Annotated in this window: 71 protein-coding genes (2 of these 71 cut by a window edge); 52 read left to right on the top strand and 19 right to left on the bottom strand. The window is 69.5% G+C overall.

All coding sequences use genetic code 11. From position 1 onward, the window contains the following. Together NQK81_RS13565 and NQK81_RS13560 are read left to right on the top strand one after the other, a co-directional pair. Positions 1 to 808 carry the 3' portion of a pyridoxal phosphate-dependent decarboxylase family protein gene (locus NQK81_RS13565; RefSeq protein ID WP_257488477.1) on the top strand. The gene continues 557 nt to the left of window position 1, outside the view, so the window shows 808 of its 1,365 coding nt (coding positions 558-1,365); its start codon lies off the left edge, out of view; its stop codon occupies positions 806 to 808. A gap of 32 nt (positions 809 to 840) precedes the next feature. Next, complete coding sequence (locus tag NQK81_RS13560; protein ID WP_257488476.1) at positions 841 to 2,229, top strand: amino acid permease; 1,389 nt, start codon at positions 841 to 843, stop codon at positions 2,227 to 2,229. On the opposite strand, the gene NQK81_RS13555 is transcribed toward NQK81_RS13560, so the two are convergent. Next, entirely contained in the window at positions 2,207 to 3,178 is a 972-nt protein-coding gene (locus NQK81_RS13555; protein ID WP_257488475.1) for an ROK family transcriptional regulator, read from the bottom strand. The genes NQK81_RS13560 and NQK81_RS13555 overlap by 23 nt on opposite strands. An 8-nt stretch (positions 3,179 to 3,186) precedes the next feature. Further along, positions 3,187 to 3,609, bottom strand: a complete 423-nt coding sequence (locus tag NQK81_RS13550) for a winged helix-turn-helix transcriptional regulator (protein WP_126729871.1) — start codon at positions 3,607 to 3,609, stop codon at positions 3,187 to 3,189. A gap of 55 nt (positions 3,610 to 3,664) precedes the next feature. Between NQK81_RS13550 and NQK81_RS13545 the strand changes: the two genes are divergently transcribed. Next, positions 3,665 to 5,155 (top strand): MFS transporter, encoded by a 1,491-nt coding sequence (locus NQK81_RS13545; RefSeq protein WP_371878866.1) that lies wholly within the window; start codon positions 3,665 to 3,667, stop codon positions 5,153 to 5,155. Here NQK81_RS13545 and NQK81_RS13540 read toward each other — a convergent pair. From NQK81_RS13540 to NQK81_RS13525, 4 genes are all read right to left on the bottom strand, one after another. Further along, the gene (locus NQK81_RS13540; protein WP_257488474.1) at positions 5,095 to 5,559 is read right to left on the bottom strand and encodes an SRPBCC family protein; all 465 of its coding nucleotides are present in this window, start codon (positions 5,557 to 5,559) and stop codon (positions 5,095 to 5,097) included. The genes NQK81_RS13545 and NQK81_RS13540 overlap by 61 nt on opposite strands. Positions 5,560 to 5,588: 29 nt before the next feature. Then, entirely contained in the window at positions 5,589 to 6,587 is a 999-nt protein-coding gene (locus NQK81_RS13535) for an aliphatic amidase (RefSeq protein ID WP_257488473.1), read from the bottom strand. After that, a complete protein-coding gene (locus NQK81_RS13530) occupies positions 6,574 to 7,197 on the bottom strand; it encodes an AmiS/UreI family transporter (protein WP_257488472.1) in 624 nt (207 codons plus the stop codon). The genes NQK81_RS13535 and NQK81_RS13530 overlap by 14 nt, the downstream gene beginning before the upstream one ends. An 83-nt stretch (positions 7,198 to 7,280) precedes the next feature. Next, positions 7,281 to 8,306, bottom strand: a complete 1,026-nt coding sequence (locus NQK81_RS13525; RefSeq protein ID WP_126730004.1) for a substrate-binding domain-containing protein — start codon at positions 8,304 to 8,306, stop codon at positions 7,281 to 7,283. A 138-nt stretch (positions 8,307 to 8,444) separates the two neighbouring features. Here NQK81_RS13525 and NQK81_RS13520 point away from each other — a divergent pair, with 138 nt between their 5' ends. Then, positions 8,445 to 8,855 (top strand): MarR family transcriptional regulator, encoded by a 411-nt coding sequence (locus NQK81_RS13520; RefSeq protein WP_126729865.1) that lies wholly within the window; start codon positions 8,445 to 8,447, stop codon positions 8,853 to 8,855. A gap of 3 nt (positions 8,856 to 8,858) precedes the next feature. Here NQK81_RS13520 and NQK81_RS13515 read toward each other — a convergent pair whose 3' ends face one another. Then, positions 8,859 to 9,470: an MFS transporter gene (locus NQK81_RS13515; protein WP_257488471.1), complete on the bottom strand. Its 612-nt coding sequence runs from the start codon at positions 9,468 to 9,470 to the stop codon at positions 8,859 to 8,861. A gap of 66 nt (positions 9,471 to 9,536) precedes the next feature. Between NQK81_RS13515 and NQK81_RS13510 the strand changes: the two genes are divergently transcribed. From NQK81_RS13510 to NQK81_RS13500, 3 genes are read left to right on the top strand one after another with little or no spacing between them, the layout of a single operon-like run. Next, on the top strand, positions 9,537 to 10,220 hold the full coding sequence (locus tag NQK81_RS13510; RefSeq protein ID WP_126729862.1) for a response regulator: 684 nt from the start codon (positions 9,537 to 9,539) through the stop codon (positions 10,218 to 10,220). Next, positions 10,217 to 11,620, top strand: a complete 1,404-nt coding sequence (locus NQK81_RS13505) for an ATP-binding protein (RefSeq protein WP_257488470.1) — start codon at positions 10,217 to 10,219, stop codon at positions 11,618 to 11,620. The genes NQK81_RS13510 and NQK81_RS13505 overlap by 4 nt, the downstream gene beginning before the upstream one ends. Beyond that, positions 11,617 to 12,102 (top strand): GerMN domain-containing protein, encoded by a 486-nt coding sequence (locus NQK81_RS13500; RefSeq protein ID WP_126729859.1) that lies wholly within the window; start codon positions 11,617 to 11,619, stop codon positions 12,100 to 12,102. The genes NQK81_RS13505 and NQK81_RS13500 overlap by 4 nt, the downstream gene beginning before the upstream one ends. On the opposite strand, the gene NQK81_RS13495 is transcribed toward NQK81_RS13500, so the two are convergent. The 7 genes from NQK81_RS13495 to NQK81_RS13465 all read right to left on the bottom strand — a co-directional run bounded on the left by NQK81_RS13495 (position 12,099) and on the right by NQK81_RS13465 (position 18,354). Beyond that, positions 12,099 to 13,292: an ABC transporter permease gene (locus NQK81_RS13495; protein ID WP_192745925.1), complete on the bottom strand. Its 1,194-nt coding sequence runs from the start codon at positions 13,290 to 13,292 to the stop codon at positions 12,099 to 12,101. The two genes, NQK81_RS13500 and NQK81_RS13495, sit on opposite strands and share 4 nt — an antisense overlap. Continuing rightward, on the bottom strand, positions 13,289 to 13,978 hold the full coding sequence (locus NQK81_RS13490; RefSeq protein WP_257488469.1) for an ABC transporter ATP-binding protein: 690 nt from the start codon (positions 13,976 to 13,978) through the stop codon (positions 13,289 to 13,291). Before NQK81_RS13490 ends, NQK81_RS13495 begins: the two co-directional genes overlap by 4 nt. Next, on the bottom strand, positions 13,975 to 15,027 hold the full coding sequence (locus tag NQK81_RS13485; RefSeq protein ID WP_257488468.1) for a peptidoglycan-binding protein: 1,053 nt from the start codon (positions 15,025 to 15,027) through the stop codon (positions 13,975 to 13,977). The genes NQK81_RS13490 and NQK81_RS13485 overlap by 4 nt, the downstream gene beginning before the upstream one ends. Next, a complete protein-coding gene (locus tag NQK81_RS13480) occupies positions 15,024 to 15,632 on the bottom strand; it encodes a hypothetical protein (protein WP_257488467.1) in 609 nt (202 codons plus the stop codon). The genes NQK81_RS13485 and NQK81_RS13480 overlap by 4 nt, the downstream gene beginning before the upstream one ends. 446 nt (positions 15,633 to 16,078) lie before the next feature. Continuing rightward, complete coding sequence (locus tag NQK81_RS13475) at positions 16,079 to 17,314, bottom strand: tyrosine-type recombinase/integrase (RefSeq protein ID WP_257488466.1); 1,236 nt, start codon at positions 17,312 to 17,314, stop codon at positions 16,079 to 16,081. Then, the gene (locus tag NQK81_RS13470; RefSeq protein ID WP_257488465.1) at positions 17,295 to 17,645 is read right to left on the bottom strand and encodes a hypothetical protein; all 351 of its coding nucleotides are present in this window, start codon (positions 17,643 to 17,645) and stop codon (positions 17,295 to 17,297) included. The genes NQK81_RS13475 and NQK81_RS13470 overlap by 20 nt, the downstream gene beginning before the upstream one ends. A gap of 208 nt (positions 17,646 to 17,853) precedes the next feature. After that, entirely contained in the window at positions 17,854 to 18,354 is a 501-nt protein-coding gene (locus NQK81_RS13465) for a hypothetical protein (protein ID WP_257488464.1), read from the bottom strand. 176 nt (positions 18,355 to 18,530) lie between these two features. On the opposite strand from NQK81_RS13465, the gene NQK81_RS13460 reads away from it, so the two are divergent. The 44 genes from NQK81_RS13460 (at position 18,531) to NQK81_RS13245 (ending at position 49,618) form a co-directional block, all read left to right on the top strand. Further along, complete coding sequence (locus tag NQK81_RS13460; protein ID WP_257488463.1) at positions 18,531 to 18,932, top strand: hypothetical protein; 402 nt, start codon at positions 18,531 to 18,533, stop codon at positions 18,930 to 18,932. Then, the gene (locus NQK81_RS13455; protein WP_257488462.1) at positions 18,929 to 19,186 is read left to right on the top strand and encodes a helix-turn-helix domain-containing protein; all 258 of its coding nucleotides are present in this window, start codon (positions 18,929 to 18,931) and stop codon (positions 19,184 to 19,186) included. Before NQK81_RS13460 ends, NQK81_RS13455 begins: the two co-directional genes overlap by 4 nt. Positions 19,187 to 19,271: 85 nt before the next feature. Then, complete coding sequence (locus tag NQK81_RS13450; protein WP_257488461.1) at positions 19,272 to 19,820, top strand: hypothetical protein; 549 nt, start codon at positions 19,272 to 19,274, stop codon at positions 19,818 to 19,820. Further along, positions 19,817 to 20,254 (top strand): hypothetical protein, encoded by a 438-nt coding sequence (locus tag NQK81_RS13445; protein WP_257488460.1) that lies wholly within the window; start codon positions 19,817 to 19,819, stop codon positions 20,252 to 20,254. Before NQK81_RS13450 ends, NQK81_RS13445 begins: the two co-directional genes overlap by 4 nt. Next, positions 20,254 to 20,541, top strand: coding sequence for a hypothetical protein (locus tag NQK81_RS13440; RefSeq protein WP_257488459.1), 288 nt, complete (start codon positions 20,254 to 20,256; stop codon positions 20,539 to 20,541). The genes NQK81_RS13445 and NQK81_RS13440 overlap by 1 nt, the downstream gene beginning before the upstream one ends. Then, on the top strand, positions 20,538 to 20,807 hold the full coding sequence (locus tag NQK81_RS13435) for a hypothetical protein (protein ID WP_257488458.1): 270 nt from the start codon (positions 20,538 to 20,540) through the stop codon (positions 20,805 to 20,807). The genes NQK81_RS13440 and NQK81_RS13435 overlap by 4 nt, the downstream gene beginning before the upstream one ends. Continuing rightward, entirely contained in the window at positions 20,807 to 20,950 is a 144-nt protein-coding gene (locus NQK81_RS13430; protein ID WP_257488457.1) for a hypothetical protein, read from the top strand. The genes NQK81_RS13435 and NQK81_RS13430 overlap by 1 nt, the downstream gene beginning before the upstream one ends. After that, a complete protein-coding gene (locus tag NQK81_RS13425) occupies positions 20,947 to 21,432 on the top strand; it encodes an SsgA family sporulation/cell division regulator (protein WP_257488456.1) in 486 nt (161 codons plus the stop codon). The genes NQK81_RS13430 and NQK81_RS13425 overlap by 4 nt, the downstream gene beginning before the upstream one ends. Next, positions 21,429 to 21,923, top strand: coding sequence for a hypothetical protein (locus tag NQK81_RS13420; RefSeq protein WP_257488455.1), 495 nt, complete (start codon positions 21,429 to 21,431; stop codon positions 21,921 to 21,923). The genes NQK81_RS13425 and NQK81_RS13420 overlap by 4 nt, the downstream gene beginning before the upstream one ends. Next, the gene (locus NQK81_RS13415; RefSeq protein ID WP_257488454.1) at positions 21,920 to 22,240 is read left to right on the top strand and encodes a hypothetical protein; all 321 of its coding nucleotides are present in this window, start codon (positions 21,920 to 21,922) and stop codon (positions 22,238 to 22,240) included. The genes NQK81_RS13420 and NQK81_RS13415 overlap by 4 nt, the downstream gene beginning before the upstream one ends. Next, positions 22,237 to 23,070 carry a hypothetical protein gene (locus NQK81_RS13410; RefSeq protein WP_257488453.1) on the top strand — a complete coding sequence of 278 codons (834 nt, stop codon included), beginning with the start codon at positions 22,237 to 22,239 and terminating at the stop codon, positions 23,068 to 23,070. Before NQK81_RS13415 ends, NQK81_RS13410 begins: the two co-directional genes overlap by 4 nt. Then, on the top strand, positions 23,070 to 23,465 hold the full coding sequence (locus NQK81_RS13405) for a hypothetical protein (protein ID WP_257488452.1): 396 nt from the start codon (positions 23,070 to 23,072) through the stop codon (positions 23,463 to 23,465). The genes NQK81_RS13410 and NQK81_RS13405 overlap by 1 nt, the downstream gene beginning before the upstream one ends. Then, positions 23,462 to 23,953 carry a hypothetical protein gene (locus NQK81_RS13400; protein WP_257488451.1) on the top strand — a complete coding sequence of 164 codons (492 nt, stop codon included), beginning with the start codon at positions 23,462 to 23,464 and terminating at the stop codon, positions 23,951 to 23,953. Before NQK81_RS13405 ends, NQK81_RS13400 begins: the two co-directional genes overlap by 4 nt. After that, positions 23,950 to 24,495, top strand: coding sequence for a hypothetical protein (locus tag NQK81_RS13395; RefSeq protein WP_257488450.1), 546 nt, complete (start codon positions 23,950 to 23,952; stop codon positions 24,493 to 24,495). The genes NQK81_RS13400 and NQK81_RS13395 overlap by 4 nt, the downstream gene beginning before the upstream one ends. Further along, on the top strand, positions 24,492 to 24,785 hold the full coding sequence (locus NQK81_RS13390; protein ID WP_257488449.1) for a hypothetical protein: 294 nt from the start codon (positions 24,492 to 24,494) through the stop codon (positions 24,783 to 24,785). Before NQK81_RS13395 ends, NQK81_RS13390 begins: the two co-directional genes overlap by 4 nt. Before the next feature lie 83 nt (positions 24,786 to 24,868). Further along, complete coding sequence (locus tag NQK81_RS13385) at positions 24,869 to 25,927, top strand: HNH endonuclease (protein ID WP_257488448.1); 1,059 nt, start codon at positions 24,869 to 24,871, stop codon at positions 25,925 to 25,927. After that, entirely contained in the window at positions 25,924 to 26,133 is a 210-nt protein-coding gene (locus NQK81_RS13380) for a zinc finger domain-containing protein (RefSeq protein WP_257488447.1), read from the top strand. The genes NQK81_RS13385 and NQK81_RS13380 overlap by 4 nt, the downstream gene beginning before the upstream one ends. Beyond that, the gene (locus NQK81_RS13375) at positions 26,130 to 27,068 is read left to right on the top strand and encodes a hypothetical protein (protein ID WP_257488446.1); all 939 of its coding nucleotides are present in this window, start codon (positions 26,130 to 26,132) and stop codon (positions 27,066 to 27,068) included. Before NQK81_RS13380 ends, NQK81_RS13375 begins: the two co-directional genes overlap by 4 nt. After that, positions 27,065 to 27,487, top strand: coding sequence for a DUF6221 family protein (locus NQK81_RS13370; protein ID WP_257488445.1), 423 nt, complete (start codon positions 27,065 to 27,067; stop codon positions 27,485 to 27,487). The genes NQK81_RS13375 and NQK81_RS13370 overlap by 4 nt, the downstream gene beginning before the upstream one ends. 126 nt (positions 27,488 to 27,613) lie before the next feature. Beyond that, positions 27,614 to 27,928, top strand: a complete 315-nt coding sequence (locus tag NQK81_RS13365; protein ID WP_257488444.1) for a hypothetical protein — start codon at positions 27,614 to 27,616, stop codon at positions 27,926 to 27,928. 174 nt (positions 27,929 to 28,102) lie between these two features. After that, positions 28,103 to 28,384, top strand: a complete 282-nt coding sequence (locus tag NQK81_RS13360) for an HNH endonuclease (protein ID WP_257488443.1) — start codon at positions 28,103 to 28,105, stop codon at positions 28,382 to 28,384. Beyond that, positions 28,381 to 28,848, top strand: a complete 468-nt coding sequence (locus NQK81_RS13355; RefSeq protein WP_257488442.1) for an AAA family ATPase — start codon at positions 28,381 to 28,383, stop codon at positions 28,846 to 28,848. Before NQK81_RS13360 ends, NQK81_RS13355 begins: the two co-directional genes overlap by 4 nt. 175 nt (positions 28,849 to 29,023) lie before the next feature. Further along, positions 29,024 to 29,701, top strand: a complete 678-nt coding sequence (locus NQK81_RS13350; RefSeq protein ID WP_257488441.1) for a hypothetical protein — start codon at positions 29,024 to 29,026, stop codon at positions 29,699 to 29,701. Beyond that, positions 29,646 to 31,265, top strand: coding sequence for a terminase large subunit domain-containing protein (locus NQK81_RS13345; RefSeq protein WP_257488440.1), 1,620 nt, complete (start codon positions 29,646 to 29,648; stop codon positions 31,263 to 31,265). The genes NQK81_RS13350 and NQK81_RS13345 overlap by 56 nt, the downstream gene beginning before the upstream one ends. After that, positions 31,262 to 31,861 (top strand): hypothetical protein, encoded by a 600-nt coding sequence (locus NQK81_RS13340; protein ID WP_257488439.1) that lies wholly within the window; start codon positions 31,262 to 31,264, stop codon positions 31,859 to 31,861. The genes NQK81_RS13345 and NQK81_RS13340 overlap by 4 nt, the downstream gene beginning before the upstream one ends. Then, entirely contained in the window at positions 31,855 to 32,118 is a 264-nt protein-coding gene (locus NQK81_RS13335) for a hypothetical protein (protein WP_257488438.1), read from the top strand. Before NQK81_RS13340 ends, NQK81_RS13335 begins: the two co-directional genes overlap by 7 nt. Then, positions 32,115 to 33,587 carry a hypothetical protein gene (locus NQK81_RS13330; protein ID WP_257488437.1) on the top strand — a complete coding sequence of 491 codons (1,473 nt, stop codon included), beginning with the start codon at positions 32,115 to 32,117 and terminating at the stop codon, positions 33,585 to 33,587. The genes NQK81_RS13335 and NQK81_RS13330 overlap by 4 nt, the downstream gene beginning before the upstream one ends. A gap of 22 nt (positions 33,588 to 33,609) precedes the next feature. After that, positions 33,610 to 34,059 (top strand): hypothetical protein, encoded by a 450-nt coding sequence (locus NQK81_RS13325; RefSeq protein ID WP_257488436.1) that lies wholly within the window; start codon positions 33,610 to 33,612, stop codon positions 34,057 to 34,059. Positions 34,060 to 34,166: 107 nt separating this feature from the next. Then, positions 34,167 to 36,812, top strand: coding sequence for a phage major capsid protein (locus NQK81_RS13320; RefSeq protein ID WP_257488435.1), 2,646 nt, complete (start codon positions 34,167 to 34,169; stop codon positions 36,810 to 36,812). Positions 36,813 to 36,925: 113 nt separating this feature from the next. After that, complete coding sequence (locus NQK81_RS13315) at positions 36,926 to 37,336, top strand: hypothetical protein (RefSeq protein ID WP_257488434.1); 411 nt, start codon at positions 36,926 to 36,928, stop codon at positions 37,334 to 37,336. Then, positions 37,333 to 37,611: a hypothetical protein gene (locus NQK81_RS13310; protein WP_257488433.1), complete on the top strand. Its 279-nt coding sequence runs from the start codon at positions 37,333 to 37,335 to the stop codon at positions 37,609 to 37,611. The genes NQK81_RS13315 and NQK81_RS13310 overlap by 4 nt, the downstream gene beginning before the upstream one ends. 4 nt (positions 37,612 to 37,615) lie before the next feature. After that, positions 37,616 to 38,575 (top strand): hypothetical protein, encoded by a 960-nt coding sequence (locus tag NQK81_RS13305; protein WP_257488432.1) that lies wholly within the window; start codon positions 37,616 to 37,618, stop codon positions 38,573 to 38,575. Beyond that, positions 38,575 to 39,021 carry a hypothetical protein gene (locus tag NQK81_RS13300; protein ID WP_257488431.1) on the top strand — a complete coding sequence of 149 codons (447 nt, stop codon included), beginning with the start codon at positions 38,575 to 38,577 and terminating at the stop codon, positions 39,019 to 39,021. Before NQK81_RS13305 ends, NQK81_RS13300 begins: the two co-directional genes overlap by 1 nt. A 13-nt stretch (positions 39,022 to 39,034) precedes the next feature. After that, a complete protein-coding gene (locus tag NQK81_RS13295) occupies positions 39,035 to 39,769 on the top strand; it encodes a hypothetical protein (RefSeq protein WP_257488430.1) in 735 nt (244 codons plus the stop codon). Between the two features lie 12 nt (positions 39,770 to 39,781). After that, entirely contained in the window at positions 39,782 to 40,192 is a 411-nt protein-coding gene (locus tag NQK81_RS13290; protein ID WP_257488429.1) for a phage tail tube protein, read from the top strand. A 16-nt stretch (positions 40,193 to 40,208) separates the two neighbouring features. Continuing rightward, on the top strand, positions 40,209 to 40,703 hold the full coding sequence (locus NQK81_RS13285) for a hypothetical protein (protein WP_257488428.1): 495 nt from the start codon (positions 40,209 to 40,211) through the stop codon (positions 40,701 to 40,703). A 7-nt stretch (positions 40,704 to 40,710) separates the two neighbouring features. Continuing rightward, on the top strand, positions 40,711 to 41,145 hold the full coding sequence (locus NQK81_RS13280) for a hypothetical protein (RefSeq protein WP_257488427.1): 435 nt from the start codon (positions 40,711 to 40,713) through the stop codon (positions 41,143 to 41,145). Between the two features lie 152 nt (positions 41,146 to 41,297). Then, positions 41,298 to 43,502, top strand: coding sequence for a phage tail protein (locus NQK81_RS13275; protein WP_257488426.1), 2,205 nt, complete (start codon positions 41,298 to 41,300; stop codon positions 43,500 to 43,502). Further along, on the top strand, positions 43,502 to 46,828 hold the full coding sequence (locus tag NQK81_RS13270) for a hypothetical protein (RefSeq protein ID WP_257488425.1): 3,327 nt from the start codon (positions 43,502 to 43,504) through the stop codon (positions 46,826 to 46,828). Before NQK81_RS13275 ends, NQK81_RS13270 begins: the two co-directional genes overlap by 1 nt. A 13-nt stretch (positions 46,829 to 46,841) precedes the next feature. After that, entirely contained in the window at positions 46,842 to 47,306 is a 465-nt protein-coding gene (locus tag NQK81_RS13265; protein WP_257488424.1) for a hypothetical protein, read from the top strand. A gap of 32 nt (positions 47,307 to 47,338) precedes the next feature. Further along, complete coding sequence (locus NQK81_RS13260; protein ID WP_257488423.1) at positions 47,339 to 47,674, top strand: hypothetical protein; 336 nt, start codon at positions 47,339 to 47,341, stop codon at positions 47,672 to 47,674. Next, positions 47,671 to 48,468 carry a hypothetical protein gene (locus NQK81_RS13255; protein WP_257488422.1) on the top strand — a complete coding sequence of 266 codons (798 nt, stop codon included), beginning with the start codon at positions 47,671 to 47,673 and terminating at the stop codon, positions 48,466 to 48,468. Before NQK81_RS13260 ends, NQK81_RS13255 begins: the two co-directional genes overlap by 4 nt. Then, a complete protein-coding gene (locus tag NQK81_RS13250) occupies positions 48,468 to 49,253 on the top strand; it encodes a M15 family metallopeptidase (RefSeq protein WP_257488421.1) in 786 nt (261 codons plus the stop codon). The genes NQK81_RS13255 and NQK81_RS13250 overlap by 1 nt, the downstream gene beginning before the upstream one ends. Further along, entirely contained in the window at positions 49,250 to 49,618 is a 369-nt protein-coding gene (locus NQK81_RS13245) for a hypothetical protein (protein ID WP_257488420.1), read from the top strand. The genes NQK81_RS13250 and NQK81_RS13245 overlap by 4 nt, the downstream gene beginning before the upstream one ends. A gap of 111 nt (positions 49,619 to 49,729) precedes the next feature. On the opposite strand, the gene NQK81_RS13240 is transcribed toward NQK81_RS13245, so the two are convergent. The 4 genes from NQK81_RS13240 to NQK81_RS13225 all read right to left on the bottom strand — a co-directional run bounded on the left by NQK81_RS13240 (position 49,730) and on the right by NQK81_RS13225 (position 51,619). Then, positions 49,730 to 50,251 (bottom strand): hypothetical protein, encoded by a 522-nt coding sequence (locus NQK81_RS13240; protein WP_257488419.1) that lies wholly within the window; start codon positions 50,249 to 50,251, stop codon positions 49,730 to 49,732. A gap of 105 nt (positions 50,252 to 50,356) precedes the next feature. After that, a complete protein-coding gene (locus tag NQK81_RS13235) occupies positions 50,357 to 50,611 on the bottom strand; it encodes a hypothetical protein (protein WP_257488418.1) in 255 nt (84 codons plus the stop codon). A 67-nt stretch (positions 50,612 to 50,678) separates the two neighbouring features. Then, complete coding sequence (locus NQK81_RS13230) at positions 50,679 to 51,083, bottom strand: hypothetical protein (RefSeq protein WP_257488417.1); 405 nt, start codon at positions 51,081 to 51,083, stop codon at positions 50,679 to 50,681. After that, positions 51,083 to 51,619, bottom strand: coding sequence for a hypothetical protein (locus NQK81_RS13225; protein WP_257488416.1), 537 nt, complete (start codon positions 51,617 to 51,619; stop codon positions 51,083 to 51,085). Before NQK81_RS13225 ends, NQK81_RS13230 begins: the two co-directional genes overlap by 1 nt. A 137-nt stretch (positions 51,620 to 51,756) precedes the next feature. Between NQK81_RS13225 and NQK81_RS13220 the strand changes: the two genes are divergently transcribed. Next, positions 51,757 to 52,035 carry a hypothetical protein gene (locus tag NQK81_RS13220; protein ID WP_257488415.1) on the top strand — a complete coding sequence of 93 codons (279 nt, stop codon included), beginning with the start codon at positions 51,757 to 51,759 and terminating at the stop codon, positions 52,033 to 52,035. A gap of 647 nt (positions 52,036 to 52,682) precedes the next feature. Here the strand turns inward: NQK81_RS13220 and NQK81_RS13215 are convergent. Beyond that, positions 52,683 to 52,964: the 3' portion of a hypothetical protein gene (locus NQK81_RS13215; protein ID WP_257488414.1), read on the bottom strand. The gene runs 66 nt beyond the window's last position; the window shows 282 of its 348 coding nt (coding positions 67-348); its start codon lies beyond the right edge, outside the window; the stop codon is at positions 52,683 to 52,685.

Below are 52,964 nucleotides of genomic sequence, written 5' to 3'. Positions count from 1 at the left end.
GAAGATCGGCACCGTGGTGCTCACCGCCGGGACGACCGCGCTCGGCACGGTGGAGCCGGTCCACGAGGCGCTGGCGCTGCGTGAACGCTACGGCGTCCGCGTGCACGTCGACGCCGCCTACGGTGGGTTCTTCCGGCTTCTGTCCGGTTTGGACGGTCCGGAAGGGCTGCCCGAAGCCCCGTGGCTCGCCATCGCCGAGGCCGATTCGATCGTCATCGATCCGCACAAGCACGGCCTCCAGCCCTACGGTTGCGGCGCGGTGCTGTTCTCCGACCCCGCGGCGGGCCGGTTCTACCTGCACGATTCGCCGTACACCTACTTCACCTCGGAAGACCTGCATCTCGGCGAGATCAGCCTCGAATGCTCCCGGGCGGGCGCGGCGGCCGCCGCGTTGTGGCTCACCTTCCGGGTGCTGCCGCCCACCCCCGACGGGCTGGGCCGGGTGCTCGCCGCCGGGCGCCGCGCGGCGCTGCGGTGGGCGAAGCTGCTGGAGGACTCCGAGCGGTTCGACCTGTACCAGCCACCGGAACTCGACATCGTCACCTACTTCCCCCGCACGGAACCGTTTTCGCTGTCGAACATCGACCAGGCGAGCGCGCGGATCCTGCGCAACGGCATGGCCGCGGCGAGGGAGCCGGTGTTCCTCAGCACGCTGCGGGTGAGCGAGCCGCAATTCGGTCTGCGTCACACCGGGGCCGACGCGGATGCGGACGGCGCGAGGATCCTGCGTAGCGTGCTGATGAAGCCCGAAAGCGAGGACCACGTCGACCGGCTCCACGAACGGCTGGAAGAGTTGTCCCGCGGTTGAGCTCCCGCGTACCGCAGACGAATGGATCCACCATGCCCGCACCAGGTCCCGCCGAACCCGTGACCGCGACCGAGACCCGGTCGCTCGGCACCGGCTTCCGGCGGCGGCACGTCACCATGCTGGCCATCAGCGGGGCGATCGGCGCCGGACTGTTCGTCGGCACCGGCGCGGGGATCAAGACCGCGGGGCCCGGCATCCTCCTGTCCTATGTGGTCGCCGGCCTGCTCATGGTGCTCGTGATGCGCATGCTGGGCGAGATGGCCGCCGCCGAGCCGAGCAGCGGTTCGTTCTCGGTGTACGCGGAGAAGGCGCTCGGGCGCTGGGCCGGGTTCACCGTCGGCTGGCTGTACTGGTCACTGCTGGTGGTCGTGGTCGCGGCCGAGGCCACCGCGGCGGCGGGGATCGCGAACGGGCTGCTGCCGCAGGTTCCACAGTGGACCTGGGTGCTGCTGTTCATGGCGGTGCTCACGGTGGTGAACCTGTTCGCGGTGCGCTCGTTCGGGGAGTTCGAGTTCTGGTTCGGCGCGATCAAGGTGACCGCCGTGGTCGCCTTCCTCGTCCTGGGCACACTGGCGGTGTTCGGGATCCTGCCGGGTACGACGCCGGTCGGCCTGGACAACCTCACCGGGCACGGCGGTTTCCTGCCCAACGGCCTGCAGGGCGTGCTGACCGGTCTGCTCGCGGTCGCGTTCTCCTTCGGCGGCATGGAACTGGTCACCATCGCCGCGGCGGAGTCCGACGACCCGGCGGATTCGATCCGCCGCACCACGCGCACGGTCATCGTGCGGTTGCTGCTGTTCTACGTCGGTTCCGTGGCGCTGATGGTGCTGTTGCTGCCGTGGGAGACCGCGTCGGCCAACACCAGCCCGTTCGTGACCATCCTGGAGCGGATCGGGGTGCCGTCGGCGGCGCTCTTGATGAGTTTCGTCGTGCTGACCTCGCTGCTGTCGGCGTTGAACGCCAACCTCTACGGCGCCTCGCGGATGGTGTTCTCGCTGGCCGAACGCGGCGAAGCGCCGCGCGCGATGCTGAAGCTGTCCGGCGCGGGCGTCCCGCGGACGGCGGTGCTCGCGTCGGTGGCCTTCGGTTTCGTGGCCGTACTGCTGAACTTCCTCGCCCCCGAACACGTCCTGCCCTTCCTGCTGAACGCCATCGGGGCGAACATCCTGCTCGTCTGGATCTTCGTCGCGATCTCGCAGATGCGGCTGCGGAAGGCGGCGGAACGGGACGGCACGGCCGCGGACCTGCCGGTGCGGATGTGGGGTTTCCCTTGGCTCAGCTGGGTCGCGCTGCTCGCGATGGCGGGCGTCCTCGTTCTCATGTGGACGGACGCCGACGCGCGGACGCAGCTGTTCACCAGCGGCGCGGTGGCCGTGCTGATCGTGGTGATCAGCCTGCTCAGGCGACGTCCTCGACGCTGAACAGGTCGCGCTCCACGCGGTTCAGCGCCAGCCGGACCGCGCCGAGCGCCACCGAGTCCTCGCCGAGCGCCGAGATCTCGACGCGCACCGGGAACAGGCACAGCCGAGCGAGCTCGGCACGCAGTTTCGCGGTCAGCTCACCGGTGCCGCCGATAACCACCAGCTGCGGGTCGACGGCGAGGACGGTGGCGGCGACGAGCTCGGCGAACCCGCCTGCCGGCCGCAGGGCGCCGATCTCGCCGGCGGCGCCGTGGTGGCCCGCGTGCAGCTTCCCGCCGAGAAGCAGGCCCAGCGAGACCGTGTGCCCGGTCCGCACGTAGACGACGTCGTCGACGCCGCGCGCGGCACCGCGCCAGTGTTCGGCCAGCGTGGCGAGTTCGGTGTCGTTCCCGGCCAGCACGGGGCAGCCGCCGCCGAACTCCGCGGGCAGGTCGACGCCGGTCCAGCCGGGTAGGCGGTAGTTGTGGACGACCTTGCCGCCGGACACCACGCCGGTGGTGCCGATGCCGAGCACCCGCACGCCGGCGTGACCGTCGACGGCCGTGGCGAGCACCCGGTGCGCGGTGCCGAGCCGGGTGGCCGCGTCCGTCTCGGGAGTGAGCCCGGCCTTCGCCCGTCCGACGACGTCGCCCCGCAGGTCGGCGACCAGGCACAACGCCTGACGCGGGCCGATCTCGAGCCCGGCGACGTGCCCGGACTCGTGGCGGAAGCGGTACCGCTTGGCGGGCCGTCCCACCGGCCGCGGCGCGCCGGGCGGAAGCGGGACCTCCTCGACCAGCCCCTGTTCACCGAGGTCGGCGGCGATCTCCTCGACCGTCGGACGGGAGACCTCGCTCGCCTTGACCAGCTCCGCGAGGGTGAGTTCCTCGGCCTCGTACAGCGCCCGCAGGACGGCGATGGCGTTGAGCCGCCGCAGCAGTGACGGATCCCCTCCGGACAGTCTGGCCATGCGGCTCCCTAGACGGTGGCGCGTTTGTCGTACTGGGCGCGCGCGAGGGCGATCTCGCCCTGGTGATCCTCGGTCCAGGTGACCAGCGACTGGATCGTCTTGTGCAGCGTCATCCCCAGCGGCGTCAGGGCGTACTCGACACGGGGCGGCACCACCGGATAGACGGTGCGGCTCACCAGCCCGTCCCGTTCGAGATGGCGCAGCGTGGTGGTGAGCATGCGCTGGCTGATGCCGTCGATCTTGTACTTCAGCTCGGTGAACCGCAGCGTGTTCCGGTCGAGCAGCGCGATCACCAGGAGTGACCATTTGTCCGCCACCCGGTCGAGGATCTGGCGGACCTCGCAGTCCTCGCGCGTGTCCCACTGGAAGGCCTCGTAGTCCTCCTCGGTGAGTTCACAACGACTAGGTGAGTTCAAAGTGCCTTCTTCCATGGTCGTCGATGGTGACGGAAGATCCCCTTGGTTACAAGAGGGAACCGACCGGCTGATGGGTAACCGTCGGTTCCCGTTCACTGAGGGAGATCCGATCTTGAGCAACTCGCAAACGCTTCCGCGCGCCGACCGGATGGGAGGGCGGGCCTGGGGCGTGCTCGTGGTGCTGTGCGGCGCCATCTTCCTGGAGGGCATCGACGTCGCGATGCTGAACGTGGCGCTGCCGTCCATCCGGGCCGAACTCGGGCTGTCGACGGCGACGCTGAGCGGCGTCGTGAGCGCCTACGTGCTCGGCTACGGCGGGTTCATGCTGCTGGGCGGGCGCGCCGCCGACATGTACGGCCGGCGTCGCATGTTCATCGCCTGGCTGGTGGTGTTCCTCGTCTTCTCCGGGCTGGGCGGGTTCGCCACCGAAGGCTGGATGCTGCTGCTCGCCCGGTTCGTCACCGGCGTCGCCGCGGCCTTCATGACCCCGGCCGGGCTGTCCATCATCACCACGAGCTTCGAGGAAGGCCCGAAACGGAACAAGGCGCTGCTGTTCTACGCCGGCACCGGGGCGGGCGGCTTCTCGCTCGGCCTGGTCATCGGCGGTCTGCTGACCAGGATCGACTGGCGCTGGGTGTTCTTCACTCCGGTGATCCTGTCCGCCGTCATCCTGCTCGCCGCGCTGTGGCTGATCAAGGAACCGGCGGGCGAGGAACGCGTGCCGCGTCGCCTGGACCTCCCCGGGGCGCTCACCGTGACCGTGGCGATGCTGCTGATCGCCTACGCGGTGGTCCGGCTGGAACACCCCGGACAGGGCTGGGGGTGGACCCTCGCGTCGTTCGCCGGGGGAGTGGCGGCGCTGACGGCCTTCGTGGCCGTCGAACGCCGCTCGCCCGCGCCGCTGGTGCGCCTCGGCATCCTGAAGTCGGGTCCGCTGGTGCGGGCGAACGTCAGTGCCCTGCTCTTCGCAGGATCGTTCTTCGGGTTCCAGTTCCTCGTCACGCTGTACCTGCAGGAACTTCGGGGCTGGTCGACGCTGGAGACGAGCCTGGCGCTGCTGGCCGTGGGGATCGACGCGATCCTCGCGCCGACGCTGACCCCGCGGCTGGTGGCGAGGTTCGGCAACACCCGGCTGATCTTCGGCGGACTCGTGCTCGCCGCCGTGGCGTACGCGCTCTTCCTGCCGCTGGGCCTGGACTGGACGTACGCGGCGATGTTCCCGTCGATGATCATCCTGGGGCTCGGGTTCGCGCTCGCCTACGGTCCGCTGACGATCGTCGCCACCGACGGGATCGCCGAGGACGAACAGGGGCTCGCGGGCGGGTTGCTGTACACGGCGTTCCAGTTCGGCGCGGCGCTCGGACTGTCGGCGGTGACCGCCGTCAACGTCGCCGCGCTGGGTGACGGTTCGCGAGAGGCCGCGCTCAGCGGTTTCCGGGCGGCGCTGGTCGTACCGCTGGTGATGGCCGTCCTCGCCGCGATCGTCATCGCGTCCGGCCGTCAGCGCGTTTCGGCGAAGGAAGCCAGATTGGCCAGCGAAGAGGCGATCCCGGCTTCGTGATCCGCCTGGCCGATGCCGGACGGCACGTCCGTCGCGGTGACGGTCACCTCGGTGCCGTCATCCGCGGCGGCCAGGCTCCAGGTCATCGTCATGGTGCCCGCGAACGCCGGGTCTCCGGACTCGAAGACGGCCCGCTGCACCACAAGTTCGGCGGGCACCAGCTCGGCGAACCCCACTTCGACGACGTCCGTCGCGTCCGACGACTTGCCGGGCGCGGCGGACGCGTCGAGGTAGGTGAGGATCATGCGGAAACCGCCGCCGGGCCGCGGATCCCAATGCTCGATCCGGCCGCGCATGCCTTCGGGCGGGAGCCAGGCTTCGAGCGATTCGCGGTCCAGGAGTGCCTGGTAGACGGTCTCGGGCGGGGCGGCGATCGTCCGGCTGCCGCTGTCGATCCTGTCCATGGCGCCGAGTCTAGGGCGCCCTGTCCTCGTCAGGGGTGCCGAGGAGTGATGGTGTCGCGGGTGATCGACTCGACCTTCTCCTGCGCCTTCTTGGCGTCGGTGACCCAGAGCTTGTAGAAGTCGAACGGGCAGTCCGCCACGCCCTTGTCGCCTTCGGCCGCGTCCTGCACGCCGGTGTAGCCGCGGTGCAGCAGTTTGAAGATGTGGTTCTGCGACTGGTCGTAGGTCCGCGCGTCGCGGATCGCCGAAACCGACAGTTGCGCGTACTGGATCCCGTATTCCTCTTCGCCGGTCTCGCCGAGCGTGCGGCCGTCGAAGCCGATGATCGCGGAATGGCCGAAGTACGAGTACACGCCGTCGAAACCGGCGGCGTTCGCCACGGCCACGTAACAGTTGTTGGCCCACGCCATCGCCTTGGCCATGAGGACCTGCTGTTCCTTGGCGGGGTACATGTAGCCCTGGCAGCGCACGATCAGCTCGGCGCCCTTCATCGCGCAGTCACGCCAGATCTCCGGATAGTTCCCGTCGTCGCAGATGATCAGCGAGATCTTCATGCCCTTCGGACCATCGCTGACATAGGTGTCCTCGCCGGGGTACCAGCCCTCGATCGGGCACCAGGGCAGGATCTTGCGGTATTTCTGGACGATCTCGCCGCGGTCGTTGATGAGCACGAGCGTGTTGTACGGCGGCTTGGCCGGGTGGTCCTCGTGCCGCTCGCCGGTGATCGAGAAGACGCCCCACGTCTGCGCTTCCCGGCACGCGGCGGCGAAGATCTCGGTCTCCTCGCCGGGAATCGTCGCCGCGGTCTCGTACATCTCCTTCGGGTCGTACATGATGCCCTGCGTCGAGTACTCGGGGAACACCACGAGGTCCATGCCGGGAAGCCCGGACTTCATGCCCACCACCATTTCGGCGATCTTGCGGGCGTTGTCGAGGACTTCGGCCTTCGTGTGCAGGCGCGGCATCTTGTAGTTGACCACCGCGACGCCGACCGTGTCCGGGCTGGCGGAAATGTCACCGTGTCGCATGAAGACTCCTTTTCTCCGAACGGTTTTTCAGGACGTCGAGGGATCCGGCGGCCGCGACCAGCGCCACCGCGATCGCGGCCGCCAGCAGCGCGGTGCCGCCGTCGCTGCGGTAGGCGCCGGTGAGGCCGAGGAAGGCGGGCACCGTGCACGTCGGCTGGCTGAGCAGCAGGACGGTCCAGCCGGTGAATCGCGTCAGATGTTCTTTGCCAAGGCCGAGTACGAGGAAGAACAACGTCCACAGCAACGCCCAGGACAGCCAGATGACGCCGAAAACAGGGTCGTCGCCGTGCCAGAAGGCGATCCCGGCGTACACCACGGCGGCGCCCGCCACGAAGAGCGAGAACCAGCCGATGCCTTCGGGCTCCAGGCCGGCGAGGTTCGCGATGCCGACGTACAGATACGTGAAACCGAACAGGTACAGGCCGGATGCGGCGAGGATCGCGTCCGGATTCCCGTTCGCCTGGACGATCAGCACGGTCGGGGTGACGCACTGCAGCGCGCCGACGAACAGGTTCAGCACCGCCGCCGAACGCGGAGGTATCCGGCCGAGCAACATCAGGCCGTTGATCATCAAGGCGGCGCCGACGTAGAGCAGGCCCACGTTGCCCATGCTCACCTCCGCATAACGTGCGTCACATGGAATAATTTCAAATGAAAGTATGTGGTGGGCCGGAGTGAGTCAAGGGGTGGCTTTCAGAGCCGGGTGAGCACTTCGAAGTCGTAGCCGTCGGCGACCGCGAGATGGACATGCTGATCGGCCTGCTGCCCGCGGAACTCGATCGTGCCGCGCGGCCCGTGATACGCGACGCCGTCGATCGCCGCGTTGAGCGCGGGAAGCTCCGGCGTCCCCGCCCTGCCGACGAGTTCGGCCAGCGTGTGCAGCCCCTCGTAACAGGATTCGGCCGCGTTGTTCAGGGCCGGGGCGCCGGGTCCGTGACGGTCGACGTAACGGCCGAGGAGGTCCATGGCGTCGGCGGTGACCATCGACCGGAAATAGGCGGCGGAGACGTAGAGGTTTCCGGTGGCGTTCGCGCCACTGGCGAGAAGCATGTTCTCCTCCATCAGCGGGCTGAACCGGAGCAGCCGGTCGCTCAGCCCGTGTGCGGCGAACGCCCGGTTGAAGCGCACCGCGTCCTGCCCGACCAGCAACATGAGTACACCGTCGCTTGTGGACTGTTCGACCGCGCGGACCACTGTGGACATGTCGCCCGCGCCCAGCCCGACGAACGCCTCTCCGGTGATGCCCAGGCCGAGATCCTTGGCGTACTGGCGGATCGCTCGGGTCGACCGGTGCGGCCAGACGTAGTCGTCGCCGACGACGAACCAGCGCCGGGCCCCGAGATGATCGCGCAGCCAGCGCAGCGCCGGCTCGATCTGGCAGCGCGGCGTCTCGCCCGTGCAGAAGATGCCCGAGCGGCGTTCGCCGCCTTCGTAGAGCGACGTGTACACGTACGGCACCCTGTCGGCCACGACCGGCGCGAGCGCGTGCCGGATCGACGAGATGTGCCAGCCACTCACCGCGTCGACCCGTCCGCTGTCGACCAGGCGCCGCACTTCGCCGGCTACTCGCGCGGGAGTGCCGCCGCCGTCGACCACCTCGGCCTCGACCTGCCTGCCGAGGATGCCGCCGGATTCGTTGAGTTCGTGGACGGCCAGCTCCGTGATCGCCTCGCACGAGGGGCCGAACAGCCCGGCCGGTCCCTGCAACGGGACCACCATGGCCACACGCCAGGTGTCGTCGCGGGGCCGGGTGGCGAGGCTTGGGGGCATGGCGCTCCGTGCGGTGGCCCGGTAAGGTCAAAGTGCTTTCACCTGGAAGTATTGCGAGGGTGTCCGGTTTTGGCAAGGGGACGGGATATGGGGACACGCGGCGTCACGGCCGCCGGAACGTCGCTCACCGGCTCGCTCACCCGCGCCGCACGAGCCGTCGCCGCCAGGGTGGAGCAGGTGCTCGCCAAGGAAGGTCTCACTCTGGACCAATGGCTGGTGCTGGACACGCTGAGCGGCAAGGGCGGTCTCGCCATGGCCGACCTCGCCGACCGGACGCTCGCCACCGCCCCGACGTTGACCAGGGTGGTCGACAAACTCGTGACCACCGCGCAGGCCTACCGAGAGGTCGACGCCGCCGACAGGCGCCGCGTCCTCGTCCACCTCAGCGCCCGTGGCCGCGCGACGCACCGGCGCGTGGCCGCGAAGGTGTCGGAGGTGGAAGCACTCCTCGACGTACCGGACGAAGTGCTCGCGGTGTTGCGGACGCTCGGCGACTGAAGATCAGGCTTGTTTCGGCCTGGCCAGCGTGACGATGCCAATCACCCCGGCGACGACGAGCGCGAGGAACACGAACAGCGCGGCCACCACGAACACCACGCGAAAACCGGTGGCGTCCGAGAGCAGCCCGCCGAGGACCGGCGCGATCACCAGGGCGAGGACGCCGAGCCCCGCCGTTACCCCGGCCGCTGTGCCGCGACCGGTCCTGAGACGCCGGATCAACGCGACGGTCACGCCGAGGGCGGCGCCCGCGCCGAGTCCGTTGAGCACCCGGCCGGCCAGGATCATCCCGCTGCTGGGCCCGAAGGCGACCAAGAGAACGCCCAACAGCATCAAGACGATCGCCGGCACGGTCACCGACGTCGGGAAGCGCGCGCCGAGCAGCAGGCCCGCCGGGAAGGCGAGCGCGGCCGCGACGACGTACGCGACGACGACGTTCAGCAGGAACGACTGGCTGGACATGCCCAAATCGATCTGCAGGTCCGGCCCACCGTCGAAGCGATAGACCACGGTGAGCAGGAACAGACCGATGAGCGCGGCGAACCCGGGACCGATGACTAGCCACCAGGGAGGGCCGGCGGCCGGCTGCGGATCGTTCTGCGTCGGCACATACATGCGCACAACCTATAGCGCGCGGCGAGGTGGATGGACCGGTTCACCGAAGGCGCGATAATCACGATCATGTCCCATGTCCTGCTGATCGAAGACGACGTATCCGTCCGCGATGCGATGGAACTCGTCCTGCGGCGCCACGGTCACGATGTCGATGCCGCCGGCAGCGGTGAGGACGGGCTCGACCTGGTGAGGCGTCCCGGTGCGGGCGGGATCGAGGTGGTCGTGCTGGACCTGATGCTGCCCGGGATGGACGGTTTCGAGGTGTGCCGACGGATCCGCGAAGCGCACACGATGCCGATCATCATGCTCACTTCACGCGGCGACGATTCCGACATCGTGAGCGGACTGGAGGCCGGCGCGGACGACTACGTGGTGAAGCCGGTGACGGCGCGGGTACTGGAGGCCAGGATCCGCGCGTCGGTCCGCCGGGTCGCCCCGGCCGTGCGGAACCGTGAAGACTTCGAAGGGCTCGTCCTCGATCGCGCGGGCCTGACCGTCACCAAGAACGGTGTCCCGCTGGCGATCCCGCCGACCGAACTCCGGCTGCTGCTGGAACTTTCCGCCGCACCCGGCCGGGTCTTCACTCGCGAACAACTGCTGGAACTGGTCTGGGAGCACGACTATTTCGCCGATGTGCGGCTGGTCGACGCCGCCGTCGGACGGTTGCGCGCCAAGATCGAAGACGTCGCTTCCCGGCCGCGCTATGTGCAGACCGTGCGAGGGTTCGGCTATCGCTTCGGGCCGCTGTGAGGTTCGGCGGGCTGCGCGGCCGTCTGCTGGTCGCTTTCGTGCTGGTGTCGCTGCTCAGCGCCGCCACCGCCACGATGCTGGCCTACGACCAGGCACGCGAAGCGATTCTCGAACGCGCGGGTTCCTCCGCTGTGCAGAACTTCCGCGATCGCGTGAACGCGAGTGTCGGGGAATTCGACATCCCGCCCGACCGGCGCGCGCTGAACCGGCTCGCCGAGGCCGTCGCGTCCGGCTCCCGCGACGCGCGGGTCGTCGCGCGATATCAGGACCTGGTCGCGCCCGCCGATCAGGAGGCGATTCCCGCTGGGCTGCGGGAACGGGTGCGGGCCGAGAACCGGCTGAGTTTCCAGCGGGTCGAGTGGAACGGCGGGCCGTGGCTCGTCGTGGGCACACCGGTCGCGTTCGCCGGTTCGGGGCGGCCGTCCGGCGTCGAGGTGTTCGAGGTGATCTCGCTGGGGCCGGAGCAGGATGACATCGCCGCGCTCCTGACCACCGTCCGCGACGGCGTCGTCCCGGTCGTGCTGCTCGCAGCGGTACTCGCCCTGCTCGCCGCCGGCACGGTCCTGCGGCCCATCCGGCGGCTCGCGAAGGCCACGCGACGGCTGGCGGACGGCGCGCTGGAGACCCGTGTCCCGGTCAAGGGCCGCGACGAACTCGCCGATCTGGCCAAGGACTTCAACGAAACGGCGGACGCGCTGGAATCGTCGGTCGCCGAGATCCGGGAACAGGAAGCCCGCGCGCGGCGGTTCGTCGCCGACGTCTCCCACGAACTTCGCACCCCGCTCGCCGCGATGACCATGGTGTCGTCCGTGCTCGACGAGGACGCCGACGGCCTGCCACCCGACACGGCCCACGCCGCGAGGACGGTGAGCACCGAGACCGCGGGGCTGGCCCGGCTCGTCGACGACCTCATCGAGATCTCGCGCTTCGACGCCCAGGCCGCGACTTTGACCCGGCAGGACCTCGACGTCGCCGAGGCTCTCCGCGCGACGTTGTCCACGCGGGGCTGGACGGACCAGGTCTCGGCCGAGTTCACGCCCGTGCGAGCCCGGCTCGATCGGCGGCGGCTGGACGTCATCGTCGCCAACCTCGTCGGGAACGCCCTGCGGCACGGCGCGCCCCCGGTGACGGTGGTGCTGCGCTCGACCCCGGACGACGTGCTCGTCGAGGTCTCCGATCACGGGCCAGGGCTCTCGGCCGAAGCCGCGCGGCACGTGTTCGAGCGCTTCTACAAGGCGGACAGTGCCCGTACGCGATCCGAAGGCAGTGGTCTGGGGCTGGCCATCGCCCAGGAGAACGCGTGCCTGCACGGCGGGCTCATCACCCACTTCGATCGCGAAGGCGGTGGCGCGGTGTTCCTTCTCCGGCTGCCCCGCGACGGAAAGGAGGCCGGCCGATGAAACGCCTGGTCGTGTCCCTTGTGGCCGTGGCCCTCGTCGCCGGCTGTGGCGTGCGGCCGACCGAAGTACTCGACGGCGGCGCACCGGCTTCCGGGATCCCCGAAGGGATGCGGATCTACTTCGCCTCGGATCGAGGGCTGCGCGGGGTTTCCCGTCCCGACAAGGAGATCACCGAGCTCGCCGCCGCGGTCAAACTCGTCATGGCGGGACCGAACGAAGCCGAACTCGTAGCCGGGCTCACCGATCTGACCGCCATCACCGGCGAATTCTCCGCGTCCGCCATCGAAGGTCACGTGACCCTGCGGCTGCCGCGGACGCCGGTGACCGGTGTCGCCGGGATGGCCGCCGGTCAGCTGGTCTGCACCCTTGCGCGGGCCGAGTCCCTGCTGCACGGGACCCGGCCCGACGCGGTACGGGTGACCGTCGTGGCACAGGGGGGCGCCGTCGGTCCGTACCAGTGCTCCCAGTTCCTGACCGGCTAGGCCGCGTTGAGCGCGATGGTGGGGTGAAGCCGGGAGGCCCGGACGGCCGGATAGAGCCCAGCGACCACACCGATCACGAGCGTCGCGGCCAGTCCCGCGCCCAGCGACCACGGTGGGACGACCGCCGTCCAGCCCTGTGCCTCGGCGAAACCGATGGTCGCGCCCGCGCCGAGCAGCGCGCCCGCCACGCCGCCGAGCGCGGACAGCAGCAGCGATTCGGTGAGGAACTGGAGAAGGATCGCGTTCTTCGTGGCGCCGAGAGCCCGCCGGAGCCCGATCTCGCGGCGCCGTTCCAGTACCGAGACGACCATCGTGTTCGCGACCCCGACCCCGCCGACGAGCAACGCGACCGCGCCCAGCCCCAGCATGAGCGTGGTCAGCCCCTTGTCCGTGGCGGCCTTGGCCACCAGTGCGTCGGACGGCCTCGACACCTTCACGGAGTGCTCGTCGCCAGGGTTGACCGTGCGGGCCAGCACGCCGCGGACGGCTTCCACCGAGGCATCGGAAGACCGCTCGAAGATCGTGGTCGGATGCCCGTCGAAGCCGAAGAACCGTTCCGCGACAGGGAAACCGACCAACGCGACCCGGTCGAGGGTCGGCACGAGCTCGACCGGTGCCAGTATCCCGATGACCACGAACCATTCGTCGTTCATGAGGATCTTGGCGCCGGGCTCGGCCACACCCAGCCGCCCGGCCGCGACCGATCCGAGCACGACGGCCGGCACGCGCTCGCCGGCCGGATCCAGCCAGCGGCCCCGCTCGACCCGCGCGCCCAGCGCGTCGAGCAGATCGATGCGCGTGGCCTGGGTCGTGACGCCCGGAGCCAGTTCCTCCGGGACGGCGTCACTGCGCCGAACCCGCGCGTCGACCTCGGCCGTCGCGGTGACCTTCTCGACCGGGCCGATCCGCTCGACCATCGCGACCGCGGCCTTGGGGAGCTTCACCGGTTCGCCGTCGGCGTCCTTTCCCGCCTCGACGGTCAGCAGGTTCGTGCCGAGCCGGTCCAGCTGCGCCATCAGGTCGGCCCGGCTGGACGTGGACAGCCCCACCACCGCGACCATCGTCGCGATGCCGATGGCGATCCCGAGCGCGGACAGCACCACTCTCGTCCGGCGCGTCCGCAACCCGCTCACTCCCACCCGGAGGATGTCGGGAGGAGAGAGCCGGGCGGGTTTCAGAGGCGTGCTCACGACGTGGCCACCGCCGCCCTGGTGTCGGAAACGATCGCGCCGTCCCGGAGCCCGACGCGCCTGGGTAGCCGTGCTGCGATCCCGGTGTCGTGGGTGATGACGCAGATCGTCGTACCGCTCGCGTTCAACTCGCGGATCAGGTTCAGCACCACCTCGCCGGACGCGGTGTCCAGCGCTCCGGTCGGCTCGTCGGCCAGGAGCAGGCCGGGCTCGCCGGCCAGGGCCCGCGCGATCGCCACACGCTGCTTCTCCCCGCCGGACAACTCCTCGGGCGTGTGGTCCAGCCGGTGACCGAGACCGACTCGGCCGAGGGCCGCTCGCGCCCTGTCGCGACGCTGCCTCCTCGGTACGCCCGCGTAGAGCAACCCGTCGGCGACGTTGGTCACGGCGTCTCGGCCTGGTGCCAGATGGAACTGCTGGAACACGAATCCGATGTGCCGGGCACGCAAGGCCGACAGCCCGGCGTCCGACAGGCCACCGACGTCGTAACCGGCCACCCGCACCGTGCCCGACGTGGCGCGGTCGAGCGTGCCGATCAGGTTGAGCAGGGTGGACTTGCCCGACCCCGACGGGCCGACGATGGCGACCAGTTCGCCCTCGTCGATCCGGAGGTCCACGCCGCGCAGCGCGGTCACGTCGCCGGGATAGGACTTGGTGGCCTCGATCAGCTCGATCACCGCCGTCATGGCTTGGCCGCTCCCACCTGCATGCCTTCGGCCAGTCCGGCGCCGGTGACCTCGATCCGGCCGTCGGCGCTCATGCCCGTCTCGACCCGTACGGTCGTGGTCGTGGACGCGCGGACGATCTGCAGGCCGTAGCCGCCTTCACGCAGCGCGACGATGGCCTCGACCGGGACGGTCAGCACCCCCTTCCTGCTCTCTTGGATGAATTTCACGCTTGAGGTCCCGGTGGGCTCCTCGGGTACCGCGGCGCCGTCGTCCAGGGTGATCTCGACCTGGATCCCGGTGGTGGCCTCGGTGCCGTTCCCGGACTCCGCCTTGACCGTCCCGGACACCTGACCGGCCGCCGTGCCACCCTCCGGCAACCTGACCTCGACCCGGGTGCCCGCCTTCGCCAGCGCCCGGTCGTCCTTGTCCAGCTGGACCCGCACGACCGGCCTGGTCGACGCGATCGTCAGGACGGGCTTGTCCGCGCCGATCTGGTCGGCCAAGGCGGCGTCGGCGGCGACCACCCGCACCGGCCCTGGCTGGAACACCAGGTCGCCTTTGCCGAGGCCACCGGTCGGTTCCAGGACGCCGAGCGCCTTCTGCCAGGACTTCACCGCGGCCTGCGTGGCTTCGTCGTACTTGTTGTCGACGGGCAGGCCGCGTGCCCGGCCAAGGTCGCGGAGGTTGCGCTTCAGCTGCTGGACGTCCGGCCCCAGCGTGCCGACGGTCAGGTCACGGAACATCGGCGTCGACCCGTAGAGCAGGACCACCGGCCGGGCGTCCCGCTTGTACAGGATCTGACCTCGCTCCACCGTCTTGCCCGGTTCGGCGGCCTGCGTCACCGTTCCCTCCACCGGGGATTTCACGGCGCGGCGGTTCGCGTAGTCGAAGTGGCCGTCGACGGTCTTGCTCCGCACCAGGTCGGCGCGCGTGATCTCGGCGACCGCCGGTGGCGCGCTCGCGGTGGCCGCCTTGCCGCCGGAGTCGTCGCTGACCACGACGAAGACGCCCATTCCGACCACGGTCACCACAGCCGTCACCGCGCCGGCCACCAGCCAGCGCTTCACTGCATACCTTGCGCTTGCTCGATGAGCTTGTCCCGGCACGCGGTCTCCGCCTGGTTGTACGCCGGAGAGTTCGTGTCGAGCTGAGGGTCGGCCGGATTCGGGTCGCCACCGGGCTGGGCGACCCCGTTCTGCATGCTCGGATTCGTGAACTTGCTGACGCCGTTGGCCCGCATGCACTGGGCGTGGGCCAGCAGCGACTCGTACACCTTCTGCTGGTCTTTCTGCGGCTCCAGCTGCATCGCCTTCTGCATCGGCTCCTTGCATGCCTGCATGGCCGCGCTGAGCCTCGTCTGGGAGTCCTTCCGTTCCTCCTCTTCTTGAACGACCTCGATCTTGGTCCAGTCGGCGTAACCGGAAAGCAAGGGATCCGGCCAGTCCTTCAAACCTTCCTTGCGCATGCACTGCGTGTAGGCGAGTTGCGCGTCGTAGAAGGCACTCTTCCCCTCAGTCTGCGGGGCGGCAGAGGAAGTGACCGGTGCGGCCACGCCCGGCGGGTTCGCCGACGCGATGTCCGCCTTCTGCTCCTCGCCACCACACGCCGCCAAAAGCACCAAGGGGAGGGCCAGCAACGCGGCCAGCCGCCTGGAACGGGTTTCGCTGCTCATGCGGACGAGCATGCGAGGGGCACATGGTCGTCCTTCTACGAAGACATGATGGGAACGTAACAACGCGACGCCACGCTGCTAGGACGTGATCTTCCCGACAAGGCACGTGTACCCGAGAACGCCGGGTGCTTCGGGGAAAGATGACGAACTGCCGGATCGAGAGGTGAACAAGCGGCGCCCCCGGCTCGAAGGCGTTCCGCCCGAGTCTTGGGAAGGCCTGTCGCGAAGCGCGTTCGCGCCTCGCGACAGGACCGTCTGCGACGTGCCCCCGGCAGGACTTGAACCTGCGACCTAGAGATTCTAAGAAGACTCATTAATTAAGTCCATTCAAGTTGATTTAGCTGCAAGAGTATCCCGATAGTGACCCGTCTAGTCCAGTCAAATCGAGTTGGTTTGTGATGCGTAAATGATCCCGCGTGTCGATCTTGAAGCGGCGAAGTTGATCGTCATCCGGTCTCGTCGTCCAGCAGGTTTTCGAGTGCGTCGGCGATCTTCTCGTTCGTGATCTTCGGTCGGCGATAGTGGCGCTGCACGACGTCCGGCGTATTGCCCAGCTGATCGGCGACGTGTTCGTTCGACAGCCCGGAGTCGCCGAGGTGTGTACCGACGGTGTGCCGGAGCATCATGGATTTCAGCCAGCCGTAGCCGATGGCGTCGCACGCGATCCGGATCCGCTTCGCGACGTTCCCCGGGTCTTGCCACTGGCCGTTCCACGTCGGGAAGAGCGGGCCTTCGCCCGCGGCCAGCTTGCGCCGGGAGAACATCGGCGCGGCCCATGACGGGTACTTCGGCCGGACCGGCCTGCCGCCGCGTTTCCGGCCGCGCTTGCGCACGATCCCCTGACCCTCCACGCGCACCAGGTGCCACCCGATGTAGCTCGTCCGCTCGGCCGCGTCGACGTCGGGCCCGGTGAGGGCCAGGATCTCGCCTGGCCGCCCACCGGTCGCGAGCATCGCCTCCACTGTGTCGGGCAGGTCGGCCCAGGCCTGCCCCCGCACGCCCTTGCCCTTGGCGTCCTTGGCGCTGTCGCAGTACTTCCGCAGCTTCGTCAGGAACTCCTGCCGTACCTCGGGTTCGAGCACCTTCACGTCCTGGGCGTCGAGCGCAGCTTCGACGCTCTGTTCGACGCGTTCGACCGACTTGCCCGGGTTCGTCTCCATCGCGCCCTCGATCACGCCGAGGGTGCAGATGTTCGTCAGGACCGTCCGGGTGCGCTTCGTCGCGGCGTAACCTCCTTTGCCCTTAGAACGTTTACTCTTCGCCGTCGTGTCCCGGATCCGTTTCAGTGCGTCGTTGCAGATGCCGACGTTCTCGGCCTCGCGACACGTCAGGTCCCCCAGCTCGCGCTCAAGGTGCGCGGCCGAATCCTGGTAGTCGTACAGCGACTTGTGCGCACGCTCGCCCCGGTTGACCTTGCGTTCGAAGTCGGCCAGCCAGCGCTTGATCAGGATGCTGAAGCGGGTATCCCCAGTGATCTTCTGGCCGGCCGCTTCGTTCGCCAGCTCGGTCATGGCCTTCTTTAGCCGCCGCTCGGCGGCAGCGGCGCTCGGCCCATGTCGCTTGACGGGTTTGAGCCTGCCGTTGCGGAGTCGGTACCGCGCGCTGGCGACGTAGTTGCCGTCGCGGATCCGGCGTACGTTGATCTTGCCGTAGGTTCCGATCTCAGTCCTCGGTCTGGCCATCGGCGGGTCCTTCCTCGGTCGGGTCGTCGTCACCCCCATCCCGCAGTCTCCGATCGAGATCGTCCAGTTCCGCCAGGTAGAGGTCGTGGACCTCGAACCGGGACTTCGGCGGGGGTGCCTCGGCGCGCCGGGCGCGGCATTCGAAGTACAGGCCGACGAAGCCAACGCCGAACGCGGTCGACATGTGGACGATGACGAGCGGGGAAGTCCAGTCCTGTACGAACGCCACGACGCCGTGTGCGATCGCGAGAACGAAGAGCGCGACAGCGGCTCGGTAGAGCCTCTTCGCGATCGCCGGGACTGTGGTTGTGGTGGTGGTCGGAGCAGTCACGGGGCGGGGTCCCTCCTTCGGGTGTATGGGGTAGCCCGGTTGCAGGAGGTGTATCCGCTGGTCTTAAGGGTTTGTTAGGCCGGGTAACAGGATTTTTCGAACTTTCGTTCGGGTGGCCTAGTGGCCTGATCACGTATTTGTTACATCCATACCGGATGTGTTACAGCGCGAGCGCGATCGTTATGCGACAACTAGGCTGCGCGTCCTCTTAGGACTCGTCACGTTTCTCGCGCCGGGCTTCTTCCTGAGCTTCGACGATCGCCCGCATGGCGAGCAGCGCCGTGGCGTCGCCACGCATGACGCGTTCCTGTTCGACGAACTTGACGGCCTCTTCGACCGTCATGTCCTTCATGCGCTGCCAGGCCGCGGCTGACCACTCGTGCCGGGTGGACGGCGGCGCGCTGGGGGTGATCCGCTTCTCCGGTATCGGCGGGACGGGGCCGCCCTCAAGAATGATCTTGGGCGTGTCCTCGGTCCAGTTCGGCAGGCCGCGTCCGACGGCGAACAGGACGGTCTGACCCACGCCTGGTTCGCCGTTCTCCAGCATCTCGATACTGCGCACGCTCTTGATGCCGATCGCCGCGGCGAAGTCTGGGCGATACATGATGCCGGCGGCCAGGCGTGCCTTTTCCACGGCTTCGCCGAGTCGCGCTCGCGCGTCCTCGGAGTAGTTCGCCGTACGCACTCTACGCGCCCGTTTCGTCGCCACACGTGCATGGTGCCGCATGGGGACGCATGGCGCTAGGTGGCTTGGGCCACGAATCTGCAGGCGGCGGCCATGATCGCCCCTGTTGAGTACTCGCTCTCTGACGCTCATGGTCCTGCATGTTAGCGCATGGAAACGCATGATCGTAAGTAACGATGCGACTTAATGCGGTTCCATGCTTGACCAACTTCGCATGGTCCCGCATTATCTGCGGTATGCCCCTCCTGAACGGTCCCAAAGTGCGGAATCGCGCTGCCGCTCGCGGCTGGGATATCCCGACCCTCGCGCGCCAGGCCGGTGTCAACGCCCGGACGCTGGCCAACACCACGAGGCCCGAGAGTCCGCAACCTGTGAGCCTCCCCACGATCTACAAGCTCGCGGGTGCCTTGGCCGCACCCGATGAGCGCGTCCCCCTGATCGCTGCGGCTCTGGTCGCTGACCCAGACGTCGCCCGCCAGATCCGCGAGAGCGAAGCGCCGGAAGCCAAACCGGAGAAAGAACAGCCGAAGCGCGAGCCGCTGGCGCCGCCGAAGCGGACCAGCACCGAGCGCACCACCGGCCCGAAGCGGCTGTCGGCATGAAGGCGGTACTGGAAGCCATCGACCGCTTGATCAAGCGGGTCGAACGGCTGGAGAAAGCCGTGAAGGCGCCGCCGCGCGAGGCCTACCGGCCCAGTGAGGTCGCGACGCTCACCGGCATCGGCTACGCGACCGTGCTGGAGATGTGCCGGACGGGCGAGCTGCCCGCCAAGCAGGTGGGCGGTGGACGGCTCTGGATCGTCCCGGCGGCCGAACTGCGCCGGTACCTCAACGACACCAGCGGCACCACTGCCTGATTTTCCTGATCCCCCAAAGAAAAGTGCCCGCCCCGTGCCATTGCGGGGCAGGGGCGGGCTGATCACGAGAAAGGGACACAAACCCATGACCGATACGAAGAGTACCGACACCCGGCACCGGTTGCGTGCGGGTGACACGCCTGCCCTCGGCCTGCCGATTCAGCCGGGCCGGGGCGGCAAGCGTCGCAAGGTCACCCCGGACGACACCGCGCCGATCGCGGTCGACGGCTCGACGGACCCAACGGTAGTTATCGCGCCGGTTGACCGCGCCCGCGAGGACGCCGCGCTGGCGGACGCTCTCCTCGAGGAGTTCCCGCACGCGGATGCCCAGCTGGCGGCCGCCGCGCTGGTCGCCGAGGACTTCCCCGCGGACCCGGAGCTGGGCGCGCGGCGGCTGATCGCCGTCCTCACGCCGAAGCCTGGCCTGTGGGCATGGCTGTGCCGGTGGTGGACCGCGCTGGTCTGGTTCCCGCTCGCGGCGATCGTGGTGCGGGTGGTCGACGCGGTCACGGCCGGGTTCGAGGAAATCGGCGACAACGTGCGCGGGCACGCCGCGCTGCTGGCGAAGGCCTTGCTGGTCCTGCTCGCGGCCGCCGTGTTCGCCGGTGTCGGGATTGCGTGGTGGTTGCAGTGACCGTGCGCCTGCTGGACCTGAACGCGGTCCGTCACCCGGTGAAGACGTGGATCGCCCCCTACGTGTGGCGTCGCGCGGTGACCCCGGTCCGTCCGCCGGTCGACCTGCACGGCGAGCTGCCCGCGCTGTCGATGCGGATCGCTCTGCTCCGCGGCTGCGGCTACGTCCACGTGACGGTCGACGAGTCGTTCATCCCGGCCGACTGCACGTGGTGCTGGCCGGACCGGCCGCGGATCACCTCGGTCCGCGTGCACAGCGACCCGCGCCGCGATCGCCGCTTCGACCCGCTCCCGGACCGGGTCGACGTGTGCTTGCAGTGCGCGCTGGGTCTCCACCGGCCCCGCGCGGCGCGCGGGACCCGGGTCGGCGCGGTCGGCCAGGCGCTCGCCGAGGCCCGGCCCGGCGCGGTGATCTTGGTGGAGGTGTGCGAGTGATGGCCACTGCGACCTCTTCCCCGCACGTGATTGGCCCGGACCACGTATCCGGGGTGGCTCACGTCGAGTACGCGCGGTGGGGCCAGGCGCCCGCTGTGCGGTCCGGTGAGCCGGTCGATCCACTGCCGACGATCTACAGCAGCGCGGACGGGATCGAGATTGAGGACACCTTGATTCTCGATCTCGCGACCGCTGAGGCCTTCGCCGAGCGGCTGCTGGCGGCGATCGCCTACGAACGTCGCCGCGCCGCAAGCTCGTCGACGGCGGGGGAGGTCGACGCGCGATGACCACTTCCCAGCGGATGAACGCCACCGACTTGCGGCACGCGTTCGGGTCTTTCGATCAGCGTTTGCGCGCCCGGCTCGCCGAGGCGGCAGAAGACGCGACGAGGGACGGCGACGCGTCCAATCGGCCGCTGGATCTCGGGGAGTACCGAGGCCTGCGGGTGGCGCTGCACATCCTGCACGCCTGGACCCGTGGCGAGTTCGGCGTCGACGGCGAAGAGGTGCCGTTCAAGCCGCTGCCGGGTGACACGGCGGGCGGTGGCGCGTGATGGCGGCCTGGACCAACGCGGCCGACCGGATCCTGGCCGACGAGCTGGATCCCGAGGACCTGGACGAGACACCGCGCGGCGGCCGGTTCGGCCGCCGCGCCACCCCCGACAACGACGATCAGGAAGGGCAGGGCCAGCGATGACCGCCACGATGCCCGCCGCGTTCGGTCCCCGCCGGTACTTCGGCGACGGCCACGTGTCCGAACGGCCGATCACGGCCACTCGGGCGCCCGCCTGTAGCAGGAAGATCGGGATCGAGTTCCGCTACGACCCGGCCGAGCCGTTCGCCGTGACGCTGGTCCTGGGCTACCGGCACGGCGCCGGGGAGCTGCTGAAGTCCTGGACGTTCGCCCGGTCGATGCTCGCCGCCGGCCGGACCGAACCGGCCGGTGCCGACGCGGGCGACGTGCAGCTGTTCCCCCGCGCCGGGCGGGTCGACGTCGACCTGGCCGACCGCGCCGAGGGCCGCCGCTACCTGCTGACCGTGCGCAAGGCCGACGTCGACGCCGCGCTGGCCGAGTTCGACAAGGTCGTGCCGCTCGCGGCGGAAGACAACATCGCGCCGCGCTACGACGCGATCGCGGCCGAGCTCGCGGCGATCCTCGCCGACGGCGGTGACCGGTGACCGCCGTCGACACCGGGACCGAGGACCCGGGCCGTCACCTGTCGGCCGTCCCCGAGCCCGGCACCCCGGCCGCACCCAAGCCGAAGCCGCCGTCGCGGTCGCCCTACCCGCGCAACCCGCTGCTGGACTACCGCTACGGCCCCGACCCCGAAGGCCTGTGCCCGGCGTGCCGGTGGGTCAAGGCGATCGACTGGCCGACACCGCAGCAGTGGTGCCCGCATCACGTGCTGTGGCACGACTCGACGATCCCGAAGCTCGCCCAGGCCGGGGACGCGAAGGGCCCGTTCCTGGTGCACGCGTCGACGGCCCCGGCGTTCGCGCGCGGGGACCGGGTGTGGTTCCAGGGCAAGCTCGAAACGATCGTCGACGAGCGCTATTGGGGCCGGGACGGCCGGTGGCGCTACGTCGCGATCACCCCGCGCCAAGGGACCGCGGTCGATTCCGCCGAGTCCGAGTTCACCCGCGAGTTCCGGGCGGGGTGGCCAGCATGACCGACACCGTGAAGCAGCTGCGCCCGGTCGAGCCGGTCACCACGGTGCTGCGGCAGGCCGACCACTGGGCCCGCGCGATCGCCCCGCCCGGCTCGTCGGCCTACCTTGACCGCCTCGCGTCGGAGATCCGTGCCCGCGTCGTCGAACCGATGATCGCCGCCCAGCCCGTCGAGCTCGCGCAGCTGACCGACGACAACGCCCGCCTGGCCGACGAGCTCGCCCGCGTGCAGCACGCCCTGCAGCACCAGACCCGCGTCGCCGAAGACCTCGCCGAACAGCTCGCCCAGGCCACGAAAACGATTGGAGACCAACAGTGACCGCCCCCGCAGAGTCCACAAACGACACCGCGTCGATCGCCAAGGATGACGCCGACTTCTACCGCTATTACCGCGGACGAATCAAAGACCTGTGTGCCGATATCCACACCGCCCACGAGAGCGCGAACCACTATCAGTCCCTCGGCAACAGCCTGGCCACCCAGCCGGTCACGACCCCGATCCTGTTCCCGGCCGAGGACTACAGCGTCGGCAATATCGGCGCCGAGTCCAGCAATCGCCGCGCCCCGGTCGGACCGCACAACCAGAGCCAGCTCGAACTGACGCTGCGCGACGCGGCCCGCCAGGCCTACGTGTTCGCCGGGCACTACCGCCGCGTACACGGCGAGCTGAGCGCCGCCCTGCAGGCCCAAGTGAGCCTCACCAGCGACCCCGCCTGTGCGGTGCTGACTCTCGACGAAACCGGGCAGCTGGGCTACAACCGCGCGAGCGACGAGTGGACGGCCGGGTCCGTGGACCTGGGTGACCGCCTGTCCGGCGCGGCCTATCGACTGCAGGAATCGGGGCTGCTGCCCAAATTCGACGAGTTCTTCACCCCGGTCGCGAAGGACGACGACGAGCAGTGCCCGACCTGCGCCGAGCACGGCCGCGAACACTGCTGGACCCACGGTGATCCCCGGATCGAGCTCGGCACGCGCGTGACCGCACCGGCCGAGGCGGCCCCCGGCGGCACGGTCACCGGTGTCCTGATCGAGAACGAGCGGATCAACGGCCTCGGCCTGGCCGCGATCCAGTCCGACGACGACCCCTGGCCGTACGCGGTCCTGGCCAGCACGGTGCGCCCCGTCGAGACCGAGACGGCGGCCCGCTGATGGCGCTGAACAACGGCGAAGCCCACGCCGTCAACACGCTGCTGCGGTGGGTCCTCGGCCTGCCGAATTCATCCGTCCCCGTCCCGGCCGCCGCCGACGCGCACGAGGCCGCGCAGCGACTGTGCCGCGCGGCCTACAAGCAGCTGTCGGCAGGGCTGTGGCCGGACCAGGTCACCGAGCACTGGCCAGCTGAAACCCCGGTCCCGGCCGCCGAGGTCGTCGACGCGGCGCAGCGGCTGCGCGCAGACCTGCACGAGACGATCGGCGCGGTCTACGGCGAGATCGGCGGGCACTCCGATGTGCCCGACGCGGCCGAGGCCGACCAGCGCCGGATCGTCACCGATCACCGCCTGGTGCTCGACTGGGTGATCGCGGCCGCCGGGGGTGCCCGGTGAGCCACCTGTGCGGATTCGACGAGCCGACCCCGGACGACCTGCCCGACACCGGCGGCACGTGCTGCTACAGCGCCGCCGTGTACGGCCCGCACCGCTGCACCTGCTGGCGGCCGGTCTACGCCGACCCTGTCCAGACCGACGAGCTGAACGACGAGTCGGTGCCGCAGGTACGGCCGGAGGGCATGTGCGGCGACTGCGCGTACCGGCCCGGGTCGCCGGAGAAGGCCGGTGATCCCGCCTATCGCGGCGACGCCGACGAGCTGGAGGGCCTCGCGATCACCGGCACCCCGTTCTACTGCCACGACGGCATGCGCCGCGTCGCGAAGTGGGTGCACCCGACCGGCGCCGAAGTCCCTGCGCTCGACGGCGCGTACGCCCCGCCGTTCCACGGGGCCGTGCCGCACCGCGTCGACGGCGAGGCCGCCTACCTGTGCGCGGGCTGGAACGCCCGCCGCCGCGCACTGTCCGCAAAGGACGGTGACCGGTGAAGCGGACCGAACCCAGCCGGGCGCAGCTCGGCGAGAAGGTGCGTGAGATCGCGGTCGCGTGGTCGCTGGAGGACGACGACCGGCCAGGCGCCGGACTGCAGTCCTGGGCCGCGCTCGACGAGGCCACGCAAGAGCTCTACATGCGCGTCGGGGAAGAGCTGTTCACCCTCGGCAAGGAGTGCGCGCCGAACCTCGCGTTCGTCGTCGAGCGCGCCGAGTCCGGCGCCCTGTACGTGGTCGATACACCGGAACGCGCGGCCGAGCTGGTGGCGGCTGAGGTCGCCGCCGGGTACCGGCCGGACGAGGTGTGGACGACCGCGCTGGAGTTCGAGCGGGCCGAGCCGCGACCGGCGGCCGACGACGACGTGGACCTGGACCACTGCCAACACCCGGTGTGGGTCGCGGTCGACGAGGCCGTGCCGCTGGCGGACATGGTCGCCGCGAGCAAGGCGCCGGACGTCGTGCACGCGATGTGCCAGGTCGTCGACAAGACCGTGCGGGCCGCGCTGGCCGCCGTCGGATACCCGGTGACGCCGCGGTGAGCGGGGGAGTGTGGCCGCCGGACGGCGTGACGTCCGCGGTCCCGGCCGAGCGCCCGGCAGGGCCGCGGTCGAAACCGTGGCTCGCATCCGGTCTCGAGATCCCGCCCCCGGCCTCGACGACGCAGGCCTGCGCCGACGTGCTCGGCCAGACCCGCCGGACCTTCGCCGACCTCGGCGCCGGGTTCGTGGCCCTCGGCGCGGCCGCGCGGGCCGCGCGCGACCGCCTGGCCGCCATTACCGCAGCGTTCCGCGACGTCGACCGTCCGGAGACAGGAGCACCACCACCGTGATCCACCCGCACGACCCGCGAGGCCCGGAGATGAAGATCATCTCCGGGCTTTGCCATGCCCTCACCCCGGGCGGGTGGTGACCCGTGCCGTACTACCTCACCGACGACAAGGCCGACCTGGATCCCCGGTGGATGGTTCTCGCCGAGGGCAAGGAGAACACCGCGGATCTACTGTTCGCGTACTGGCACCGGATTCAGGCCGCGTCGGCCAAGCACAGCCACAACGGCTACGTGACCCACCATGAAGCGCTCGACGCCTGCCGGGGAAAGGCGAGACTGCTGCAGCTGCTGCTGACCCCGGTTCTGGGGCAGCCGCCGCTGGTGCATCGCAAGGGCGACAGCTGCGCGGAGAAGAACTGCATCGACGCGTCCCCGTCGTGGGTCGACGGGTTCGACTACCGGGTCTGCAGCTTCTCCAAGCGCAACCCCACCAAGCAGGAAACGGACCGGAACCGGGCTCAGAAGGCCGACAGCCGCAACAAACCGCTGAAGGACGCCGTGTACGCCCGCGACGGCGGTTGCTGCCGCTACTGCGGATCTGGGCCGTTGCCCAAAAAGGGGATGGGGCGCGCGCTCGATCGCCGCAAGGCGCTGCAGTTCGACCACGTCGACCCTGACCGCGAGGCCGGCATCGACGGAGCCAACTACGTCGTGGCGTGCGCGCGGTGCAACGAGCACAAAGGACACAGGACCCCGGCCGAGGCGGACATGGTGCTGCTGCCCGAGCCGACTGAGGCCGAGCGCGCCGCGCTGCTCGCCCGTCCGCTGCAGCTGCGCGACTTCCCCGAACCTGCCGTCGACAACCACCACGACAACCGCACGGACAACCGACGGGACAAGCAACCGACGCTTGTCCCGTCGGTTGTCGGAACGGTTGTCCCCGACGCCCCACTGGAACCCGATTCCGCAGGTGACGTGCGCCTACAGCCACGTCCACAACCGACTACGACAACCGCGGATCCGGGCTCGGAAGGGTCCGGGTCGGGTCGGGGCGGGCAGCCCGTCGTTGTCCGTGATCCCCGAGCCTCCCCGTACGGCACCGGCGGCCAGATCACCCGAACCTCCGAATACCCCGACGTCTACCACCGCCGCCCCCGCCTACCCGCCACTCCTGAACCCCCGCAACCAGGTGGTGACCCATGAGCCGCTACACCCCGCGCCAGCTCCGGGATCTCGACAGCCTCGCCGATCTCGAATCCACCCGCGAAGAAGCCCTTGAGTTCGAGTGCGACGACTGCGGCGCCGAACCCGGCCACCGGTGCGTCAACACGAGCACCGGCGACCTGCTCAACGCCCCAGCCCATCCCAAGCGCATCACCGCGACCCGCAAGAAGGAGGGACGACCGTGAACCTGTGCCGCTGCGGCAAACCCGCCCGTGACTCGACCCTCTGCCCCGACTGCGTCCGCCAGGTCGTCACCGACCTCCGTGCGCTCGCGACCGGCGGCGTGCTCCGGATCCGCGTGCACCAGAAACGGATCCCCGTCCCGGCCGTCGTCACGCTGCTGCCGGTCGCCGAGGTCGTCACCCCGGCGACGTTCCGCGTCGTCGACGAGCTGCACACCGATACCCGCCCGTCCCTGTACGAACTGCTCGTCGACACCTTGGTCCGACGGGACCACACCGGATCCGACTCGATCGGCGCGGTGTCCGGCGCCGCGGCGTTCGAGGTCGACTTCCACGCGGCCGCGTCCGAGCTGAAGGCCGCGATCGACGGCGTGATCCGGACGTGGGCCGTCGACGTCGCCGAGCGCCACGGCCGCGAGCTCCCCGCCCGGTCGGTGCGCAAGGCCGCGGCCTGGCTCGCCGCGAACCCTGCCCTGCTCGCCGCCCATCCCGACGCCGGCGACTTCGCCGACCAGATCACCAAGCTCACCCGCTCGGCGCTGCGGGTGATCGACCGCGACCCGGAGAAGGTCTACCTGGGCCAGTGCGGAGCGAAGGTCATCGTCGACAAGGCGATCGGCTCGTGCGAGGCCGATATCTACGCCCCGCCCGGCCGCCCGGTCGTGCAGTGCCGGAAGTGCGGCGCGATCTGGGACGTGCCCGAGCGGCGTGAGTTCCTGCTGGCCGCCGTCGACGACCAGCTGGCCACCCCGCCCGAGATCTCCAAAGCGCTTACCCGCCTGGGACGTGAGGTCACCGAATCCATGATCTACGGCTACGTCCACCGTGGACGGCTCAATCCGCACCCGCCCCACCCGCACGATTCCCGCGGCCGCGCCCGCTATCGGGTCGGTGACGTCCGTGCGATCGTGGACGCCCTCACGCAGCAGGAAGGATGACCATGCTCGACGACCTGATCACGTTTCTGCGGGAGCGGCTTTTGACCCGGAAGGCCATAGCCGTGCAGGCGCGTGATGCCCTTGACCGATGGGAATCGGGGAACGACCCGGAACAGCGCTGGTCGCTCGACGGCAGTGTCATCGGGGTCAACCTCAAGGGCGAGTACTGCTGTCTCGGCGAAGAGGTGTCCCGGTTCATCGGCCTGCGGCCGCCGGAACAGGAGATCGCCGAGGCCGATGCTCTGCTGCAGATCGTCGAACTGGCGAAGGCGGCCAACGGCCTTGAAGACGTGATCGAGGCCGAATTCAGCTATGGCCGCGACGGCGAGAACGATCCACTGGTCGGTGATTCGATCCTCAAGCAGCTCGCGCTGCCGTATGCCGACCATCCCGAGTACCGCGAGGAATGGCGGCCGTGAAAGGACCAGCACGCCGATCGACCCGGCCGTATAACGCCCTGCACGCCGCCGTCTACTAGTAGACAGCGCGAGGCGAGATCCCTAGTGTCTACCGGTAGACACATTGGGCGGCGAGAGGGGTCGAGCATGGACACGAGCATGGAAAAGCGCGTGGTGCGCCTGGGCGATGATCCGCTGGTCGACTGGGTTTCGGATCCGGTGTTCGAGTTCGACAGTGAGGTCGAGGCGATGCAGATGCTCGACGCGATCGCCTGCGAGCTGTCCGAGGCGCGTGCGCAAGCCCATCACGCCATGCGGTTCTTGAAAGCCGCGATTCGGGCGGCCGGTGAGTTCGAGGAAGACGGCCATCGGATCAGCGCGTCGGCGATCATCGACTTTTCCGGGCTGGCCCGGCAGACGGTGTACGCGGCGCTGCCCGCCGACCGGCGACGCGCGGAGTAGCACCCCGTGCTTGTCGCTGACCTGGGCGAAGGGTAACTTGATCCACAGTAGGTGAGGTGTCCGAAGAGGACGCCTCGCACCCGATGAGCTACCGATGAGGCCCGGCTCACTTCCGGGAAGGGCGAAGCCCCGGCCAGTACGGCCGGGGCTTCGTCGTGTCCGGGGGTGGTGGCGATGGTGGCCAAGCACCAGGGCCGATCCGGCCGGCCGTGGGCGCGGATCAAGGAGCAGTGGAAGCGAACCAGCTGGGTCTGCTACCTGTGCGGGAACCAGATCCCGGAAGGCGTCCCGCGCAACCATCCGCTGGAATACACGGTCGACCACATCGACGCCCGGGTGCGGGGTGGCCCGCCCACGATGGAGAACACCGCACCGGCGCACCGGCGGTGCAACTCCCGCAAGGGCACGAAGCAGCTGCACGAGCTGCAGCTGCTGAAGACGTCAAGGGTGTGGTGAGCGTGCGGCACGTGGTGCTGATCGCCGGGCCGCAGTGCTCGGGGAAGTCGACGCTGGCAACGAACCTCGCGGCCGAGCGGCCGGGGATCGTGCTGGATCTGGACGTGATCGCGCGGGGGCTGGGCTCGACGAGGGGGTGGCTGCACGACGAGCCGGTCATGGCGCGGGCCGAGGCGATCTACCAGGGGGAGCTGGGCAGAATCGTCGCGGCGCACGACGTCGTGGCCTACGTGGTGCGCTCGGCGCCTGCAGCCAGGGCGCGGGCTGATCTGGCCGCGAGGCTGCGGGCCGACGTGGTGTACGTGCTCGATCCGGGGATGGGCGAGTGCCTGCGCCGGGCCACTGTGGACGGGCGCCCTGCAGGTACCCATGCCGGTATCCGGCAGTGGTACCGCCGGTACGCGGCGACGGGGGTGGACCGCCGGCCGAGTGAGCCGCGGCTGGTGACCTCGCGGGAGTGGTGATGATCATCGGCGCGGGGCGTTGGTGATCAAGAAAAGTCCATTTGGGGGCGGCCGGTCCACTCCGCGCCCACCTGCTCGGCCCTCCCCCCGGGGTCGATTTCACACAGGAACGTTGCGGGTGTTTGCGCAGGTCAGAGGGGTTCGCTGCCTCGGCGCTGCAGGGGGGTAGTCGATCATGGCGGACACGTCCACGGAGCGTGCTCGGCGCTCCCGCGCGCACGCTCGTGATGATCATTCGTTGTGCCGCGCACAGCGGTGCGGCGTCGCCCGCGCGCACGTCTCCGGCGATCACAGCCGGTGCGATGCGAGCTGGTGCGATGACGCCATAAGCCCGGCGGACTGGGAGCGGGCCGCCGAAGGAGCGGCGTCGCGGGGTGCGGGTCCCGCGGCGCCGCTCGACCCCGTCGACGACGACGCGTACCGGGTGCGGTCGTCTGCGCTGGAAGCGCTCGACGACCACGAGTTCGGCCCGGCCGGGCGCGAGCTGTGGGAGGCGGTCAACCCGGACGGGGACATGGCGCCCCTGCAGACGGCGCTGCTGCGCGAGGCCTGCCGCACCGCGGACCGGTTGCGGGCGCTGGACCGGGCGTTGCGCGGGGACGGGCCGTGGCTGGATCTGTCCACGATGGACGGCCGCACGTTCGTGGTCGTGGTGACCGAGGCCTTGAAGGAGTCGCGGCAGCAGGCGATGGCGCTCAAGGCGCTCGTCGCCGAGCTGCGGCAGTCGACCGGGTCCGGCCGGAACGGGCACCGCCCGCCGGCGCCGGACGGGCCGGGCAAGGGTGAGGGGGCGAGCATTGTCGACCTTAGCGCCGCCATCACCGCTCGCCTCGCCGCGCAGGCCGAGGGTTAACCAGGTCCCGCCGTACGCGTTCAGCTTCGGCACCGAGGCGACCGCGTTCGCGCGCAAGGCCGGGCTGAACGCCGACGACTGGCAGGAAGAGTCCGTCACGCACATGCTCGGCATCGGCCCCGAGGGCCGGTGGGCGTGCCCGGACTACGCCGAGTTCGTGCCTCGCCAGAACGGCAAGGGCGGCGTGCTGGAAATCCGGGTGCTGTTCGGGTTCTTCCTGCTGGGCGAAAAGAAGATCGTCTGGTCGGCGCACCTGTTCAACACCGCGCTGGAAGGGTTCAACCGGCTCAAGGCGCTGATCAAGAACCTTGGCGTTCAGGTCGGGGACAACGAAAACCTGATCGACGTCGACGGGATCCTGGTCCGGATCTCGAACACCAACGGCAAGGAAGGCTTCACCCGGCTCGACACCGGCGCGCAGATCCAGTTCGTCGCCCGCAGTGACGGCAACCTCCGCGGCTTCACCGGTGATTTGCTGATCATCGACGAGGCGTACGCGCTGACCAACGCGCAGCAGGAAGCGATGTTCCCGTCGACCTCGGCGCGCAGCATGGCCGTGCCGGGGTGCCAGATCATCTTCACGTCGTCGCCGCCGATCCGGTCGGACCCGAACATCGTGGTGTTCCGGCTGAAAAAGCAGTCGGACGAAGGCGACGTCGAGGATCTGTGTTTCCGGGACTGGGGCGTGGCCGGGGACCTGGACAACCTCGGCCTGATCGATGTGACCGACCGCGAGCTGTGGCGGGCGGCGAACCCGGCGCTGGGCGTGCGGATCAGCGAACGGCACGTCGCGAAGGAGCTCAAGCGGTTCAGCGAACACGGGTTCGCACGCGAGCGGCTGGGCGTGTGGCCGCCGATCCCGGTCGGGGTCGACGAGCTGATTCGGTTCGAGGACTGGAAGAACCTCGGCGATCCCAAGTCGCAGCCGGGGCCCGACATCGCGTTCGCGGTCGATATCACCCCGGATCGCAAGTGGGCCGCGATCGCGTCGTACTCGGTGCGCGCGGACGGCCTGGGCCACATGGAACAGATCGAGCACCGCGAGGGCACCGCGTGGATCGCGGCCTGGCTGGCCGAACGGAAAGAACGCTGGGATCCGGTGGCGATCGCACTGGACGCGAAGGGCCCGGCCGGGTCGCTGCTGCTGGAGCTCGACGACGTCGGGATCAAGCTCCCGACCAAGGACAAGGACGGCAAGCGCGCCAAGCCGCGCCGCGGTGACCTGATCATCCCGACCGCGAACGACTACGCCGGCGCCTGCGGCTCGCTGATCGACGCGATCGAGCAGAAGGCGTTCCGGCACCGGGACCAAGTCCAGCTCAACACCGCGGTCGGCGGTGTGGCGAAGCGGCCGCTGGGCGACGCCTACGCCTGGGCGCGCAAGACGAGCTCGGCGAACATCGCGCCTCTGGTCGCGGCCACGCTCGCCCGATGGGCGTTCCTGGCCCGGATCAACGCACTGGCCGCCCCGGCCCCGCCCCCGGCAACCGCGCCGGTCCCGGAGATCGCCGGGGCACCTGGCGGAAATGAGCTGTGGCGACCGACGTCCCGGCTGAACCTGTGAAGGAGCTGACCGCCACTATGCAGATGCTCGACACCGTCGACGTCAAGGCCTTCGCGCGAGCCGCCGGGCTGGAGCTCGACGACCACCAGGCGCACGTGCTGACCGACATGCTGAGTGTGAACCCGGGCACGAGCACCTGGCGCACGATGGAGATCACCGCGCCGCAGCAGACTGCTGCTGTGGACACGTTCGTCGTTCGGGCGTTGATCGGGTTACTGGTCCTCGGCGAGAACGTGCTGTGGTCCGTCCATCGATCGACAGCCACGAAGGCCGCGCACGGCCGTCTGAGCACCGGTCTGCGGGCGCTCGGCACGGCGACCGAGGGCGCTCCGAACCGGGTCGAGGTTGACGGCATCCCGGTCAAGATCAGGAACGCCAACGGCTACGAGGGTGCCGAGCGACTGGACACCGGGGCGCGGATCCGGTTCGCCTGCCGACGCTATGCCGGGGCGGTCCGTGGCTACAACGCCGATCTGCTGGTCATCGACGAGGCGGGCGACTACACCGCCGCCCAGCACAAGGAGCACCTGCCGTCTGTGGCGTGTAGCCGAAACCCGCAGATCGTCTACATCGGAGTGGAGGGGAAGTCATGGTGATTCGGATCCGGATCCCGGCCCCGTCGAGCATGGCCGTGGCGAATCTGCTTGCGGTGCTCGGCCTGGTCGCGATCGTCGTCGCGGTCGGTGGCATGTTGGGGGTGTGGCCGGCCGTGCTGACGGGCGGGGTGTTCGCGGTGGTGCTGGGCTGGGTCGGGATGGCGCAGGCGGCCGCGGTCGAGCAGGCGCCGCCGGCGGCGGCGTCGACGGCACCGGCGCCGGTGGTGCGGGCGGCTGAGGAGCCGTCTGCGGCATGAGGTCGCTGCTGCCCGTGCGCCGGGCCACCGAAGCCGCTGCCGCGCCGCGTCGTGCGCTGGAGGCGACGCCGCAGCAGATCGCGGCGACGGGCGCCACGCGTGGTTCGTTCGGGCAGTACGACCCGATTGATGGTGACTCGGGCTGGCGTCCGGCCGGGTATCAGGGACGTCAGGTTCCGGATTGGACGCTGGAGAAGACCCGTACGTATTCGGTCGCGGCGTACCGGTCGAACCCGATGGCGAAGGCGATCATCGACACGTACACGTCGTTCTGTGTCGGGGATTCCGGGGTGTCGGTGACGGTCTCGAACGCGGACGTCGCGCGGGTCGTCGACGAGTTCTGGACCGACCCGCGTACGCGGATGGCGGCCATTCAGGAGCTGTGGTTGCGGGATCTGCTGCTGAACGGCGAAGGCCTCACCGAGCTGATGACGGGCGCGTTCGCGGGCACGGTGCGGATCTCGCCGATCGATCCGGCGATCATCGGGGACGTCAAGCTGCACAAGGGAAACCCGCTGTGGGTGGACCGGGTGGTGTTCCAGGCCGAGACCGAGCGCGCGGATCTGACGATCGCCGACGTCGACGACGCTTCGGGGCTGATGACCGGCGAGGCGCTGTTCTGGACCCCGTTCAAGGCGCTGCTGACCGACCGGCGCGGGATGCCGTTCTTGTCCACTGTGGTCGATTGGCTCGACTCGTATGACCAGGTGCTGGGGAACCTGATCGACCGTACGGCGCTGGCGCGGTACCTGGTGTGGGACGTGACGGTCAAGGGCGACCAGAGCGATGTCGATAATTTCGTGAAGGCGCGCGGCGGCATGCACGTGCCGCGCAGTGGGTCGGCCGAGGTCCACAACGAGTCCGTGTCCTGGGAGCCGAAGACGGCGCAGACCGGCGCCTACGAGGATTCGGCCGCGGCGCGCAGCGTGCTGACGCTCGCGGCCGCGGGCACCGGGTTGTCCAAGACGTGGCTGGCCGAGCCGGAGGACAGCAACCGGGCGACGTCGCTGACGATGGCCGAGCCGGTGCGGCGGCGGATCTCCGGTGTGCAGAACACGTACCTGGGTTATCAGCGTGAGCTCGTGCAGTACGTCGTCGACCAGGCGGTGCGGGCCAAGCGGCTGCCGATGATGGTGAAGGGCTCGGACTCGACGACCGGTCAGGTCTCGGTGCTGCGGGCGCGGGACACCGTGATGGTCACCGGCCCGGAGGTCGCCGCGGCGGACGCGCAGATCTCGGCGACCGTGTTGATGAACCTGTCGAGCGGGCTGGAAAAGCTTGTCGGCAAAGGGTTGCTGAGCCGTGAGGCGGGGGAGCTCGCGGCGAGGAAGGCCTGGGAAGACTTCGTCGGGGTGCCGTACCGGGCCGAGCTGTCCGACCCCGACAAGGCTGACGTCGACGACGTCGCCACGTACGTCGACGAGAACGCCGGCGGCACACCGGGCGGGCGCCTTGTCGCCCTGCCCTGACCTTTCCGGAGGAGAACGAGTCATGTGGTCCATTGAGGACGCCGCGCGCGTCATGGGTATGGCCCCGTCCGAGGTGCTGGCGGTGGCCGAGGTCGGCGAATACCTGGTCGTCACAACCTCCGACGGCCAGCGCACCGCGGTAGCCGACAACGGCGACCTGCATCTGCTGACCCCGGAAACGGCCGCACAGCTCGGCATCGGGCAGGAGACCGAAGCGCCCGTCGACGTCGACCCGGACTCGTCCGGCGAAGGCGAGAGCACGGGGCCCGTTCTCGAGAACCCCGGTGGCGACCAGACCCCCGAGGTCACCGGCGAGCAGGTCGACGAGGTCCCGGATGTGAACAAGGACGAGCTGCTGGCCTGGGTCGGCGACGACACCGACCGCGCGGCCCGCGCCCTGGCGGCGGAGAACGCGCGGGACAAGCCGCGGTCGACCGTCGTCGCCGAGCTGGAGAAGGTCGCGCAGGCGTGAGCGAGCACCCGCCGGTGTGCTCGGACCCCGGATGCGGTTCGTGCGCGCAGCGGCGCGCTACGGCCGCTTTCCGGGGTGAGCCGATCAACGAACAGGAAGGGGACGCCATGGACACGGTGACGTGCCCGCGGTGCGCGCACGAGTTCGTGCCTGGGCGACCGGAGCGGGTGACTGAGGCGACCGCGGCCGCGACGTCGACGGGCAGCGTGGAGTACGCGGATCCGGGGTGGCGGGCCGATGGGGTACGGCGGTATCCGCTCGACACCGCGGCGCGGGTGCGGGCGGCCTGGTCGTCGCTGACCGAGGCCGGCACCCGCGAGGCCTACGACCCGGCGCAGCTGCAGCAGCTGCGGGCGAAGGTGAAGACCTCGGCGCGGAAGCTGGGGATCGAGCTCGTCGACCAGGCCGCCGAAGCCTGGATCGACGGCGCTATGTCGTTCGCGGATCTGCAGGAGCTGGTGCGCGCCGCGGTGCGGGCCAGGCTCGCGGCCGCGAGCACCGACGGCTACGTGTGGGTGTGGATCGTGGACATGTCCGCGACCGACGTCGTCTATTGCGTCGAGGGCAGCGACCCGGGCGAAGGCCTGTACCAGTGCGGCTACACCGTCGACGGCGGCGCGGTCGCGCTCGCCGAGCCGGTCGCGGTGGTGCGCACCTACGTCCCGGCCCCGGCGGCCGAGCTCGTCGACGCCGCGGCCGAGTCCCGGGATCTGGTGCCAGGCCGGATCCTGGAAGCCAAGGGCACCGACGAGTCCGGGAACCGGATCTTCCGGATCCGGGTGATCAACACCGGCGACAGCAAGAACGGCACCCGGTATCCGCAGGCAGTGCTGGAAGCCGCGGCGCCGCTCTACGACGGGGCGAAGGTGTATGACCACCACCGCACCGACGAAGAACTGCGGACGTCGACGACGGCCGGGCTGATCGGCTACCTCCGGGCACCCGAGGCCGTGGCCGAGGGCATCGACGCGGACCTGTACCTGCTGCAGTCCGCGACCGCAGCGGCCGAGGCGATCGACGCGAGCCTGGCTCTGCAGACCGAGGGCCTGGCCCCGCTCGTCGGATTCAGCCACGACGTCGTCGGCTACTTCAAGTCGGTCACCGAGGGCGCGACGCGCCTTCGTGAGGCGACGTCGATCGAGAAAGTCAACTCGGCGGACCTGGTCGCCGACCCCGCCGCCGGGGGCCACGCGCAGCGGATGGTCGCCGGCGGAATCACAGACGACCCAGCGGGCACGGTGCCCGTGGGGGAGAGCACGAAGGAGACCGACGTGGCATCCACGAAGGCTGATGTGCTCGCTGTGCTCAAGGAAGCCACGGCGGAAGAGCTTGCCGCGGTCGGTCTGAGCAAGGCGGACACCACCACCCAGACCGAATCCGTCACGGCCAAGGGGCCCCAGCAGACGGCGACCGAGGCTGTCGACGAGATGGCGAAGGCGTCGTTCATGGGCCGGATGGCGATCCGGACCAAGGTCGGCGAGGCGTTCCCGGCCGAGATGGTCGACCAGGTCGTGGAGTCGGTGACCGGCACGCTGCCGGACCGGTTCACCGAAGCCGCGGTCGACGAGCAGATCGCGACGCTCAAGAACGCCGCGGCGATCTTCGAGCGGGGGAACCTCACGCCGAAGCACACCGTGCAGGTCACCAAGGAGGCGCTGGCGAAGAAGACCGAGGCGCTGGACGCGTTCTTCGCCGGGGACGCCCGCAAGGGCTACGCGTCGTTCAAGGAAGCGTTCATCGACTTCACCGGCCTGCGGCCGGGCGCGTTCGGCGAGGACTTCAACCGCCGCGTCCTGCGGGAGTCGTTCGGTTCCCAGGGCGGCTACGACTCCGGGCTGCGCGAGACCGAGTCGATGGACTCGGCGACGTGGAACCTGGCGCTGGGTGACTCGATCACCCGCCGGATGATCGCCGAGTACCAGCAGCCGTCGCTGCAGACCTGGCGGGATCTCGTCTCGGTCGTGACCGTGAACGATTTCAGGACGCAGAGGATTGAGCGCCTGGGCGGGTACGGCACGCTGCCGGTCGTTCCGCAGGGGGCCCCGTATCAGCCGCTGACCTCGCCGACCGGTGAGGAGATCACCTACGCGGTGACCAAGAAGGGCGGCACCGAGGACGTCACCTACGAGATGATCGCCAACGACGACGTGCGGGCGATCGCGAAGATCCCGGTGAAGCTCGGCCTGGCCGCCGCACAGACCCTCTACAGGTTCGTCTGGGATTTCTTCCCCACCAACGCCGCGACGTCGTACGACTCGGTGCTGCTGTTCCACGCCACGCACGGCAACACCGACGCGAACGCACTGTCGCAGTCGGCGCTGTCGACCGGCCGCCGGAAGATGCGCAAGCAGTCCGCCTACGGCGACAGCTCGAACGTGCTGTCGATCGTGCCGAAGACGCTGATCGTTCCGCCCGAGCTGGAGGAACTGGCGTTTCAGCTGTGCACGTCGGCGGTCGCGATCCCGGGCACCCCGGCCGGTCCGTCGGACACGCCGAACATCCACCAGGGACTCAAGCCGATCGTCGTGGACTACTTCGCGTCGGCGACCGGCTGGTACCTGGCCGCGGATCCGGCGATGGTCCCGACGATCGAGATCGGGTTCTTCCAGGGCCGCCAGGACCCGGAGCTGTTCACCCAGGCCGACCAGACGGTGGGCAGTGTGTTCAATTCGGACAAGATCACCTACAAGATCCGGCACACCTACTCCGGTGCGGTGGCCGATCACCGCGGCCTGTACCGCGGCAACAGCTGATCTCCGGAACACCGTTACGCCACAACAGAACACGAGCGGCCGTACCGGCCCCGCGACATGCGGGTGCCCGGTGCGGCCGCAGTCATGAGTGCCCCTTTGAGCAGGGAGAAACCATGCAGTACAGGGAACTTTCCGGCGATCTCGCCTTCACCTTCGAGATCCCGCCGACCGCCGCGGGGACCGCGCTGGAGCAGCCGTGCCTGATCCTGCCGTGGGCCGCGCAGATCACGTCGGTGCGCTGGGTGCCCGGCGCCGCGGTGACGGCGAACGGCGCGAACTATGCCACGCTCGCCTTCCGCAACCGGCTGCAGAACGGCGCCGGGACCGTGCAGCCGGCCACCGCCCGGTCGTACGCGGCGACCAACAGCGTGGCCAACGTGCCCGAGACCATGGCGCTGTCGGGCACCGCGGCCGACCTGCAGGCCGCGGCCGGGGACGTGCTGACCGCGACGATCGCGCACACCGGCACGGGTCTGGCGATCCCGGCCGGTCTGCTGCAGGTCGCGCTGCGGATCCGCGGATGACCGCGCAGGCCTCGGCCAGGAACGTCACGGCGTCCGGCGCGGTCGCGTCGGCGCCGTGCACGTTCCGCGGCCTGTCCATCCGGGACACCTCGGGCGCGGTCAACGTCGTCGACCTGTTCGACAACGCCTCGGCCGCGTCGGGGACGGTGGTCGCCACGGTCGCGCTCGCCGCGAACGGCCACGCCCATGTGAACGTCCCGGACGGCGTCCGCTGCGTGAACGGTCTGTGGCTGCAGGCGGCCGGTGCGGTGGTCGGCTCGGTGTGGACGGGCTGAGCCGGTGAACCTCACGCGCGTGGTGACCGGCCAGCCGGTGACGCTGTCGCACACCTGGCTGACCAATGAGGACACTCCGACCAACGCGACCGGGAACGTCACGGTGTCGGTGACGGATCCGGCCGGGACGGTCGTCACGTCGGGCACCGCGGCCAACGGCGGCACGGGCGTGTACACGTTCGTGCTGCCGCCGCAGGCCTCGCTGACGCTGCTGACCGTGACCTGGTCCGCGACCGTCGCCGGGTATCCGGTGACGGCGCGCGGGCTGGTCGAGGTCACGGGCGGGATGTTCTTCACGATCCCGCAGATCCGCGCCGCTGACGCCGCACTGGCCGACGAAGATCGGTTCCCCACCGCGGCGTTGATCGCCGCCAGGCTGGAAACCGAGATCGAGTGTGAGGACATTTGCGGCCGGGCGTTCGTGCCGCGCTATTGGCGGGAGACGGTCGACGGCACGGGCACCAGCGACGTCCTGCTGGGCAGGCCGGACGTGCGGGTGATCACCGCGGCCGCGGTTCGGTCTCGCGCCGGGCAGCCGCTCGTGCCGCTCACCTCGGCGCAGCTGGCCGGGCTGGTGGTCACCGCGGACGGGATGCTGCGCCGCACCGGCATGGACTTCTGGACCGAGGGCGTGCGTAACGTCCAGGTCGATCTCGAGTTCGGGTGGGACGCCCCGCCGCCGCCGCTGCTGGAGGCGGCGTTGGTGCGGCTGCGGAGCCTGGCGACCAAGCACAAGACCCTGATCCCCGACAGGGCGTCGAGCTTCACGGCGATCGACGGCGGCACGTACAGATTGACGTTGCCCAAGCGCAAGGCGACCGGTATCCCGGACGTCGACGCGGTGTATGCCCGCTACGGCCTGGAAGCCGAGGACGGATCCGCCGGCGGATCCGCGGCCCCGGCGTCGCGGCAACTGAACTTCGATCCGCAGTACTGGTCGGTCTTCCACGGCGGGGTGCGGTGATGGCGGGCACGGCGGCCGCCTCGGTCAAGAAGGCGCTGTTCGACGCGCTCAAGGCCCAGTCCGGTCAGGGGCAGCCGCTCGACGGGGTCCAGGTGTCCTACAGCTTTCCGGGCAATCCGGAGCGGGCATGCCTGTTCCTCGGCCGCGCGCGGTTCAACCACGAACTGTCCACGTTCATGGCGGGCGGCCGTCTGCCGCGCACGGAGACCCTGACGGTCACGGTCGTGATCTACGCCCGCGATATCGGGAGCGACCAGTACGCCGCGGACTCGCGCGCGGTCGCGATCGGGACCGTCCTGGAAGACCTGCTCGCCACGGATCCGACGGCGGGCGGCGCGGTGCTCATCCGCCGGGTCGAGTCCGGCGAGCTGGAGCCGCTGGTGGACGACGACGGCGTGATCGCGTCCCTGTCCTACTCGGTCACTGTCGAGTCCGAGCTGACCTGAAAGGCCTGGAGTCATGGGCAAATTCGTGCTGTTCAACGCGCGCATTTTCGGCGGGAGCGCGGACCTCACCAGCAGCAGCAACAAGGTCGACCTGGCGAGCGAGGCCGCCGCGGAGGACGCGACCACGTTCGGGTCGGAGGGCTGGAAGGAAGTCCGCGCCGGGCTGTGCTCGACCGAGATCGAGGCCGGGGGCCACTGGGAGGCGGGGGATCCGTCCAAGGTGGACGACTCCCGGTACGCCGGTTTCGGCGGAGTGGCTCCGTGGACGTTCACCGCCGGTGGCGCCGCAGCGGGCACCGTCTCCTACTTCACCAACGGCCTGTCCAACGAATACACGCTGCTGGGCGAGGTCGGGAAGATGGTGCCCTGGACCGCGAAGGCGAAAGGCACGTGGCCGCTGGTGCGCGGGCAGATCGCGCACGACCCGGGGACGGCGCGGACCGCGACCGGCACCGGCGCCGGCGCCGAGCTCGGCGCCGTCGCCGCGGGTAAGCAGCTGTACGCGTCGCTGCACGTGCTGTCTATCGCGGGGACGGCGGCACCGTCGATCACTGTCGAGATCGAATCCGACGACGCCGCCGGGTTCGCGTCGCCGACCACGCGGCTTTCCTTCGCCGCGGCGACGGCGCTGGGCGGCCAGATTCTGCGGGTGCCCGGCGCGATCACCGACACCTGGTTCCGTCCGAAGTGGACCATCTCGGGCACCGCGCCCAGCTTTCTGTTCGTCGTCGCTTTCGGTATCGCGTAAGGAGAAACACTCATGGGTAAGTTCGTGCTGCTCGCCGGTTCGGTCAAGCTCGCGGGCAACGATCTGTCGAACTACGGTTCGTCGGCCGAGCTGTCGCTGGAAAGCGAAGCGGAGGATGCGACCACGTTCGGGTCGGGCGGATGGCAGGAATTCCTGGCCGGGCTGAAATCGGGGTCGCTCAAGGTCAAGTTCAAGCAGGACATGGCCAACGGGGCGCTGGATTCGATCATGTGGCCGTTGTTCGGCACGGTCGCCACGTTCGAGGTGAAGGCGACTCAGGCCGCGGTGAGTGCCAGCAACCCGGCGTACTCCGGGAACGTGCTGATCTCGCAGCACACGCCGCTGTCGGGCGAGGTCGGCAAGATCGTCGAGGCCGACCTGGAGTTCCAGACCTCGGGCGCGGTCGCGCGCGTCACGGCCTGATCCGGGGGGTGTGGTCGTGGCGGCCGAGCTCGACTTGTCGCAGCCGGAACGTCGGCTGCGGGACCTGGCGCGCGCGATGCGGCAGGAAGAGGGCGGCCGGGAGATGCGCCGCGCGCTGACCAAACGGCTGCGCGCGGCGGCCGGTCCCGTCCGCCAGGCGGTGCGCGCGGCGATCCGCGCGGCTCCCTCGGCCGGCCACAGTTCGGGCCGGTCGCTGCGGTCGGCGATCGCGCAGAAGGTCCAGACCGTCGCCAAGACCGGCGGTAAGGCGGTCGGTGTCCGGATCGTCGCGAAGGAAACCACCTCGGTGCGCGGGTTCACGCACGCGCCGAGACGGTTCAACAGCGCGGCCGGTTGGCATCACCAGACATTCGGCGGTGAGCCGGAGGTGCACCAGACCGGGGAACCGGGCTGGTTCGACGACACGATCTGGTACCGCAAAGCGGAGTTCCGGGGTGCCGTCGAGGAAGTGATCGAAGAGACCGCCCAACGGGTGGCAAGGGGATTGTGAGAAACCAATGATCATCACGTACACGCCGAACGGCCAGGAGCCGCAGCGGTTCGAGTTCGACGGCGACGACGTTCGTGCGAAGGACGCCGAGCAGATCGAGGAGAAGAGCGGCGTGCCCTGGCAGTCGTTCTCTCTCGCGGTGCTACAGGGATCGATCCGGCCGCGACGGGTGTTGCTGTGGTACCTGCTGCGGCAGAAACACGGGACGCTGCGCCTGGACGACGTCGACTTCACGTCGAAAGAACTGAAGGTCGAATTCACCGTCAAGGAATACAAGGAGTTCCGTGAAACGGTGGTGCGGAATTCCGGCAGGATTCCTGACTCCAAACGAGACGACGTGCTGGCGCTCGTCGATGCCGAGATCGCGAAGGCCGAGGCCGAGGAAGCGGAGAGTGCGCAGGGAAAAGCGCACTCCGAGATCTCCGACGCGAGTACTGCCTAGCGATCTCGGCCTACCTCCACATCACTCCTGTCGAGCAGCGTGACCTGACCGTCGCCGAATTTCTCGGTGCGGTCGCCTGGGTCAAACAGGTCATCGAGCAACAGCGCAAATAGTCACAGTTGTGACAACTGAATAGCGGGGAGGTGTTTGTGGTGACGGATACCTCCCTGCTGTTCAACATCCTCGGCAAAGAGAACGTTAGCAAGGTGTTCGCCGAGATCCGGCGGGAAGCGTTGGCCACCGCGGCGGTCATGCGCACCGTCGGTGTGGCGACGGCGGACCAGGCGCAGAGCAACCTGTCCGGGATCGGGAACCTCACCAAGCAGTTCGCGATCTTCGGCGGGGTCGCGTCGGCCGCGTCGCTCGCGGCCGGCGCCGGGCTGGCGGCGCTGCCGCTGGCGTTCGCCGGTCTCGGCGCGATGGTGCTCGCGGAGAACGCGGCGGTGAAGGGCGCGTTCACCGATCTCGGCGCGCACGTCAAGAAGTCGCTCACCGCCGCGGCGCAGCCGCTGGTGCCGGTGTTCACCGGCATCGCGGGGCAGCTGCGCACGACATTCGATCAGCTGGCTCCGGCGATTTCTCAGGCGTTCTCCGCGATCGGCCCCTACCTGACGACGTTGGTCGACGGGATTTCCGGGCTGGCCACGCACGCCATGCCCGGGATGCTGACCGCGATCAAGAGCGCCGGGCCGGTGTTCGACGGCCTGGCGGACTTCCTCACCTCGATCGGTGACGGCCTGTCGATGTTCTTCGCGAACCTGTCGACAGCGGCGGAGGGGGCCGGGCAGGCGTTCTCTGCGCTCGGCCCGCTGCTGGGCGACGTGCTCGGCTACCTCGGCGCGGTGCTGGGCGCCCTGGCCCAAGTCGGCGGCCCGATCCTCGCGGCGCTAGAACCCGTGCTCGCCGAACTGCTGTCACTGTTCGTGGTGAACTTGATCCCGGTGATCCAGTCTCTGGGGCCGATCTTCGTGCAGGTCGCCCAGGCGCTCGGCCCGCTGGCCGCCGCGCTCGGCAACGCCTTCGCCGCCGCGGGGCCCGCGGTCATCCAGCTGTTCACCGCGCTCGGGCAGGTGCTGACCGGCGCGCTGATCCCCGCGTTCACGCAGATCGTGACCGCGGTGACCCCGTTGATCCCGGCGTTCGTGTCGCTGCTGTCGCCGATCATGCCGCTGGTCACCGCGGTCGCCGAGATCGCCGCGCAGCTGGCGGGCGCGCTCGCCCCGATCCTGGTCGACCTGGTCCCGATCGTCTCGCAGATCGCGGGCATGCTGTCGCAGTTCGCCGGGGACACGTTGCGGCAGCTCGCCGCGGCGATCATCCCGATCCTGCCCACGCTGGGACAGCTGGCCCAGACCCTGGGTGGCGCGATCCTGCAGATCCTGCAGGCGCTCGCGCCGGTGATGACCGCGCTGATCGGCGCGTTCGTGCAGTTGCTGCCGCCGCTGGTGCAGCTGCTGCCACCGATCGCGGAACTGGTGGTCGCGCTGACGCCGATTATCACCCTGGTCGCCGAGCTCGCCGCGTGGCTGATCAACACCTTGGCGCCCGCGTTCGTGTTCATCGTCGGCCACATCGTGAATTTCCATGCGTTCACGATCCAGTTGCTCACCGCAGTGGTGCGGTTCGTGATCGACGTCTTCGGCGGCGCCTGGGAATGGATCAAGGGCGCGACGGCACGCGCGATCGACGGGCTCAAGAACATCATCGGCTGGTTTGGTTCGCTGCCGGGCAAGATCGCCGGTTGGTTCGGCGAGGTCGTGCGCTGGATCCGGACCAAGTGGGACGAGGCGGTGTCCTTTGTGGCCGGTATCCCGGGCCGGATCCTCGGTGCCCTGGGCGATCTCGGGCAACTGCTGGTGCGCGCAGGCCGATCGATCATCGACGGTTTCCTGCGTGGCCTCAAAAACGCGTGGGGTGCCGTAACGGATTTCGTCGGCGGCATCGCGAGCTGGATCGCCGACCACAAGGGACCGATCTCCTACGACCGGACGCTGCTGCAACCGGCCGGTGAGGCGATCATGGGCGGTTTCCTGCGGTCGCTGCGGTCTGGGTTCGGCGGCGTGCAGTCGTTCGTGTCCGGGATCGGGGCGGAGGTCACCGCGGCCGCGGGGAACCTCGGCGGCACGCTCGGCAGCGGCTACGAGCTCGCCGGGCTGACCGGCACCGCCGGCCGGGCCGGGGCCGGGACGGCGGGATCGGCCAGCGGGTTCGGGCTCGCCGGGGCCGGTGGCGCGGTGGCCACGGTGCGGGTCGAGCTCGACCTCATGGGCGCCGACGACGACTTCATTTCCTGGCTACGCAACAACATTCGCGCGCGTTCCGGTGGGAACGTGCAACTGGCACTGGGGCAGGGCTGATGGGTTATCACCCCGATGTTGCGGTGGAGATGCTGCTGGGCGGCGGCTGGACCGACGTCACCAACGACGTGCGGGTGGCCGACAAGATCAAGATCAAGCGTGGGCGCAGCAACGAAACGGCCGAACCCGAAGCGCCTGTGTGCACGTTCACGCTGGACAACACCGGCGGGAAGTACTCCCCCCGCAACCCCATGTCGCCGTACTACCCGACGCTGGGCCGCAACACCCCGATGCGGGTCGCGATCCGGACGGCGAAGGACGCGTTCGCGCGCACCGTGTCGAACGGCTGGGGGCCCGCGCCGGTCGGTGGGACGTGGTCGACGGTCGGCACGCCGCTGTCGGACTTCGCGGTGGTCGGGGGTACCGCGACCCACCTGCTGCCCACGACCTTGCTGTATCACGCGACTTACCTGGGGTCGCAGCTTTATCGGGACGTCGACGTGGCGGTGACGGTGTCGATGCCGTTCGCGAACGTCACCGGTGGATCGGTCGAACCGGCGAACCTGATCCTGTCGGGATTGTCCACGTCGGACTACTTCATGGTGTCGCTGTCGATCAGCGCGTCCGAGGCGGTCACGATCGGGATCGTCCACGTCGACGGGACGACGGTGGCCGCGTCGACGACGGTCGCGGGGCTGACCTACAGCGGGCAGGCGTTGCGGGTGCGGGCCCAGGTCGACGGGCAGACGATCCGGGCGAAGGTGTGGCCGGCCGCGTCGGCCGAGCCGTACGGCTGGGCGGTCAAGGGCCGGACGACTCGGCTCGTCGGGCGCGCGGCCGGGTGGGTCGGTGTCCGGTCTGGGGTGTCGTCGGGGAACACGAACGTCCCGGTGACGTTCTCCTACAGCGCGTTCGAGGTGCGCAGCAACCGGTTCGCCGGGGAGATCGCGGCCTTCCCGCCCGAGTGGGACGCGTCGGGCAACAACGTCTACAGCCGGGTCCAGGCCTCGGGGTTGCTACGCCGGATCACCCAGGGCGAAGCGCCGCTGAAAAGCACCTACCGGCGCGGGAACGAGACGATCTCCCCGCCCCATCTGGCGTATTGGCCGGTGGAGGAAGGGACCGACGCGACGAGCATCGCGTCCGGGATCGGCGGCGACGCGATGACGCTGACCGAGGGCAAGACCACGTTCGCGTCCAATTCGGACTTTCGGGGGTCGGCGCCGATCGCGAAGTCGGAGCAGAGCCGGTGGACCGGCCTGGTCCCGGCGGCCGCGCCGACGGGGCAGCTGCAGCTGGTGTTCCTCATGTCGATGCCGACGGGCGGTGAGATCAACACCGCCACATTCGCGCAGCTGCAAACCACCGGCACTGCCGCGTTCATCGACCTGTTCTACGACTCCGGTGGTGGCGGCGGTTTCAAGCTGACGTTCTACAACGCTGCCCGATCGCCGGTCTTCACGTTCGGCCCGAGCGACTTCCAGCTGCGCGGGCGGCCGGTCCAGGTGTCGCTGGAGCTCACCCAGAACGGCGCGAACATCGACTTCGCGATCGCGACCTTTGGCCCGGGCGACGTCGACGGCGCTGTGATCAACGCGACCGCGCCGGGGCTGACGATCGGCGCGGCCAGGGCCGTAGTGATGAACGTCTACCGCCAGACCGCGAACACCTCCTACGGGCACGTCGCGGTGCGCAACCAGATCACCAGCATCTTCACCAATGCCGTGCAGCTCAACGCCTACCACGGCGAGACGACCGCGACCCGGATCCTGCGGGTGTTCGGGGAGAACGGGCTACCGGTCGAGTACGTCGGCGGCGGGGTGACCTCGGCGCAGCTGGGATATCAGGGCCGCCAGGCGCTGACCGAGCTCGTGCGGGAGGCCGCGGCCGCGGACATGGGCAGTCTCTACGACAGCCGCAACACGCTGGGGTTCCTGTACCGGAACCGGTCGTCGCTCTACAACCAACCCGCCGTGCTGGCGCTGGACTACTCGGCCCCGGGCCATGTCGCGCCGCCGCTGCGGCCGGTCGAGGATGACGCGGCGCTGCGCAACGACGTCACCGTGACCCGGCGGGACGGATCCAGCTATCAGGCGGTCGAGACCACCGGCCGCCTGGCCGTCACCGATCCGGCGTCCGGCGCCGGGGTCGGCCGGTACGACGACGCGGTCACGCTGAACCTGGCGACCGACCTGCAGACCCCGTCGGCGGCGTCGTGGCTGCTGCACCTAGGCACGATCGACGAGGCACGCTACCCGGCCATCACGGTGAAACTCGCGGCGCTGGCGGCGGTGTCGCCGACGCTGGCGCTGGCGGCGCTCATGGTGAACCTGGACGACAAGATCACTGTCGCGCACCCGAAGGCCGAGATCGACCCGACGCCGATCGCGCAGATCGTCCGCGGCTACACCGAGACGATCGGCGCGACCTCGCACGACCTGGTGTTCGGCTGCGCCCCGGCATCGGCCTACGAGGTCGTGAAGCTCGACACCGCCGTGCTCGGGAAGCTGGACACCGCGACGTCGGTGCTGCTGCGCGGGGTGACGAGCTCGGCGACGCAGCTGCTGATCTCGGACTACCCGGGGCCGGGGTGGACGTCGGACCCGGCGCAGATGCCGATCCCGATCACCGTGGGCGGCGAAGACATGTCCGTCACCGCGATCTCCGCGATCGCACCGTCCTTTGTGGGCGCCGGTGCCGCCGTGACGGGCAACAACACCAGTCTCGTGCCGCCGCAACCTGCCGGTGTGCAGCCTGACGACGTCAAGCTGATCTTCGCGTCGATCCGCAACAGCGGCGCCGGGGCGGTCGGGTCCGTTCCCGGCTGGGGTCTGCTCTTCCAGTCAGGGAACATCGCGGTGCTGGTGAAGCCGCACGAGGTCGGCGACGTATCGCCGACCGTGCCATTCGTCGGCGGTGTGGCCGGCGCCGACACCATCGCCCAGATGGTCGTCTTCCGCGGCGTGAGCCCCCGAGCGTTCCCGCAGAACGCGGGCCAGCTGAACGCGGCGGCGCAGAACATCGCGTACCCGGGCGCGGCCATCTCCGACCGGAACGCCGTGGTGCTCTACCTCGGCTGGAAACAAGACGACTGGACCAGCGTCGCAACCCTGGGCGGGGCAACAGAAATCGGCGAACCGGTGTCCACCGCCGGTGACGATTCCGGCCTGGTGTGGGACTACACGATCCAGACGGTACCGGCGAACGTCCCGGCCGGATCTTTCACCGTCACCGGCGGGGCGTCGGCGATCTCCCGGGGCGGGGTGATCGTGCTCGACGGCGGCGCACAGCGGATGACGGTGACTCGCTCGGTCAACGGGGTCGTGAAATCCCACGCCGCCGGGGCGAAGGTCTCATTGACCCGGCCCGCGCGGCTCGGACTGTAGAAGGGGGGAAAGCATGCCGTTTCTTGCTGGCCAGGATCTGACTGCGGAGGCGCTGAACAACATCACGCCGGGAATCGAGCAGGGCGAATGGACGATCGCGGCGAACAAGCCAATCGGCACACCGACGCTGATCGACAACTGGACACCGTTCCCGGGCGCCCAGATCGCGGGAATCACCCATAGCGCCGGGGTGTTCACCGTGACCCGGGGCGGGATCTACGACATTTCCCTGGGCGTGCGATTCAGTGGCACCGCGTCCGGCGGGCACTACTGCTTCATCACCGGTGTGCCAACGGAAATCTGGATCAAGAGTTCGGAAACCGGTGTGGTGAACGTGTCGTGCTCGATCTCGGGTAAGCGGATCCCGGCCGGGGGAACCATCCGCGGCTACGCCTACTCCGCGCCCGGTACCGATGCGATCCACGAACAGGGCGCGGACCTGGTCACCGGCATCACGATCTACCGAAAGGGCCCGTGACATGTTCGTCCACTTCGGACTAAGGGGGTGCGGTGTCCCTTGCTGCTGCTGACGCGATTCCGCCGGGAAGCCCGTGGTACGTGTACGCCATCACGTCACTGGTCGCGTTCCTGGTCGCCTACGTGGCCGCCAGGTCCCCGGTGTGGGTCGAGAAGGCCAAGGGCCGGATCGCGGGCAAGGCCGCGGCCGATCCGCCGGCCGCCGTGGAGAAGGTCAACGCCGGTGAGGCGATCTTGCGGGAATGGCGCAACGCCACGCAGAAGGCACTGGACGAGGCCGAGCAGGACAACGACGAGCTTCGCGAGCGGATCGCGCGCCTGGAGAAGGAGCTCTACGCCCGGGGCTGGGACGGGAGGCTGCCGCGATGACGCGTGACGAACAGCTTGACGAGGGCCTGGCGCTCGTGCGGGCGGGCGCCGACGAGTCCGCGCGGCGCGAGGTGTGGCGGCACACCTGGCCCAAGATCGCGGTCGCGGTGGCGGTGCTGTCGCTGGTGGTGTCCGGGGTGTCGGTGTGGGGGTTGTCCGGGCTGTACGACACGCAGGCCTCCACCGACGCCGCGGTGTCGGTGCTGCGCACCCAGGCCACCGAGGCGAAAGCCGCCGGGGACCGCGCGAACGCCGAGCTGGCGGCGCGCGGTCAACCGCCGGTGCCGATCCCGCAGCCGGGCCAGGCACCCGACACCGACGTGATCGTGGCCGGGGCGGCCGCCCGGGTGCTGGCGTCGCTGCCGGACGTGCGGCCCACCGCGGCTGAGCTCGGCGCCGCGGTCGCCCAGTTCTTCGCCGCGAACCCGATCAGCGCGCCGGGCCCGACGCCGCTGCAGATTTCGACCGCGCTCGCCGGGTACCTGGCGACGAGCCCGCCCCCGCCGGGGCCACCGGGCGAACCCGGGCAGCCCGGCCAGCCGGGGAAGCCGGGCGAGCCCGGCCCGCGCGGCGAGCCCGGCCCGCCGCCCACCGCCGAGCAGATCCGCGCCGAGTTCGCCGCGTACTTGCGCGACAACCCGAATGCCCTGTGCCCCAAGGGCGGCGTCTTCGCGCAGCTGTCCATCACGACCGACGACGGCGGCACCGCCGACGTCTACACCTGCGTCGTCGAGACCTACCCCAACACCACGACGACGACCACGCCGCCGCCCACGACCGAAGGGACACCCTGATGGCCAGATCTCAGAACGGGTACAGCGCCAACGACGTGAATCTGACCTCCGTCCGCACGATCCCGGGGACGAACCGGAAGATCCGGCTACGGACTGGGCCCGCCGGTGATCTGCTGCTGTGGGTCCTCGGCCAGTTCGACGCGCGGGTGGAAGACCTGGACGCCGGGCAGCTCGACGACTGGGGCTACGCGGAACGCCCCATCCGTGGCGGGACCGTGTTGTCCAACCACGCCTCGGGCACCGCGGCCGACGCGAACGCTGTCCGGCACCCGCTCGGCACCGACCCGGCCGCCACCTTCAGCAAGGCGCAGATCGCGGCCATTCGCGCGATCGTCGCGCGGACCGAAGGCTGTGTGCGCTGGGGCGGCGATTACGTGGGGCGCAAGGACCCCATGCACTTCGAGATCGTCGCGCCGGAATCCCGGTGCGCCGCCGTGCTTCACAAGCTCACCGCCGCCGGCGGTGGGGACACCACAGGGAAGGGATTCGAGGACGTGAGCCTCAACGACAAGCTCAAGCTGTGGGACGGCTCGGAGGTGACCGTGGCGCAGGCGCTCGCGGGCATGCTCGGGCGGATCGCCCCGCTGTACGCCGACCTGGTCGAGGGCCAGCAGTCGCGGGTGTACCCGCACGTGAAGGCCCCGATCAACGATTTCGTGACCGGCATCGACGAAAACGTGATCGTCCAGGGCCGGAAGATCGCCGAGCTGGAGAAGGCCAGCGCCGCACAGGCGGCCAAGCTCGACGAGATCCTGGCCCTGCTGAAAAAGGGAACCGGCCAGTGAACGCGCAGCTGACGTCGTGGCTGCGCACCGTCGTGCCGGGCCTGTGGGCCGGGCTGGTCGCGTGGCTGGTGTCCCTCGGCCTGCCTGACACGGTCACCACCGCGGTGGCCGGGGCAGGGGAGGCCGTGGTGTTCCCCGTGGTGCTCGCGGCCGTCTACGCGCTTCTGCGGCGCGCGGAACGGCACTTGCCGGACTGGCTCACCCGGGTGTTCCTCGGCTCGGCGAAGGTCCCGACGTACGGGACGTTCACCCAGCGGCCGGGGACGGTGACGGTCGACCTGACCCGGCCGCCCGGCGGCCCGTCCGATGCGTTGCTTGACAGCCTGCGCGACGGCATCCGCCGTCGCAACGGCCCGGCCGACTAGCCGCGCCCCCTGGACTGGGGCCGTCTCTACCCCCTTGCGGCCCCAAGCAAAGGTCCCCGCACCCATCCGGGTGCGGGGACCTTTTCGCGTGTCTGGTCCGGCTGTCGCCGCTTACGACGTCTCGGTCTTCGGTGGCCGTCCCGCCTTGGTGTTGCGGGTCCGGGCGTACTGCTCGGCTGCAGCGCGCAGCCACACGCCCCGCGCCATCGGGGTGGGGAACGGGTGCGGCTTGCCCGCCTCGGCCGCCGTGCGGCGCTCGGTCTCGAGCTCGTAGATCCGTTTCGGCGAGACGCCGCACAGGTCGGCGAACTCGGCCGCGGACACCAGCCGCGGCGTGCTCGCGGCCGCCAGGCGCCGCTCAGTTTCCTCCACTGTCAAGGCCTCGCCCGCCTCCCACCGGGTCACGGTGAAGCCGGCCGCGGCGAGCGCGTCGACGAGCCGCGCCTGGAGCTCGTCGAGCGCGGGGATCCCGTCGTGCTCGGTCGTCACACGCACGGCCAGGCGGAGCTCGTGCACCGACACCAGCAGCAGGTCAAAGTCGTGGCCGGCGGCGCCGCGGGCGACGGCGTAGGCCGTGTCCTCGCCAGGGGCGTGGTCCAGGGTGGCCGTCAGGCCAAGATTCCAGGTAGTCATGTCGTCCATCCTGGGCTATCCAGTGAAGAATTTCAAGGATTGAGCCGGGTCTATCCTGGGTCGGCGGGCCGGGGGTGGTATCCACACCCCCGGCCCGCCTTGCGATCACTCAGTGATGGGCACTTCGCCGTTGATCTCCGGTCGGTGGTCCGGCGGCCACGGCCACTGCAGGCCGTGAACCACGATCAGCGACATGAGGATGATCCTCAAGCGCTGTTCGTCCACCTCGGTGAAGAGCACCAGCGGCAGTACCACGATCTCCCCGCCGTGCGGGAAGGCCGCCACGACCGGGCCCTGGAAGGTGACCATCCAGCCCTGGTCGCGCATCGCGTTCAAGATCGCGCTACCCAGCTCATTCATTCGTTCTCACCTCCTCTCTGAAGTTGTACCGATAGCTTAGCAGAAATAGACGACAAAGTTCTAGGATTTAGAGGTGACCTGGACCACTGTTGCGTGGGAGGATGGGCGGCACGGATCCGTCCATCCACCACTGGCCGTCGACCATCCGTTCGGTGAACACCGCTTCGCCGTCGCAGTTGGCGAAGTGCTGCGCCATCTCGTCGCGACGCTCCCTGCTGGTGTAGTTCGCCGTCAGGTGGCCCGACCGCGCACCCCGCAGGATCCGCCACGGCCGCGTCCCGCCCCGGTACTCGTCCGCTGGGGGTCGCCGCCGGTCGAGCTCGTCGAGCAGTGCCCGCCGGTGCAGCTCGTCGCGGACGTCCTGCACATGCGGGCTACCGCGCCGCGCGTCCAGGATGTTCCCCAGCGCCCGCTCGGTCATCGAGCACAGCGCGGGCGCGCGTGCCGCGCGCTGCTCTTCCTCGGTCGCCATCAGTGCGCCGCCTTCCAGCTGCCGCGCCACGTCGCGACGAGCTGCCGGTAGAACGGCGCCTTCGCGTTCATGAGCTCGGCCGCCCGGTCCGGACCGTGCAGCCGCGCGAGATCACGAAAGACCCGGGCGCCGGTGGTCGCGCACATCGGCGGCGTGCGACGCAGGTTCTGCCGGGTCAGGTCCAGCCCAGCCGTGAAGACCCGGTACTGCTCGATCAGTCGATCGGTCAGCGTCGCCGCGATCGCCCGCGCCGCGATCGCGGCACGCGGCCCGTCGAACGCCGCCGCCGCGTCCAGCATGATCCACAGTTCGTGATCGTCATGCCCGAAGATCTCGCGCTGTACGTCCATTGCGATCGCCCGCGTCTCGGTCTCGGCCATCGCATCGGCCAGTAGCTCGGACACCTCGGCCCCGTCGGTCATCCCGTCGTCGGGCGCGTCCATCTGCAGCTGCAGGTCCGCGACCCGCTCATATAGTCCCGCGTCGTCGAGGGCGCCGGGGGCCGGGTAATCGGCGCTGTAGTAATGGTCAGTCAATTCGTTGCTCCCATCAATTCGTTCCTTCCGTGTAAAGTCACTTTACATCACGAGGGGACGGGATGTAAAGCCAATTTACAGATCGGATTGTCGACGGTAGGGTCGCCGTGCAGGCAGACGACAGGAAGGCATCACCGATGACCAGCGATATCGAACACGCGCAGACGCTCAAGTACTGGGCCGCGCGCGTCGCCAAGGCGGAACAGCAACTGGCCCAGGAAAAGGCCGGCGCCCGCGTATCCGCCGCGATCGCCGTCCGCGCCGGGTACGACAAGATCAAGGCCGCGGCCGACCTCGGCACCACCCGCCCGACCCTGGACGCCTGGCTGCGCACCGTCGAACAGACACCGGAAGAACTGGAGCGGGTCGTGGAGCACGAACAGCACGTCGCCCGCGACGCCGCCCGTCGAGACTGAGACCGGCGAAGGCCCCCGCACCCAGGCGGGTACGGGGGCCTTCGCCGTTCGAGCGGGCTACCGCAAGCGCGCGGCCGGCGGCCGACGCCTCGTCCGCGACTATCCGACGTTCCACCAGTCGATGATCACGGGCAACTCCCATCACAGTTCTTGGTGCCGCACTCGCAGGGCAGGTCGGGCAACTCTTCGCCGTAGCTCTTGCGGTACGACTCTTTGTCCTCGTCGGTGTAGTTGCCGTCGCGCGACGTACCGTCAGGATTAGCCTTCACTCTGTTCGTTTTCTTCCTGTCGCTGTTTGTCGCGTTCCTCCACCTTTTTCACGTTCTCTTCTGTCCAAAGCTCGTTGTATGCCAAGGCGGGCAAGCTCACTTTCCTGTTCTCGGTGTGCGGACAAGAGATGCCGGGGGCGGGGGGATCCCGTGCAAACCCCGCCCCCGGCGCCCGCCGCCAATCGCATGCCCCAAGGCGGCGGGAGCTTGGAACCCCGGCCGACGTGCCGAGCGAAGGGGAAGGCACGTCGGCCAGGAACTTGGGGGGACGCGGTCAGCAGCCGCCGGTGAACAACGGGACGGCGAGAGCGACCGCGACCACCAGAGCGACCAGCAGCGCGGCGAACACCCCGCCCCATCCCGTGCGGCGGCGCCGCGTCACAGCAGAACCGACTGCTTCGTCTCAACCGCGAGCTTCGTACCGATCGGGTGGCCGAGCCACCGCGCGCGGTCAGCCGCGCGGATCGAGTCCTCCACCTGTTCCCGCGTCGGGCACGGCAGAGCCGCGTTCCACACCAGGGTCATGGACTTGCGGGCGAGCGGCACCGCGACCATGTCGACGTCGGCCGCCTGGCACGCCGCGGCGAGCGTCCTCGTCCAGCCACCCAGGTCCTCGTCCGGCCCCAGATGCTCCCAGCGCGCCACCAGCCACCGGCCCAG

Source organism: Amycolatopsis roodepoortensis, from assembly GCF_024628825.1.
Lineage (GTDB): Bacteria > Actinomycetota > Actinomycetes > Mycobacteriales > Pseudonocardiaceae > Amycolatopsis > Amycolatopsis roodepoortensis.
Note: the sequence above shows the minus strand (reverse complement) of the source record. Positions and strands in the feature narration are given on the sequence as shown.

Excerpts from the sequence above, each read along its gene's own strand:
- NQK81_RS13450 (WP_257488461.1), top strand. The coding sequence starts at position 19,272 with ATGACCGATACGAAGAGTACCGACACCCGGCACCGGTTGCGTGCGGGT.
- NQK81_RS13540 (WP_257488474.1), bottom strand. The coding sequence starts at position 5,559 with ATGGACAGGATCGACAGCGGCAGCCGGACGATCGCCGCCCCGCCCGAG.
- NQK81_RS13510 (WP_126729862.1), top strand. The coding sequence starts at position 9,537 with ATGTCCCATGTCCTGCTGATCGAAGACGACGTATCCGTCCGCGATGCG.
- NQK81_RS13535 (WP_257488473.1), bottom strand. The coding sequence starts at position 6,587 with ATGCGACACGGTGACATTTCCGCCAGCCCGGACACGGTCGGCGTCGCG.
- NQK81_RS13490 (WP_257488469.1), bottom strand. The coding sequence starts at position 13,978 with ATGACGGCGGTGATCGAGCTGATCGAGGCCACCAAGTCCTATCCCGGC.
- NQK81_RS13415 (WP_257488454.1), top strand. The coding sequence starts at position 21,920 with ATGACCGACACCGTGAAGCAGCTGCGCCCGGTCGAGCCGGTCACCACG.
- NQK81_RS13545 (WP_371878866.1), top strand. The coding sequence starts at position 3,665 with ATGGGTAACCGTCGGTTCCCGTTCACTGAGGGAGATCCGATCTTGAGC.
- NQK81_RS13365 (WP_257488444.1), top strand. The coding sequence starts at position 27,614 with ATGGACACGAGCATGGAAAAGCGCGTGGTGCGCCTGGGCGATGATCCG.
- NQK81_RS13370 (WP_257488445.1), top strand. The coding sequence starts at position 27,065 with ATGACCATGCTCGACGACCTGATCACGTTTCTGCGGGAGCGGCTTTTG.
- NQK81_RS13295 (WP_257488430.1), top strand. The coding sequence starts at position 39,035 with ATGGGCAAATTCGTGCTGTTCAACGCGCGCATTTTCGGCGGGAGCGCG.
- NQK81_RS13360 (WP_257488443.1), top strand. The coding sequence starts at position 28,103 with ATGGTGGCCAAGCACCAGGGCCGATCCGGCCGGCCGTGGGCGCGGATC.
- NQK81_RS13320 (WP_257488435.1), top strand. The coding sequence starts at position 34,167 with ATGGACACGGTGACGTGCCCGCGGTGCGCGCACGAGTTCGTGCCTGGG.
- NQK81_RS13350 (WP_257488441.1), top strand. The coding sequence starts at position 29,024 with ATGGCGGACACGTCCACGGAGCGTGCTCGGCGCTCCCGCGCGCACGCT.
- NQK81_RS13555 (WP_257488475.1), bottom strand. The coding sequence starts at position 3,178 with ATGGCCAGACTGTCCGGAGGGGATCCGTCACTGCTGCGGCGGCTCAAC.
- NQK81_RS13220 (WP_257488415.1), top strand. The coding sequence starts at position 51,757 with ATGACCAGCGATATCGAACACGCGCAGACGCTCAAGTACTGGGCCGCG.
- NQK81_RS13515 (WP_257488471.1), bottom strand. The coding sequence starts at position 9,470 with ATGTATGTGCCGACGCAGAACGATCCGCAGCCGGCCGCCGGCCCTCCC.
- NQK81_RS13280 (WP_257488427.1), top strand. The coding sequence starts at position 40,711 with ATGATCATCACGTACACGCCGAACGGCCAGGAGCCGCAGCGGTTCGAG.
- NQK81_RS13525 (WP_126730004.1), bottom strand. The coding sequence starts at position 8,306 with ATGGTGGTCCCGTTGCAGGGACCGGCCGGGCTGTTCGGCCCCTCGTGC.
- NQK81_RS13500 (WP_126729859.1), top strand. The coding sequence starts at position 11,617 with ATGAAACGCCTGGTCGTGTCCCTTGTGGCCGTGGCCCTCGTCGCCGGC.
- NQK81_RS13265 (WP_257488424.1), top strand. The coding sequence starts at position 46,842 with ATGCCGTTTCTTGCTGGCCAGGATCTGACTGCGGAGGCGCTGAACAAC.
- NQK81_RS13335 (WP_257488438.1), top strand. The coding sequence starts at position 31,855 with ATGGTGATTCGGATCCGGATCCCGGCCCCGTCGAGCATGGCCGTGGCG.
- NQK81_RS13520 (WP_126729865.1), top strand. The coding sequence starts at position 8,445 with ATGGGGACACGCGGCGTCACGGCCGCCGGAACGTCGCTCACCGGCTCG.
- NQK81_RS13315 (WP_257488434.1), top strand. The coding sequence starts at position 36,926 with ATGCAGTACAGGGAACTTTCCGGCGATCTCGCCTTCACCTTCGAGATC.
- NQK81_RS13405 (WP_257488452.1), top strand. The coding sequence starts at position 23,070 with ATGGCGCTGAACAACGGCGAAGCCCACGCCGTCAACACGCTGCTGCGG.
- NQK81_RS13480 (WP_257488467.1), bottom strand. The coding sequence starts at position 15,632 with ATGAGCAGCGAAACCCGTTCCAGGCGGCTGGCCGCGTTGCTGGCCCTC.
- NQK81_RS13440 (WP_257488459.1), top strand. The coding sequence starts at position 20,254 with ATGGCCACTGCGACCTCTTCCCCGCACGTGATTGGCCCGGACCACGTA.
- NQK81_RS13560 (WP_257488476.1), top strand. The coding sequence starts at position 841 with ATGCCCGCACCAGGTCCCGCCGAACCCGTGACCGCGACCGAGACCCGG.
- NQK81_RS13550 (WP_126729871.1), bottom strand. The coding sequence starts at position 3,609 with ATGGAAGAAGGCACTTTGAACTCACCTAGTCGTTGTGAACTCACCGAG.
- NQK81_RS13430 (WP_257488457.1), top strand. The coding sequence starts at position 20,807 with ATGGCGGCCTGGACCAACGCGGCCGACCGGATCCTGGCCGACGAGCTG.
- NQK81_RS13325 (WP_257488436.1), top strand. The coding sequence starts at position 33,610 with ATGTGGTCCATTGAGGACGCCGCGCGCGTCATGGGTATGGCCCCGTCC.
- NQK81_RS13455 (WP_257488462.1), top strand. The coding sequence starts at position 18,929 with ATGAAGGCGGTACTGGAAGCCATCGACCGCTTGATCAAGCGGGTCGAA.
- NQK81_RS13475 (WP_257488466.1), bottom strand. The coding sequence starts at position 17,314 with ATGGCCAGACCGAGGACTGAGATCGGAACCTACGGCAAGATCAACGTA.
- NQK81_RS13240 (WP_257488419.1), bottom strand. The coding sequence starts at position 50,251 with ATGACTACCTGGAATCTTGGCCTGACGGCCACCCTGGACCACGCCCCT.
- NQK81_RS13230 (WP_257488417.1), bottom strand. The coding sequence starts at position 51,083 with ATGGCGACCGAGGAAGAGCAGCGCGCGGCACGCGCGCCCGCGCTGTGC.
- NQK81_RS13330 (WP_257488437.1), top strand. The coding sequence starts at position 32,115 with ATGAGGTCGCTGCTGCCCGTGCGCCGGGCCACCGAAGCCGCTGCCGCG.
- NQK81_RS13255 (WP_257488422.1), top strand. The coding sequence starts at position 47,671 with ATGACGCGTGACGAACAGCTTGACGAGGGCCTGGCGCTCGTGCGGGCG.
- NQK81_RS13380 (WP_257488447.1), top strand. The coding sequence starts at position 25,924 with ATGAGCCGCTACACCCCGCGCCAGCTCCGGGATCTCGACAGCCTCGCC.
- NQK81_RS13425 (WP_257488456.1), top strand. The coding sequence starts at position 20,947 with ATGACCGCCACGATGCCCGCCGCGTTCGGTCCCCGCCGGTACTTCGGC.
- NQK81_RS13530 (WP_257488472.1), bottom strand. The coding sequence starts at position 7,197 with ATGGGCAACGTGGGCCTGCTCTACGTCGGCGCCGCCTTGATGATCAAC.
- NQK81_RS13300 (WP_257488431.1), top strand. The coding sequence starts at position 38,575 with ATGGCGGGCACGGCGGCCGCCTCGGTCAAGAAGGCGCTGTTCGACGCG.
- NQK81_RS13435 (WP_257488458.1), top strand. The coding sequence starts at position 20,538 with ATGACCACTTCCCAGCGGATGAACGCCACCGACTTGCGGCACGCGTTC.
- NQK81_RS13290 (WP_257488429.1), top strand. The coding sequence starts at position 39,782 with ATGGGTAAGTTCGTGCTGCTCGCCGGTTCGGTCAAGCTCGCGGGCAAC.
- NQK81_RS13235 (WP_257488418.1), bottom strand. The coding sequence starts at position 50,611 with ATGAATGAGCTGGGTAGCGCGATCTTGAACGCGATGCGCGACCAGGGC.
- NQK81_RS13310 (WP_257488433.1), top strand. The coding sequence starts at position 37,333 with ATGACCGCGCAGGCCTCGGCCAGGAACGTCACGGCGTCCGGCGCGGTC.
- NQK81_RS13250 (WP_257488421.1), top strand. The coding sequence starts at position 48,468 with ATGGCCAGATCTCAGAACGGGTACAGCGCCAACGACGTGAATCTGACC.
- NQK81_RS13270 (WP_257488425.1), top strand. The coding sequence starts at position 43,502 with ATGGGTTATCACCCCGATGTTGCGGTGGAGATGCTGCTGGGCGGCGGC.